The sequence below is a fragment of the Stenotrophomonas sp. RIT-551 genome (assembly GCF_026241915.1).
GTDB lineage: Bacteria > Pseudomonadota > Gammaproteobacteria > Xanthomonadales > Xanthomonadaceae > Stenotrophomonas > Stenotrophomonas bentonitica_A.
Map to the genome: position 1 here is coordinate 1 of NZ_JAPJIU010000016.1, position 56,543 is coordinate 56,543.

At 67.3% G+C, this 56,543-nt stretch carries 50 protein-coding genes; 28 read left to right on the plus strand and 22 right to left on the minus strand.

All coding sequences use genetic code 11. From position 1 onward, the window contains the following. The 7 genes from kynU to asnS form a co-directional block, all read right to left on the minus strand. Window positions 1-1,246: kynureninase (gene kynU / locus ORK51_RS15545; RefSeq protein ID WP_266085661.1), on the minus strand; the 1,246-nt coding region annotated here is incomplete at its 3' end. 975 nt (window positions 1,247-2,221) lie between these two features. Continuing rightward, entirely contained in the window at window positions 2,222-2,749 is a 528-nt protein-coding gene (locus tag ORK51_RS15550; RefSeq protein WP_266085663.1) for a 3-hydroxyanthranilate 3,4-dioxygenase, read from the minus strand. Window positions 2,750-2,773: 24 nt separating this feature from the next. Then, the gene (gene can, locus ORK51_RS15555; RefSeq protein ID WP_019184354.1) at window positions 2,774-3,436 is read right to left on the minus strand and encodes a carbonate dehydratase; all 663 of its coding nucleotides are present in this window, start codon (window positions 3,434-3,436) and stop codon (window positions 2,774-2,776) included. 74 nt (window positions 3,437-3,510) lie between these two features. Next, entirely contained in the window at window positions 3,511-4,221 is a 711-nt protein-coding gene (locus tag ORK51_RS15560) for an FMN-binding negative transcriptional regulator (protein ID WP_266085665.1), read from the minus strand. A gap of 6 nt (window positions 4,222-4,227) precedes the next feature. Continuing rightward, on the minus strand, window positions 4,228-4,542 hold the full coding sequence (locus tag ORK51_RS15565; RefSeq protein WP_046273331.1) for a hypothetical protein: 315 nt from the start codon (window positions 4,540-4,542) through the stop codon (window positions 4,228-4,230). Then, the gene (locus ORK51_RS15570; RefSeq protein WP_266085667.1) at window positions 4,539-4,844 is read right to left on the minus strand and encodes a hypothetical protein; all 306 of its coding nucleotides are present in this window, start codon (window positions 4,842-4,844) and stop codon (window positions 4,539-4,541) included. The genes ORK51_RS15565 and ORK51_RS15570 overlap by 4 nt, the downstream gene beginning before the upstream one ends. A 23-nt stretch (window positions 4,845-4,867) precedes the next feature. Then, a complete protein-coding gene (asnS, locus tag ORK51_RS15575; RefSeq protein ID WP_019184350.1) occupies window positions 4,868-6,262 on the minus strand; it encodes an asparagine--tRNA ligase in 1,395 nt (464 codons plus the stop codon). Between the two features lie 129 nt (window positions 6,263-6,391). On the opposite strand from asnS, the gene ORK51_RS15580 reads away from it, so the two are divergent. The 6 genes from ORK51_RS15580 (at window position 6,392) to zipA (ending at window position 12,784) form a co-directional block, all read left to right on the plus strand. After that, window positions 6,392-6,730, plus strand: a complete 339-nt coding sequence (locus ORK51_RS15580) for a HesB/IscA family protein (protein WP_019184349.1) — start codon at window positions 6,392-6,394, stop codon at window positions 6,728-6,730. Window positions 6,731-6,898: 168 nt separating this feature from the next. Then, complete coding sequence (rpsF, locus tag ORK51_RS15585; RefSeq protein WP_019184348.1) at window positions 6,899-7,339, plus strand: 30S ribosomal protein S6; 441 nt, start codon at window positions 6,899-6,901, stop codon at window positions 7,337-7,339. Between the two features lie 11 nt (window positions 7,340-7,350). Continuing rightward, entirely contained in the window at window positions 7,351-7,581 is a 231-nt protein-coding gene (gene rpsR, locus ORK51_RS15590) for a 30S ribosomal protein S18 (RefSeq protein ID WP_002804494.1), read from the plus strand. 155 nt (window positions 7,582-7,736) lie between these two features. Next, complete coding sequence (gene rplI / locus ORK51_RS15595; RefSeq protein WP_019184347.1) at window positions 7,737-8,189, plus strand: 50S ribosomal protein L9; 453 nt, start codon at window positions 7,737-7,739, stop codon at window positions 8,187-8,189. Window positions 8,190-8,494: 305 nt separating this feature from the next. Next, entirely contained in the window at window positions 8,495-11,998 is a 3,504-nt protein-coding gene (smc, locus tag ORK51_RS15600; protein WP_266085671.1) for a chromosome segregation protein SMC, read from the plus strand. A 48-nt stretch (window positions 11,999-12,046) separates the two neighbouring features. After that, on the plus strand, window positions 12,047-12,784 hold the full coding sequence (gene zipA / locus ORK51_RS15605) for a cell division protein ZipA (protein ID WP_266085673.1): 738 nt from the start codon (window positions 12,047-12,049) through the stop codon (window positions 12,782-12,784). Between the two features lie 28 nt (window positions 12,785-12,812). On the opposite strand, the gene ORK51_RS15610 is transcribed toward zipA, so the two are convergent. Further along, window positions 12,813-13,934: a pyridoxal phosphate-dependent aminotransferase gene (locus ORK51_RS15610; RefSeq protein WP_266085675.1), complete on the minus strand. Its 1,122-nt coding sequence runs from the start codon at window positions 13,932-13,934 to the stop codon at window positions 12,813-12,815. 126 nt (window positions 13,935-14,060) lie between these two features. Between ORK51_RS15610 and ligA the strand changes: the two genes are divergently transcribed. The 8 genes from ligA (at window position 14,061) to ORK51_RS15650 (ending at window position 26,119) form a co-directional block, all read left to right on the plus strand. Further along, complete coding sequence (gene ligA, locus ORK51_RS15615) at window positions 14,061-16,523, plus strand: NAD-dependent DNA ligase LigA (RefSeq protein ID WP_266085677.1); 2,463 nt, start codon at window positions 14,061-14,063, stop codon at window positions 16,521-16,523. Between the two features lie 14 nt (window positions 16,524-16,537). Further along, window positions 16,538-17,023 (plus strand): GNAT family N-acetyltransferase, encoded by a 486-nt coding sequence (locus ORK51_RS15620; RefSeq protein ID WP_070425456.1) that lies wholly within the window; start codon window positions 16,538-16,540, stop codon window positions 17,021-17,023. Further along, window positions 17,020-17,964, plus strand: coding sequence for an EF-P lysine aminoacylase EpmA (epmA, locus tag ORK51_RS15625; protein ID WP_266085681.1), 945 nt, complete (start codon window positions 17,020-17,022; stop codon window positions 17,962-17,964). Before ORK51_RS15620 ends, epmA begins: the two co-directional genes overlap by 4 nt. Window positions 17,965-18,074: 110 nt before the next feature. Beyond that, a complete protein-coding gene (locus ORK51_RS15630; RefSeq protein WP_019184339.1) occupies window positions 18,075-18,797 on the plus strand; it encodes a DUF3011 domain-containing protein in 723 nt (240 codons plus the stop codon). Window positions 18,798-18,840: 43 nt separating this feature from the next. Further along, on the plus strand, window positions 18,841-19,902 hold the full coding sequence (mtnA, locus tag ORK51_RS15635; RefSeq protein WP_019184338.1) for an S-methyl-5-thioribose-1-phosphate isomerase: 1,062 nt from the start codon (window positions 18,841-18,843) through the stop codon (window positions 19,900-19,902). 217 nt (window positions 19,903-20,119) lie between these two features. Next, entirely contained in the window at window positions 20,120-22,819 is a 2,700-nt protein-coding gene (gene gyrA, locus ORK51_RS15640; protein WP_019184337.1) for a DNA gyrase subunit A, read from the plus strand. A 200-nt stretch (window positions 22,820-23,019) separates the two neighbouring features. Continuing rightward, window positions 23,020-25,512: a membrane-bound PQQ-dependent dehydrogenase, glucose/quinate/shikimate family gene (locus ORK51_RS15645; RefSeq protein ID WP_266085686.1), complete on the plus strand. Its 2,493-nt coding sequence runs from the start codon at window positions 23,020-23,022 to the stop codon at window positions 25,510-25,512. A 121-nt stretch (window positions 25,513-25,633) separates the two neighbouring features. Further along, window positions 25,634-26,119, plus strand: coding sequence for an REP-associated tyrosine transposase (locus ORK51_RS15650; protein WP_266085688.1), 486 nt, complete (start codon window positions 25,634-25,636; stop codon window positions 26,117-26,119). 29 nt (window positions 26,120-26,148) lie between these two features. On the opposite strand, the gene ORK51_RS15655 is transcribed toward ORK51_RS15650, so the two are convergent. Both ORK51_RS15655 and ORK51_RS15660 read right to left on the minus strand, forming a co-directional pair. After that, window positions 26,149-26,541 (minus strand): DUF3037 domain-containing protein, encoded by a 393-nt coding sequence (locus ORK51_RS15655; protein ID WP_019184334.1) that lies wholly within the window; start codon window positions 26,539-26,541, stop codon window positions 26,149-26,151. Further along, complete coding sequence (locus ORK51_RS15660; protein WP_266085691.1) at window positions 26,519-27,295, minus strand: HipA family kinase; 777 nt, start codon at window positions 27,293-27,295, stop codon at window positions 26,519-26,521. The genes ORK51_RS15655 and ORK51_RS15660 overlap by 23 nt, the downstream gene beginning before the upstream one ends. 185 nt (window positions 27,296-27,480) lie before the next feature. On the opposite strand from ORK51_RS15660, the gene ORK51_RS15665 reads away from it, so the two are divergent. The 5 genes from ORK51_RS15665 (at window position 27,481) to ORK51_RS15685 (ending at window position 34,021) form a co-directional block, all read left to right on the plus strand. After that, window positions 27,481-29,952, plus strand: coding sequence for a S9 family peptidase (locus ORK51_RS15665; protein WP_266085693.1), 2,472 nt, complete (start codon window positions 27,481-27,483; stop codon window positions 29,950-29,952). A gap of 136 nt (window positions 29,953-30,088) precedes the next feature. Further along, the gene (locus tag ORK51_RS15670) at window positions 30,089-30,535 is read left to right on the plus strand and encodes a hypothetical protein (protein WP_266085695.1); all 447 of its coding nucleotides are present in this window, start codon (window positions 30,089-30,091) and stop codon (window positions 30,533-30,535) included. Between the two features lie 93 nt (window positions 30,536-30,628). Then, window positions 30,629-32,926 (plus strand): patatin-like phospholipase family protein, encoded by a 2,298-nt coding sequence (locus tag ORK51_RS15675; RefSeq protein ID WP_266085696.1) that lies wholly within the window; start codon window positions 30,629-30,631, stop codon window positions 32,924-32,926. Then, the gene (locus tag ORK51_RS15680; protein ID WP_266085697.1) at window positions 32,916-33,335 is read left to right on the plus strand and encodes a hypothetical protein; all 420 of its coding nucleotides are present in this window, start codon (window positions 32,916-32,918) and stop codon (window positions 33,333-33,335) included. Before ORK51_RS15675 ends, ORK51_RS15680 begins: the two co-directional genes overlap by 11 nt. Before the next feature lie 14 nt (window positions 33,336-33,349). Next, window positions 33,350-34,021, plus strand: a complete 672-nt coding sequence (locus ORK51_RS15685; protein WP_266085698.1) for an HAD family hydrolase — start codon at window positions 33,350-33,352, stop codon at window positions 34,019-34,021. A 31-nt stretch (window positions 34,022-34,052) separates the two neighbouring features. On the opposite strand, the gene ORK51_RS15690 is transcribed toward ORK51_RS15685, so the two are convergent. Further along, the gene (locus ORK51_RS15690; protein ID WP_070425444.1) at window positions 34,053-34,592 is read right to left on the minus strand and encodes an acyl-CoA thioesterase; all 540 of its coding nucleotides are present in this window, start codon (window positions 34,590-34,592) and stop codon (window positions 34,053-34,055) included. Window positions 34,593-34,673: 81 nt separating this feature from the next. On the opposite strand from ORK51_RS15690, the gene ORK51_RS15695 reads away from it, so the two are divergent. Further along, the gene (locus tag ORK51_RS15695) at window positions 34,674-35,249 is read left to right on the plus strand and encodes a TetR/AcrR family transcriptional regulator (RefSeq protein ID WP_266085700.1); all 576 of its coding nucleotides are present in this window, start codon (window positions 34,674-34,676) and stop codon (window positions 35,247-35,249) included. Between the two features lie 43 nt (window positions 35,250-35,292). Beyond that, entirely contained in the window at window positions 35,293-36,069 is a 777-nt protein-coding gene (locus ORK51_RS15700) for an SGNH/GDSL hydrolase family protein (RefSeq protein WP_429000692.1), read from the plus strand. A 42-nt stretch (window positions 36,070-36,111) separates the two neighbouring features. Here ORK51_RS15700 and ORK51_RS15705 read toward each other — a convergent pair whose 3' ends face one another. From ORK51_RS15705 to hutI, 5 genes are all read right to left on the minus strand, one after another. After that, window positions 36,112-38,244 (minus strand): TonB-dependent receptor family protein, encoded by a 2,133-nt coding sequence (locus ORK51_RS15705; protein ID WP_266085702.1) that lies wholly within the window; start codon window positions 38,242-38,244, stop codon window positions 36,112-36,114. Between the two features lie 283 nt (window positions 38,245-38,527). Further along, entirely contained in the window at window positions 38,528-40,195 is a 1,668-nt protein-coding gene (gene hutU, locus ORK51_RS15710; protein ID WP_266085704.1) for a urocanate hydratase, read from the minus strand. Next, entirely contained in the window at window positions 40,192-41,025 is an 834-nt protein-coding gene (gene hutG / locus ORK51_RS15715; protein WP_070425439.1) for an N-formylglutamate deformylase, read from the minus strand. The genes hutU and hutG overlap by 4 nt, the downstream gene beginning before the upstream one ends. Further along, window positions 41,022-42,563, minus strand: a complete 1,542-nt coding sequence (gene hutH / locus ORK51_RS15720) for a histidine ammonia-lyase (RefSeq protein ID WP_266085706.1) — start codon at window positions 42,561-42,563, stop codon at window positions 41,022-41,024. The genes hutG and hutH overlap by 4 nt, the downstream gene beginning before the upstream one ends. A gap of 23 nt (window positions 42,564-42,586) precedes the next feature. Beyond that, window positions 42,587-43,786, minus strand: a complete 1,200-nt coding sequence (gene hutI / locus ORK51_RS15725) for an imidazolonepropionase (protein ID WP_266085708.1) — start codon at window positions 43,784-43,786, stop codon at window positions 42,587-42,589. A gap of 63 nt (window positions 43,787-43,849) precedes the next feature. Here hutI and ORK51_RS15730 point away from each other — a divergent pair, with 63 nt between their 5' ends. Both ORK51_RS15730 and hutC read left to right on the plus strand, forming a co-directional pair. Next, window positions 43,850-45,226 (plus strand): formimidoylglutamate deiminase, encoded by a 1,377-nt coding sequence (locus tag ORK51_RS15730; RefSeq protein ID WP_266085711.1) that lies wholly within the window; start codon window positions 43,850-43,852, stop codon window positions 45,224-45,226. A gap of 12 nt (window positions 45,227-45,238) precedes the next feature. After that, window positions 45,239-45,982, plus strand: a complete 744-nt coding sequence (hutC, locus tag ORK51_RS15735; protein WP_421116700.1) for a histidine utilization transcriptional repressor HutC — start codon at window positions 45,239-45,241, stop codon at window positions 45,980-45,982. A 3-nt stretch (window positions 45,983-45,985) separates the two neighbouring features. On the opposite strand, the gene ORK51_RS15740 is transcribed toward hutC, so the two are convergent. The 3 genes from ORK51_RS15740 to ORK51_RS15750 all read right to left on the minus strand — a co-directional run bounded on the left by ORK51_RS15740 (window position 45,986) and on the right by ORK51_RS15750 (window position 48,161). After that, a complete protein-coding gene (locus tag ORK51_RS15740; RefSeq protein ID WP_266085714.1) occupies window positions 45,986-47,017 on the minus strand; it encodes a restriction endonuclease in 1,032 nt (343 codons plus the stop codon). Window positions 47,018-47,291: 274 nt separating this feature from the next. After that, complete coding sequence (locus ORK51_RS15745; RefSeq protein WP_266085716.1) at window positions 47,292-47,786, minus strand: phasin family protein; 495 nt, start codon at window positions 47,784-47,786, stop codon at window positions 47,292-47,294. A gap of 99 nt (window positions 47,787-47,885) precedes the next feature. After that, window positions 47,886-48,161 carry a polyhydroxyalkanoic acid system family protein gene (locus ORK51_RS15750; protein ID WP_019184309.1) on the minus strand — a complete coding sequence of 92 codons (276 nt, stop codon included), beginning with the start codon at window positions 48,159-48,161 and terminating at the stop codon, window positions 47,886-47,888. 121 nt (window positions 48,162-48,282) lie between these two features. Here ORK51_RS15750 and ORK51_RS15755 point away from each other — a divergent pair, with 121 nt between their 5' ends. From ORK51_RS15755 to aroA, 4 genes are all read left to right on the plus strand, one after another. Then, window positions 48,283-49,083, plus strand: a complete 801-nt coding sequence (locus ORK51_RS15755) for an FHA domain-containing protein (RefSeq protein WP_070425432.1) — start codon at window positions 48,283-48,285, stop codon at window positions 49,081-49,083. A 136-nt stretch (window positions 49,084-49,219) separates the two neighbouring features. Continuing rightward, window positions 49,220-50,305: a 3-phosphoserine/phosphohydroxythreonine transaminase gene (serC, locus tag ORK51_RS15760; RefSeq protein ID WP_266085719.1), complete on the plus strand. Its 1,086-nt coding sequence runs from the start codon at window positions 49,220-49,222 to the stop codon at window positions 50,303-50,305. A gap of 51 nt (window positions 50,306-50,356) precedes the next feature. Beyond that, window positions 50,357-51,553 (plus strand): prephenate dehydratase, encoded by a 1,197-nt coding sequence (pheA, locus tag ORK51_RS15765; RefSeq protein ID WP_266085721.1) that lies wholly within the window; start codon window positions 50,357-50,359, stop codon window positions 51,551-51,553. Window positions 51,554-51,669: 116 nt separating this feature from the next. Continuing rightward, a complete protein-coding gene (gene aroA / locus ORK51_RS15770; RefSeq protein WP_266085723.1) occupies window positions 51,670-52,983 on the plus strand; it encodes a 3-phosphoshikimate 1-carboxyvinyltransferase in 1,314 nt (437 codons plus the stop codon). A 160-nt stretch (window positions 52,984-53,143) separates the two neighbouring features. Here the strand turns inward: aroA and ORK51_RS15775 are convergent, their stop codons facing one another. Further along, complete coding sequence (locus tag ORK51_RS15775; RefSeq protein WP_070470455.1) at window positions 53,144-53,722, minus strand: energy transducer TonB; 579 nt, start codon at window positions 53,720-53,722, stop codon at window positions 53,144-53,146. 148 nt (window positions 53,723-53,870) lie between these two features. Then, window positions 53,871-54,506 carry an energy transducer TonB gene (locus ORK51_RS15780; RefSeq protein WP_266085726.1) on the minus strand — a complete coding sequence of 212 codons (636 nt, stop codon included), beginning with the start codon at window positions 54,504-54,506 and terminating at the stop codon, window positions 53,871-53,873. A 112-nt stretch (window positions 54,507-54,618) separates the two neighbouring features. Between ORK51_RS15780 and serS the strand changes: the two genes are divergently transcribed. Continuing rightward, the gene (gene serS, locus ORK51_RS15785) at window positions 54,619-55,899 is read left to right on the plus strand and encodes a serine--tRNA ligase (protein ID WP_266085728.1); all 1,281 of its coding nucleotides are present in this window, start codon (window positions 54,619-54,621) and stop codon (window positions 55,897-55,899) included. Between the two features lie 127 nt (window positions 55,900-56,026). Here serS and ORK51_RS15790 read toward each other — a convergent pair whose 3' ends face one another. Further along, entirely contained in the window at window positions 56,027-56,386 is a 360-nt protein-coding gene (locus ORK51_RS15790; protein ID WP_070470452.1) for an SH3 domain-containing protein, read from the minus strand. Between the last annotated feature and the right edge of the window lie 157 nt (window positions 56,387-56,543).

A 56,543-nucleotide genomic window follows, 5' to 3' on the forward strand; every position in this document is an offset into this window, starting at 1 on the left:
CGAAGTGGTGCAGGTCGAGGTAGCGGTTGTAGAGCGGGGTCGGCGAAATGCGGATCACATCGGGCTCGCGCCAGTCGCCGAGCACGCCCACCGTCTGCAGGTACTCGAACAGGCTGCGGCCGCGCTCGCGGCCACCGGCCACGCGCAGCGAGAGCTGGCAGCCACGGCGTTCCGGTTCGGACGGGGTCAGCACCTCGAGCACCCCGGACAGGCGCGCGCGAACGAGCGCATCCAGCATGCCGGTCAGGCGCAACGATTTGACCCGCAGCGCGTCGATGCCGCCGGCCTTGTCGACCACCTCCAGCGCAGCGCGCAGCGGGGCCAGGCCCAGCACGGGCGGGTTGCTGAGCTGCCAGCCTTCAGCGCCCACGGCGGGCACGAACTGCGGGGCCATCTTGAAGCGCGTGGCCTCTTCATGGCCCCACCAGCCCGCGAAACGCGGCAGGGTGGCGTCGCGGTGGTGGCGTTCGTGCACGAAGCAGCCGGCGACGGCGCCCGGGCCCGCGTTGAGGTACTTGTAATGGCACCACACGGCGAAATCCGGCGCGATGTCGTGCAGCTGCAGCGGCACGTTGCCGACCGAGTGGGCCAGATCGAAGCCGACCCGGGCACCCTGCAGGCGCGCCATGCGCGTGATGGCCTCCAGATCGAAGACCTGGCCGCTGCGGTACTGCACGCCGGGCCACAGCACCAGCGCCAGGCGCGGGCCATGCTCGGTGATGGCGCGCTCGATCGCCTGCAGCGAAATGGTGCCGTTGGGCTCGTCGGGCTGCACTTCAACCAGATCGGTTTCCGGGTTGAAGCCATGGAAGCGGAGCTGCGATTCCACCGCATGCCGGTCGGTCGGGAAGGCGCCGGCCTCCATCAGGATGACGGGGCGCTCGGCGGTGGGCCGGTAGAAGCTGACCATCATCAGGTGCAGGTTGACGCTGAGGGTGTTCATCGCCACGACTTCGCTGGGCAGGGCGCCCACGACGCGGGCAAGCTGTTCGCTGACCAGGCGGTGGTAGTGCAGCCACTGGGTGTCGCCGGTGAAGTGGCCTTCGACGGCCAGCGAGGCCCATTTGTCCATGACTTCCTGGACGGCGGCACGTGCCCCGCGCGGCTGCAGGCCCAGCGAGTTGCCGACGAAGTAGGTCTGGTCGCGGTGGTTGTGCTGGGGAAAGACGAATTCGTTGCGCAGGCTGCGCAGCGGATCGGCGGCGTCCAGGGCAACGGCATGGGTGCGGCTGAGGATCTCGGACATGGTGCAACCGGCGGTGTCAGTGAGCCGACAGTTTATCCGGGTGGTGGGGGCGTGGGCTGAATCTGGCTTGCGGCGCTGATCTGGCGTGGGCTGGTGGCTGGCAGCTGGCGCTCAAGGTGGTGGGCCGGAGCCAATGCCAACGCCAACGCCAACGCCAACGCCAAAGCCAAAGCCAAAGCCAAAGCCAAAGCCAAAGCGTATGCAGTGACGTTCCAGTGGACGGGCCGATGTGGGTGGGTCTGCTGGACCCGCCGCAAGTACGTCCGTGTAGGCTCGTAGTGCGGCATCCATGCCGCACACGGTCCTGCAGACCCACCCACACCGGCCCGCTGACAGTTGGCTGGGGCGCATGGGAAAGGCGGGCGCTATGCCTTGGACTGTGCTTTGGCGCAGCTGGAGGGCTGAGGGTAGACGAGCCAACAGCGATGGACGATGCATCCACTCGCCGCAGCCTGGTATTGCCGGCCGTGACCGAACACAACAGCGGCGCTTGCTTACCGATTTGGCCGGTGTTCGCGTCAACTTTCGGAGCGGACCCACGCCCATACGCAAGCGAGGACGAAACGAAGACGAAGAGGAAGACGCAGACGCAGACGCGGCCATTAATACCTGCGCGGCGGTTGGCAGCGTTGGGACCAGTGCAGTTTGATTTGTCTCTGTGGTTGGACTGTGACCGGGGCGCAGAAGAAGGAGCAGCAGAAGCAGGGGCAGCAGAAGCAGGGGCAGCAGAAGCAAGAGCCTGTAGTTGACTCTGCTCTTTCCGTGCAAGCCGATGCAGTGTGGATGGGTCGGTGGGGGTGGGTTTCCGGGACCGTGTGCGGCATGGATGCCGCACTACGAGCCTACATGGACGTACTTGCGGCGGGTCCCGGAAACCCACCTCCGCCGGCCCACTCGCAGGCACCTCAACCGCCGGCTCTAAAGCTCTCAGCCTCTCAAGCCCTCAAGTGCTGACGCCTTGAAGCGAGTGAACCATCACCCCTCAACAGCCACCTTCGCAGGCAACGGATCCACATGTCCGCACGCATCGCACGTGCGCAGCTCCAGCGAAGAGTGATAGCGATCGAACACCTTCGGCAGATCCGTCTCGATGTTCTCCAGCGCGAAAAACTCCTCGTACAGCTTGTGATTGCACTGCTCGCAGAACCACATCAACCCATCGCGCTCATGCGCCAACCGCTTGCGCTCCACCACCAGACCCACACCGCCCGGCGGGCGGCGCGGCGAATGCGGCACGCCGCCCGGCAACAGGAAAATCTCGCCCGCGCGGATCGGAATGTCGCGTACCGTGCCTTCCTCCTGCACCTTCAGCGTCATCTCGCCCTCGAGCTGATAGAACCACTCCGGGCCTTCGTCGTAATGGAAATCCGTGCGGCTGTTCGGGCCACCGACCACCATCACGATGAAGTCGCCGTTGTCGATCATCTTGTTGCCGACCGGCGGCTTCAGCAGATGCCGGTGCTCTTCGATCCAGGCAAGCAGATTGATGGGGGAGGCAAGCATGGGCGCTGTCCGAAAGAGGAAGAATCAGTCGCGCCGACCGTGGCGCGGAACATAGGACAGGGCCTTTTCGTATGCGGCCTGCAGCTCTTCCGGTGCGCCCACGTCGATGCCCATCTCGCGCACCCGGCCGTCCTTCAGGCTGTACACCCAGCCGTGCACCATCAGCTTCTGGCCACGCGCCCAGGCGTCCTGCACGATCGTCGAGCGGCAGGCGTTGACCACCTGTTCGATCACGTTCAACTCGCACAGGCGCGCATGCTTCAGTTCGGGCTCTTCGATCGCATCCATGATCGCCGCATGCTTCTGCGCCACATCGCCCACGTGCCGCAGCCAGTTGTCGGCCAGGCCCACGCGCGTGTTGTTCAAGCTGGCGTGTACGCCACCGCAGCCGTAATGGCCCACGATCAGGATGTGCTTCACCTTCAGCTGATCCACGGCGTACTGGATCACGCTCAGGCAGTTCAGGTCGGTGTGCACCACCACGTTGGCCACGTTGCGGTGCACGAACACTTCGCCCGGCGCCATGCCGATGATCTGGTTGGCGGGCACGCGCGAATCGGAACAGCCGATCCACAGGTATTCCGGGTGCTGCTGCTTGGCCAGTTGATGGAAGAACTCCGGATCCTCTTTCTCGATCCGGTCCGCCCATTCGCGGTTGTTCTGCAGCAGCTTGTGGATGTCTTTCATCGTGCGGGGTCCCTGACGTCGGGTGGGGGCAAGGCGCGGCCAGGGTGGCCGCGTCGTCGCAGGAGTGGGAAGGGTCAGTCGGCGGCGGGGCCGCCCTCGCGGCGCCAGCGCATCCACTGCGCCAGCTCGCGTGATGCCGGGGCGTCCAGTGCCGACAGCGCGTCGATCACGCTGGTCTGGTTGGCCTCGGGATGGTTCTGGCTGAGCTTGAGTTTGATCTGCACCTGCGCCGGGCGGAAACGGAAGCCGACGATGCCGCCAAGCATGCGCTGTTGGCGCGGTTCGATCGGCAGCAGGTCCCAATCGCCGCCCACCGTGCCTTCGTAATGCGTGCTCAGTGCGTCCAGCATCGCTACCAGTGCGTCCGGGTCGGTGACCGGTTCCAGCACGCCGCGCAGTTCGGCCGCGGCGTAGTTCCAGGTGGGGACGCGCGCCTGCGCATCTTTGTGTTCACCCCGTCCCTGGGGCTCACCCTGCGGGCCAGCCTTCGGCTGTCCAACGCCGTTCCTGACGGCGTTGTCCGGATACCAGCCCGGCGACACATACGCATGCGGGCCGTGCACCAGCATCAACGCGGGGCCGGCGTGGCCCGCCTGCGGGTTGGGCTTGGCCCAGTGCCCTTCGATCAGGATGCCGCCAGCATCACGCGTGTACACCACCGGCAGGCGCGTGGCCTGCGGGTAGCCGTCGGCGCCGTTGGTTACCAGGGTGACGAACGCATCGCGCGCCAGCAGCCGGTCCAGCCAGATCAGGTCGGTCTCGACGAAGGCGGACGGGATGAACATCGTCGGTTACGCGCGGGCGCCCAGGCTCTGGATCATGCGGCCGTGCAGGGCATCGTCGCTGTCGGCCTGCGGCGGCTGCACTTCATGCAGCGAGAAGCCGCGCACCAGCGCGTCCTCTTCATCCAGGCCGTCGTAGGCGACGAACTCGGCGTCGAACAGCTGCGAGCGTGCCGTGTCTTCGCTGTCGTAGCTCAGCGTGTTGCCATCGCTGTCCAGCACCTCGGCGGTACCGGCCGGGCGCACGCGCAGGCGCGCCCAGATCAGGGTGTTGCCCAGGCTGGCCAGGAACCACTCGTCGTGGTGGGAGGTGTCGTCGTTCATGTCAGTACCATCGAAAGCAGCCAGAGCAGGGCAGCCATGCCCAGTCCGGCAAGAAGGGTGAGCAGCGAGAGCCAGGCCGGCGTGGCCAGGCCGGTCAGCGAGCGGTCGCTGCTCTGCCGATAGTCGCGGCCGAGCAGCCAGCGCAGCGCGTCCGGGCGCAGGAAGGCACCCGCGCCGAAGCGATCGGCCAGCGCCGGGTGGCGGTCGCGGATGTGGACCAGGGTCAGCGGCCAGAAGATCACGAAGGCACTGAACCCGGCGATCGCCACGCCGACGAAACACAGCGCGAAGAACAGGGTCATGGTTCAGTGCCTCCGTAGGTCGATCAGAATTCGGCGCTGCCCGGTGCGCGCGGGTAGGGGATCGCGTCGCGGATGTTGCTCAGGCCGCAGACGTATACCACCAGGCGCTCGAAGCCGAGGCCGAAGCCGGCGTGCGGCACCGAACCGTAGCGGCGGAAGTCGCGGTACCAGCCGTAGTGCGCCGGGTCCAGGCCGAACTGCGCCATGCGTGCATCGAGCACATCCAGGCGCTCTTCGCGCTGGCTGCCGCCGATGATCTCGCCGATGCCCGGGGCCAGCACATCCATGGCCGCGACGGTCTTGCCGTCGTCGTTCAGGCGCATGTAGAAGGCCTTGATGTGCTCGGGGTAGTTGGTCACCACCACCGGGCGGCCGATATGTTCTTCGGTCAGCCAGCGCTCGTGCTCGGTCTGCAGGTCCAGGCCCCATTCGACCGGGAAGTCGAACTTCTTGCCCGAGTTCTGCAGCAGCTTCACCGCTTCGGTGTAGTCGATCTGCTCGAACGGAGCGTTGATGAAGCCTTCCAGCTTGGTGATCGCGTTCTTGTCCACGCGCTCGGCCAGGAAGGCCAGGTCGTCGCCACGCTCATCGAGCACCGCGCGGAACAGGTACTTCAGGAACTGCTCGGCCAGGCGCGCATCTTCGGCCAGATCGGCGAAGGCGATTTCCGGCTCGATCATCCAGAACTCCGCCAGATGGCGGGTGGTGTTGGAGTTCTCGGCGCGGAAGGTCGGGCCGAAGGTGTAGACCTTGCTCAGCGCCAGGCAGTACGCCTCGACGTTCAGCTGGCCGGACACGGTCAGGAAGGTTTCCTTGCCGAAGAAATCGCGGCTGAAATCCACCTCGCCCTTTTCGTTGCGCGGCAGGTTGGCCATGTCCAGCGTCGAGACCCGGAACATCTGGCCGGCGCCCTCGGCATCGGACGTGGTCACGATCGGGGTGCTGATCCAGTTGAAGCCGTTCTGGTGGAAGAACCGGTGCACGGCCTGGGCCAGGCAGTTGCGGATGCGGGTGACCGCACCGAACAGGTTCGTGCGCGGGCGCAGGTGCGCCACTTCGCGCAGGAACTCCGGGCTCATCGGCTTGGGCTGGATCGGGTAGGTCAGCGGGTCTTCGACCAGGCCGACGATCTCGATGTCGCTGGCCTGGATCTCGAAGGACTGGCCCTTGCCCTGGGATTTGACCAGGGTGCCGCGGGCGATCACCGAGCAGCCCGGGGTCAGGCTCTTGATGTCATCGAAATTGGCCAGGGTGTCATTGGCCACCACCTGGATGGGGGCGAAGCAGGAGCCATCGGTGACATTGACGAAGGCAAGCGCCGCAGAGCCGCGCACCGTGCGGACCCATCCGCGTACTGTTGCCTCGCCGCCTTCCGGGATCTTCCCGGCAAGCGCATGTTCAACGCTGACCACCGTCATGACTTGAATCCTCTGTTGATCGACTCGATCTCTGAACACGGAGTTTAACGGGTGCGGTGTTCGGCTTGCGAGGCATTTCTTGCGGTCCGGTGCGCCTATAATGATCACGATCCGCTGGAGTTGCCTGTCATGGCCGTAAGCCTTACCCCTGTTGCCTTTGCCCGTGTGCAGAAGTTCGTCGAGCAGACGCCCGGCGCGCTGGGCCTGCGTTTCGGCGTGACCCGCACCGGTTGTTCCGGCTGGGGCCACATCACCGATCTGGCCCGCGATGAGCGCGAGGGCGACACCGTCTTCGAGCAGGATGGGGTCCGCATCTATGTGGATGCCACCAGCCTCGAGCTGGTGGACGGCACCGAAATCGACTTCGGCAAGCACGGGCTGAGCGAGACCTTCACGTTCAGGAACCCTAACGCCACCGCTGAATGCGGCTGCGGCGAGAGCTTCACGACCGAGGCCGACAAGGCCTGATCGCCCGCGCGCCGGGCCTGTTTCAGCCCGCCCGGCTTGCCTGCCATCCCTTCTGCTGCCACAATGCGCGGCTTCCTGCCTGATTCCGGGCAGGACCCTTGCCCCACCGCGTTCACCTGCGGGGGGCTGTCCGGCCCTCAAAGGGCCACATCCGAAAGGTAAAAACACATGAGTCGTCATTACGAAGTCGTGTTCCTGGTCCATCCGGACCAGAGCGAACAGGTCCCGGCCATGATCGAGCGCTACAAGGCGCTGGTCGAGAACGGCAACGGCACCATCCACCGTCTGGAAGATTGGGGCCGTCGTCAGCTGGCTTACCCGATCCAGAACCTGGTGAAGGCCCACTACGTCATGCTCAACATCGAGTGCGACCAGGCCGTGCTGAGCGAGCTGGTGGAAAGCTTCCGCTTCAACGACGCCGTGCTGCGCAACCTCGTCATCAAGCGTGACGAAGCTGACACCGAGCAGTCGCTGATCATGAAGAGCAAGGACGAGAAGGGTGACAAGCCCGAGCGTGGCGAGCGTCGTCGTCGTGATGACGAAGAAGGTGAAACCACCCCCGCCGCCGCTGACACCGATGCCGGCGAAGACGCCGCTTCGGCCGCTTAAGGAGCACTGACATGTCCAAGTTCTTCCGTCGTCGCAAGTTCTGCAAGTTCACGGCCGAAGGTGTGAAGGAGATCGATTACAAGGATCTCAACACCCTGCGCCAGTACCTCACCGAGAACGGCAAGATCGTGCCGAGCCGCGTGACCGGTACCAAGTCGAAGTACCAGCGCCAGCTGGCAACGGCCGTCAAGCGCGCCCGTTTCCTGGCCCTGATTCCGTACACCGACAACCACGACGTCTGATGAAGGCGGGCGGCCTGCGGGTCGCCGCTTTCGCAGATCCCGCCGCCCGCGCTGTGAAGCGTCGGGCGGTGTGAAGGATCTGCCGTTCGGATATTCGGACAGCCATCGCTGCGGGGCCTGGGCCTCGCTAACGAATACACATTTGGAGCTACACCATGAAGCTGATTCTTCTTCAGAAGGTCACCAACCTCGGCGGTCTGGGCGATCTGGTCGACGTGAAGCCGGGCTACGGCCGCAACTTCCTCGTCCCGACCGGCAAGGCCGTTCCGGCCACCGCGACCAACGTGGCCGAGTTCGAAGCCAAGCGCGCTGATTACGAAGCCAAGGCCCAGTCGATCCACGCTGATGCCGAAGCTCGCAAGGCGCAGCTGGAAGGCAAGAGCGTGACCATCGCTGCCAACGCTTCGACGGAAGGCAAGCTGTACGGTTCGGTCGGCCCGCGCGATATCGCCGAAGCCTTCACCGCTGCCGGTCTGCCGCTGGAAAAGAGCGAAGTGATCCTGGGCGAAGGCGCCTTCCGCAACGTGGGCGAGTACGAGGTGACTGTTCACCTGCACGCCGACGTGGAAACCACCGTCAAGGTGGTTGTGGAAGCCGAAAAGGCCTGATTCCTGCCGAAAGGCGGGCGTCACTGAAACGGGTACCCGCGAGGGTGCCCGTTTTTTGTTTGTGGCAACGGCAACGGCTTGGCGCCGTGACGATACAGACGGGAGGGTGCCTGGCCCCACGCTGGAAATGCGGGCTGGAGCCGCCCCCGCAGCGCGCTGAACACCGGCCCCGTTATACTCAGGCTATCGCGTCGCCCCCGGGGTCATTGAAGTCCTGCAATATCAATGGCTTGAGGGGTAAATCCGCTCCGTAATCCATCATGGTGGGGGTCGCTTCAGGCCTTCGCCCGGAAAACCATCACGCCATGCGTCTGTCCACGATCAAGCTGTCCGGATTCAAATCCTTCGTCGATCCGACCACGCTGCACCTGCCGACCAACATGACCGGCGTGGTGGGCCCCAATGGCTGTGGCAAATCGAACATCATCGACGCCGTGCGCTGGGTCATGGGCGAAAGCTCCGCCAGCCGCCTGCGTGGCGACTCGCTGACCGACGTCATCTTCTCCGGCTCCTCGGCCCGCAAGCCCGTCTCGCAGGCCGCCGTCGAGCTGATCTTCGACAACACCGACCACACCATCACCGGCGAGTACGCCTCGTTCAACGAGATCTCGGTCAAGCGCACCGTCAGCCGTGATGGCAGCAGCAACTACTACCTCAACGGCACCAAGTGCCGCCGCCGTGACATCACCGACCTGTTCCTCGGCACCGGCCTGGGGCCGCGCAGCTACTCGATCATCGAGCAGGGCATGATCAGCAAGATCATCGAGGCGCGGCCTGAAGATCTGCGGGTCTACCTGGAAGAAGCTGCCGGCATCTCCAAGTACAAGGAGCGCCGCAAGGAAACCGAGACCCGCATCCGGCATACCCGCGAGAACCTTGACCGCCTCAACGACCTGCGCGAGGAGATCGGCAAACAGCTCGAGCACCTCAAGCGCCAAGCGCGCCAGGCCGAGCAGTACCAGGCGCTGCAGGAAGAGCGCAAGGTCAAGGACGCCGAGTGGAAGGCGCTGGAATACCGTGGGCTGGATGGCCGCCTGGGCGGCCTGCGCGAAGCACTCTCGCGCGAGGAGACCCGCCTGCAGCAGCTGATCGCCGAGCAGCGCGATGCCGAAGCCCGCATCGAAACCAGCCGCCTGCGCCGCGAAGAGGCCTCCGATGCGCTCAACACCGCGCAGGCCGAGGTCTACCAGGTCGGCAGCACGCTGGCCCGCCTGGAGCAGCAGATCCAGCATCAGCGCGAGATGTCGCAGCGACTGAACAAGGCGCGCGATGAAGCGCAGCAGGCACTGGCCGATCTGGGCCAGCACATCAGTGGCGATGAGGCCAAGCTGATGGTGCTGCGCGAGGCGGTGGACGATGCCGAGCCGCGCCTGGAGCAGTTGCAGGAAGAGAATGAGATAAAGCAGGAAGCCCTGCGTGATGCCGAGGCCCGGCTGGCCGATTGGCAGCAGCGCTGGGAGAGCCATACCCGCAGCACCTCCGAAGCCTCACGCGCAGGCGAAGTCGAGCGCACCCGCGTGGATTATCTGGACCGCCAGGTGCTGGAAGCCGATCGCCGCCGCGAGTCGCTGCAGGCCGAGCGCGCCGGGCTGGATCTGGACGCCCTGGCCGAGGTGTTCGAAGAACTGCACCTCCAGCACGAGACCCAGAAGGCCTCGCTGGACACGCTCAACGAGCAGGTGGAAGAACGCAAGCAGGCCGTGGCCGGGCTGCAGGACCGCCAGCGCGCCGGGCAGACCGAGCTGGCCGAGATCCGCAAGCAGGCCCAGGCCGCCCGCGGCCGGTTGTCGTCACTGGAGACCCTGCAGCAGGCCGCACTGGGCCAGGAGCAGGGCGCCGCGGTGGCCTGGCTGAAGGCACGCGGGCTGGATTCGGGCGCGCGTGTCGGCGAACGCCTGACCGTGGAGAGCGGCTGGGAAAACGCCGTGGAAAGCGCGCTCGGCCAGCTGATCGAGGGCGTGCTGGTCGATTCCCCGGCATCGCTGGTGGACGCGCTGGGCGAACTCGGCGAAGGCCGTATCGCGCTGGTCTCGGCCGAGCAGGACGCGCTGGACGTCGCGCCGACCTCGCTGGCCGCGAAAGTGCAGGGCCCGACGGCGATCCGTCGGCTGCTGGCACGCCTGCATGCCGCCGAGGATCTCGCGTCCGCCCGTGCGCTGCAGGCGACACTGGGCGAGGGCGACTCGGTCATTACCCGCGGTGGCGAGCGGCTGGGCGAGGGCTGGGTGCGCGTGTCGCGCTCCGGCGCGGCCAAGCAGGGCGCGCTGCTGCGCGAACGCGAGATCGTCACCCTGCGCGAGCAGATTGAGACACTGCAGGACCGCGAAGCGGCCCTGGAAGAGCAGCTGGCCGGCTTCCGTGACCAGTTGCTGGCCGGTGAGCAGCAACGCGAAGATGCGCAGCGCCAGCTGTACCTGGCCCATCGCAGCGTTTCCGAGCTCGGTGGCCAGCTGCAGAGCCAGCAGGGCAAGGTGGAGGCCGCACGCACCCGCATCGACCGCATCGAAGGCGAGCTGGTGCAATTGCTGGAGACGCTGGATGCCGGTCGCGAGCAGGTGCGCGAAGCACGTTCGCGGCTGGACGATGCGGTCACCAGCATGGGCGACCTGGAATCGGTCCGCGCCGCGCTGGAAGGCGAGCGTCGCCAGCTTACCGATGCCCGCGACCAGGCCCGCGACCAGGCCCGCAACGTGCGCGAGGCGGCGCATTCGCTCGCCTTGACGCTGGAATCGCAACGCGCGCAGATCGCCTCGCTGAGCCAGGCGCTGGAGCGCATGAGTACCCAGCGTGGGCAGCTGGATACGCGATTGGGTGAACTGCATTCGCAGCTGGACGAAGGTGATTCGCCGGTCAAGGCGCTCGAAGCCGAACACCAGAACGCCTTGGGCGAGCGCGTGCGTGCCGACCGCGTGCTGGGCGAAGCCCGTACGTTGCTCGATGGCATCGATGCCGAACTGCGCACGTTCGAGCAGACCCGCCACCAGCGCGACGAACAGGCGCTGGCGCAGCGCGAGCGCATTTCCCAGCGCAAGCTCGACCAGCAGGCACTGGTGCTCAGTGCCGACCAGCTGTCGGCCTCGGTGGAGAAGGCCGGCTTCGTGCTGCAGGACGTGATCAACAGCCTGCCCGAGGATGCGCGGGTCACCGACTGGGAGCAGGCCGTGCACCAGATCGATGGCCGCATGCGCCGGCTGGAGCCGGTCAACCTGGCCGCCATCCAGGAATACGGCGAGGCGTCGCAGCGTTCGGAGTACCTGGATGCGCAGAACACCGACCTCACCACCGCGCTGGAAACCCTGGAGGACGCGATCCGCAAGATCGACCGCGAGACCCGCGGCCGCTTCAAGGACACCTTCGACCGCGTCAACGCCGGTGTGCAGCAGCTGTATCCGCGCCTGTTCGGTGGTGGCCACGCCTACCTCGAGCTGACAGGTGAAGACCTGCTCGACACCGGTGTTGCGATCATGGCGCGGCCGCCGGGCAAGCGGGTGTCGAGCATCTCGCTGCTGTCCGGTGGCGAGAAGGCGATGACCGCGGTGGCGCTGGTGTTTGCGATCTTCCAGCTCAACCCGGCCCCGTTCTGCCTGCTGGACGAGGTGGACGCGCCGTTGGACGAAGCCAACGTCGGTCGCCTGGCCAACATGGTCAAGGAAATGAGCGAGAAGGTTCAGTTCCTGTTTGTGAGCCACAACAAGGCCACGATGGAAGCTGCCCACCAGCTCTCCGGCGTGACCATGCGCGAGCCGGGCGTCAGCCGACTGGTCAGTGTCGACCTGGAGGAAGCCGCACGATTGGCGGGCGCGGCCTGACGTGCCATCCTTAAGTACCTGAATGATTTAGCCGGAGACCCCCCCCGAATGTCCGACATGGCACTGCTCCGCATCGGCATCCTGGCCGCCGGCCTGCTGTTGATCGCTGCGATCTTCCTGTTTGGCCGTCCGAAAAAGAAAGTGCAGGGCCGTCGCGTCGAAGGTACGGAGAGCACCAGCGGCCAGCGCCGTGAGCCCGTGCTGGGCGAGGGCGAGAGCCCGGCCGAGGGCGCTGCCCCCGTTGTCGGCGAAGACGGCGTTACCCAGCCCGAGCTGGGCCTGCCGGACGTGGACGCCGCGCCGGCCAGTGACCTGGGCAAGCGTGCGACGCAGGATTTCGACAAGATCGTGTCGCTGTTCGTCGCTGCGCGCGCGGGCGAGCAGCTGCGTGGCGAAGACATCGTCGTCGCTGCGGAAAAGACCGGCCTGGTGTTCGGCCACATGAATGTCTTCCACCGCCTGGTCGAAGGCCACCCCGAGCGCGGCCCGATCTTCTCGATGGCCAGCATCATGAAGCCGGGCAGTTTCGATATGGCCAACATCCGCGAGATGGAAACGCCGGCGATCGCCTTCTTCCTGACCCTGCCGGCGCCGCTGACCGCGCTGGACGCCTGGGAAAAGATGCTGCCGACCGTGCAGCGCATGGGCGAGCTGCTCGATGGCGTCGTGCTCGATGACAGCCGCAATGCCCTGGGTCGCCAGCGCATCGCGCACATCCGTGATGAGCTGCGCGCCTACGACCGCCAGCACCAGGCCCCGCCGCTGACCAAGGCCCCGCGCTGGTGATTGCCGTAGAGCCGGCCAACGGTCGGCTCTACCTGTTCTGGCTGACCACCGCGTCGAAGGCCGCACGGAACCGCGCCATCTCGGCCGCGGTGCCCACCGTCACGCGCACCCGCTGCGGCCAGATCGGCCAGCTGCGCCCGATGACCACGCCCTGTTCGGCCATCGCCGCAGAGAACGCCGCGCCGTCGCGCCGCACATCGACCACGAAACAGTTTGCTTCCGTCGGCACGCAGCTAAAGCCGCGCTTACCGAGCCAGCCGATGGTCTCCTGCCGTACCTGGGCATTCTCCGCCTTGCGCTGCGCGATCAATCCCGGATCACGCAGGCTCGCCAGTCCCGCCGCCATCGCGGTGACCGGCAACGGGTTGTCGCCCAGGCTGGCCAGTTCCTTCAGCCGGTCCGGATGCGCGGCCGCCACCCCCAGGCGCAGGCCGGCCATGCCGTAGAGCTTGGAGAAGGTGCGCAGCACGATCACATCGTCGCGCTGCATCACCTGGCCGATCACCGAACGCTGCTCGCTGTACTGCAGGTAGGCCTCGTCCACCAGCACGCGGGTCTGGGCCGGCTTGTTGGCCAGCAGCCAGGCAATGTCGGCGGCCGGGGTGATCGAACCGGTGGGATTGTTGGGGTTGCACAGATACAGCAGGCCGGCATTGACCGTCGCGGCAGCCGCCGCCATCGCACGCACGTCGTGTGCCCCGTCATCTCGCAGCGGCACCTTGGCCACCGTGGCCCCACGTGCCGCGGCAAGATCGCCCAGCGCCTCGAAGGTGGGATCGGCGACCACCAGCCCCGCACCAGGCGAGGTCCACAGCACGGCCGCCCGGTTCAGTGGCTCGCTGGAGCCCGGATACAGCCGCACGTGATCCTTGCCGATGCCTTCCTGCTGGGCGAACAGATCGCGCAGCTCGCCGGCCAGAGCAAACAGATACCGCCCGCTGCTGGCGATGATGTCGCGTGCCGCCGCCTGCGCAGCCGGTGATGGCCCATATGGGCATTCGTTGAAGTTCAGCAGCACCGGTCCTGTGCGGGCGGGGAGCGCACGCGACGGCGCGGCGGATGCAGGCAGCACGCCCAGGCCGGACAACGCCAGGCCGGCACCGGCCAGCTGCAGGAACGAGCGACGGGACGTGGCGGGGGCAGGGGTCACGGGGCACCGGAAACAAGGGGTTCGGCGCACGCTAGCGCCACGGCGGATCGGCGGCAAGCGTTCTTCACTGCGCGCAGGAGCGGGGGGAGGGGTAAAATTGAATGCCCCACCAGGATCGCCTCCCGCATGACCCCCAGCCCCGCCGCACGTGCCGACGTCCTGCGCCGCCAGATCGAGGATGCCGGCAAGGCATACCACGAGCGCGACGAGCAGCTGATCCCCGACGTCGAGTACGACCTGCTGGTGCGCGAGCTGGAGGCGATCGAGCAGGCACACCCGGAGCTGGCCGCGGCCGATTCGCCGACCCGGCAGGTCGGTGGCAAGGCGTCCTCCCGTTTCGCCGAGGTCCGCCATGCGGTGCCGATGCTGTCGCTGGGTAATGCCTTCAGTGATGAGGAAGTTCAGGATTTCGTGCGCCGCATCAGCGAGCGCCTGCGTCGCAGCACGCTGTATTTTTCCGCCGAACCGAAGCTTGACGGCCTGGCGATCAGCCTGCGCTACGAGGAGGGCCGCTTTGTGCAGGGGGCGACCCGTGGCGATGGTGCCACCGGCGAGGATGTCAGCGCGAACCTCCGCCAGATCAGTGTGATCCCGCAGGTGCTCAAGGGTGAGGGCTGGCCAGCGGTGCTGGAAGTGCGCGGCGAGGTCTACATGGCCCGTGCCGACTTCGAGGCCTACAACGCCGATGCGCGCCTGCATGACGGCAAAGTGCTGGCCAATCCGCGCAACGCCGCCGCCGGTTCGCTGCGCCAGCTCGATCCGAAGATGAGCGCAAGGCGCAAGCTGAGCTTCTACGCTTACGGCACCGGCCAGGTTGAAGGCGGCGAGCTGCCGCCCACGCATTCGGCCACGCTGGCGCAGCTGCGCGCGTGGGGGCTGCCGGTGAGTGACCTGTGCCAGGTGGTGGAGGGCGCCGACGGGCTGCTCGCCTATTACCGCGACATCGGCGAACGCCGCGACGGTCTGGCTTTCGATATCGACGGTGTGGTCTACAAGCTCGACGATCGCGCCGGCCAGGAACAGATGGGCTTCGTCGCGCGCGCACCGCGCTGGGCGATCGCGCACAAGTTCCCGGCGCAGGAACAGACCACCACGGTGGAGGCGATCGAGATCCAGATCGGCCGCACGGGTGCCGCGACCCCGGTCGCGCGTCTGGCGCCGGTGGCCGTGGCCGGCGTGATCGTCTCCAACGCGACGCTGCACAATGCCGACCAGATCGCGCGCCTGGATGTGCGCGTGGGCGATACGGTGATCGTGCGCCGCGCCGGTGATGTGATCCCGGAAGTGGTCAGCGTGATCGCCGACCGTCGTCCCGCCGGCACCACGCCGTGGCAGATGCCTTCGCAGTGCCCGGTGTGCGGCTCGGAGATCGTCCGCGAAGAGGGCGAGGCCGCCTGGCGCTGCTCGGGTGAGCTGAGCTGCCCGGCGCAGCGCAAGGAAGCCATCGCGCACTTCGCCTCGCGCCGTGCCATGGATATCGACGGCCTGGGCGGCAAGTACATCGAGACCCTGGTCGACGCCGGTATCGTGCGCGGCGTAGCCGATCTGTACCGCCTGCAGCGCGATCAACTGCTGCAGCTCAAGCTGGTGCTGGATGCCGAATCGCCCGAGGCGCTGGCCAGCCAGATCGGCCTGCACCTGCCGCCGGAAGGCAGCGGCGAGTACCTGAGGGCCATCCTCAAGCTCGATGGCAGCGACGAGGCATGGCGCGCGCAGGCGCTGGCGATGCCGGCCACGTTCGCCTGGAACACGAAGAAGATCGCGACCAAGTGGGCCGACAACCTGATCGCCGCGATCGACGCCAGCCGCACCACCACGCTGGAGCGGCTGTTGTTCGCGCTGGGCATCGAGCATGTCGGCGAGAGCACCGCCAAGGCGCTGGCGACCTGGTTCGGCGATCTCGAACTGATCCGTCATCTGCCGTGGCCGCTGTTCAAGCGCGTGCCCGACATCGGCGGCGAAGTGGCGCGTTCGCTCGGCCACTTCTTCGAACAGGCCGGCAACCAGGAGGCGATCGATGCGTTGCTGCAGGTCGGCCAGGTGCGCATCAGCGATGTGCACCCGCCGATCGCCAAGCTGCGGGACGGTCTGGATTTCGCGCAGCTGCTGGTCGAAGCGGAGATTCCGGGCATCACCCGGCTGCGCGCGGAGAAGCTGGTGGCCATGTTGCCGGATGCGGCCTCGGTGCTGGACGCCGAGCCGGTGCGGTTCGTGGCCGCCGGCCTGCCGAACGAGGTAGCCCTCGGGCTGGCCGACTGGCTCGACAGCGAAGGTCACGGCCCGATGCTGCTCAAGGCCGAGGACTACCGCCAGAAGCTGCTGGCACTGGCGCCGGAGCAGGCCGACCAGGTCGCCGGCCCGTTGGACGGCCAGACCGCCGTGCTGACCGGCACGCTGACGCAGATGAACCGCGACGAGGCCAAGGCCCGGCTGGAAGCGCTCGGCGCCAAGGTGGCTGGCAGTGTGTCGAAAAAAACCTCCTTCGTGGTCGCCGGTGCCGAGGCCGGTTCCAAGCTGACCAAGGCGCAGGAGCTGGGCGTGCCGGTCTGGGACGAAGACCAGCTGGTCGCCTTCCTCGCGCAGCACTGAACAAGAGAAACCGCATGCAGACCGTCCCCCTCGATTTCCGCCTGGCCACCGTCGCCGACACCGAGCTGCTGATCGGGCTGATGCGTGATTTCTACGCCGAAGACAAACTCGACTTCGAAGACACCCGTGTGCGGAACGCGCTGGCCGCGTTGCTGGAAGATCCGCGCAACGGTGAAGTGCTGCTGTGGCTGGACGAGGCCGGCGCGGTGGTGGGCTATGGAGCACTGGCGATGGGCTTCAGCCTGGAGCAGGGCGGCCACTTCGCGTTGCTCGATGAGCTGTACCTGAGCCATGCCGCGCGTGGGCGGGGCCGCGGCAAGCAGGCGTTGGCCATCCTCGAGCAGCGCGCCAACGCACGTGGCGTGGAGCGCATGCGCCTGGAAGTGAACCATCACAACGAACTGGCGCGACGCCTGTACCTGGCCACCGGCTACGTGGATGACACCCGCGATCTGCTGACCCTGCCGCTGGCCCAGCGCTTGAAGGACGCGCGCGCGTGATCGCCGCGCTGCGCCAGCGTGCCACGCTCAATGCACTGATCCGCCGCTTCTTCGCCGCACGCGACGTGCTCGAGGTCGAAACGCCGATCCTGTCCGCAGCGGGCAATACCGAGCCGAACATCGACAGCTTCCATACCCGCTTCAGCGGGCACGTGGATGCGGGCACCGCGCAACGCTGGCTGCGCACCTCGCCGGAGTTCCCGTTGAAGCGATTGCTCGCGGCAGGGGTGGGGGACTGCTACGAACTGGGTCGTGTGTTCCGCAACGGCGAAGCCGGCGGCCGCCACAATCCCGAGTTCACCATGCTGGAGTGGTACCGGATCGGCTGGGACCACCGTCGCCTGATCGACGAGACCGCCGCCCTCGTGCGCGATGCGCTGCAGCTGGTCCAGCGCGAGGCGACGCTGGAGGTCACCGATTACCGTGGTCTTTACCAGCAGCACGTCGGGCTGGACCCGTTCCAGGCCAGCCTGGAAGACCTGCAGGCACCGCTGGCCGAGGTCCGCATCGATGCGGACGGATTGACCCGGGATGACTGGCTCGATCTGCTGATGACCCACTGCATCCAACCGCACTTCCGTGACGACACCATGACGGTGGTGCATGACTGGCCTGCCACCCAGGCGGCACTGGCGAGAATTCGGCCGGGCACGCCGCCGCTGGCCGAACGGTTCGAGCTGTACCTTGGCAGCGTGGAGCTGGCCAACGGCTATCACGAGCTGAACGACGCGGCTGAACAGCGCGCGCGTTTCGAGCGCGACCATGCCATCCGTACCGCGCGCGGCGACGTGCTGCCCCCGCTGGATGAACACCTGTTGGCGGCCCTGCCGGCGCTGCCCGATTGCGCGGGGGTGGCGGTGGGCGTGGACCGGCTGCTGATGGCGATGAACCGCACCGGCCGCATTGCCGATGTGCTGGCCTTCGATTTCGCCCACGCCTGAGGCGTTTTGACGCATTCGCGTCTTGCACGGGCTGCATGATGATGCTCTGATCACACCGGATGTCCGAAGGTGGGTCATGTGATTGTTCAGGCGTGGCGGGGATCGTGTTGATGAAGCTGTTGGTAGGCGCGGGCATGCCCTTGTGGCCGGTGTTGCTGTGGACTGCGCTGATGCCTGAAACGGCGCTCGCGCAGGCCGGCGGCTATGCCGGGCAGGTGGTGCGTTGCGAATCGCGGGACATGGGGTGGGTGCATTGCGATGTCCCCACCGAAGGCGGTGTCGATCTGATCCGCCAGCTCTCCGACAACAGCTGCGTGCGAGGCTCGGAATGGGGCACCGACCGTTCCGGCGTCTGGGTGACCCTGGGCTGTCGCGCCGAGTTCCGCGCGCGTACCGCGGCTGCCGCGCCGCGTGCCGACGGTGAACGCCGCACGCGGCGGGTGGTGCGCTGCGAATCCAACGGGCGCCCGCAGAGCTGCCCGGTCGTGCTGCAGGGCGCGCCGGTGCGTCTGCTGCGCCAGCTCACCTCGCTGCCGTGCCGCGAAGGCCACAGCTGGGGCTATCGCCGCAATGAGATCTGGGTGACCCGCGGTTGCCAGGGCGAGTTCGAGGTCGGTGCCGCCGATGGCAGCGGGTTCCTCAACGTGCCACGCATCCTGGTATGCGAGTCCAAGTCGCGCCAGCGCCGCTTCTGTGGCGCCGGGATCACCCACGGTGTCACGCTCAACAAGCAGCTCTCCGGCACCCCCTGCGAGCAGGGCAGCAGCTGGGGCTGGGACAGCCGTGGGGTCTGGGTCGACAAGGGCTGCCGCGCCGAGTTCGCGGTCAACTGAGCGCGCGATTCCGCCTGCATCGGCACGCCGCTACAATGGCCCGATGAACGCATCCACCGACATCGACTACGCCCGTTACGACCATATCCGCCCGATCCTGTGGACCGGCGAGAGCCTGCAGCTGCTCGATCAGCGCAAACTGCCGTTCATCGTCGAGCACGTGGAGTGCCGCGACAGCGACGCGGTTGCCGAGGCCATCCATGCGCTGACCGTGCGCGGCGCACCGGCGATCGGCATTGCCGCCGCCTGGGGCGTGGTACTGGCGGCCAATGAGGTCCAGGCCGACGATGGCGCCCAAGCGCTGTTGAAGCTGGAGCCGGCCCTGCAACGCCTCAACGCCTCGCGCCCGACCGCCGTGAACCTGGCCTGGGCGCTGGCCCGCATGCGCCGCGCGCTGGCCCCGGCCGGTGCCGACTGGCAGCAGGTGCTGGCCGCCGAAGCCCAGGCCATCGCCGAGGAGGATCTGGCCGCCAACCGCCACATGGGCGCGCTGGGCGCCGGCCTGATAGAGGCCGGCAGCGGTGTGCTCACCCACTGCAATACCGGCTCGCTGGCCACCGCCGGCTTCGGCACCGCGCTGGGCGTGATCCGCGCCGGCATGGCCCAGCACCGCATCGCCCGCGTGTTCGCCGGCGAGACCCGGCCGTGGCTGCAGGGCGCGCGCCTGACCGTATGGGAGCTGCAGCAGGATGGCATCGATGCCACCCTGATCGCCGATTCGGCCGCCTCGCACCTGATGAAGACCGGTGCGGTGCAGTGGGTGGTCGTGGGCGCGGACCGCATCTGCGCCAACGGTGACACCGCCAACAAGATCGGCACCTACCAGCTGGCCATCGCCGCCCGCCACCACGGCGTGAAGTTCATGGTGGTGGCGCCGTCCTCCACGGTGGACATGGACACTGCCGACGGCGAGCAGATCGAGATCGAACAGCGCGATCCCGGCGAGCTCTACGGCGTGGGCGGCACCCGTACCGTGGCCGAGGGCATCGCCGCCTGGAACCCGGTCTTCGATGTCACCCCGGGCAGCCTGATCGACGCAATCGTGACCGAGCGCGGGGTGATCCTGAACCCGACGGTAGCCAACATGCAGGCCGCGTTCGGCTGAGGCCGGCTGCGGCGAGTGCCACGACCGACGGTCGTGGCCTGCCCAAGCGCCCGCCAACGCCCCCGTAAGTTCCTGATTCTTGCCGGTAAAACCCCCGTAAAAGCGGGCGGAAAATGGCCCGCTGTGGTAGAATCCAACGGTTAATCGAGATTCCGGCGCAACCGCCCCGAAAGGGCGGTCGTGACGGACTGGACCGCTACCAGACAACGGAACCCGAATGGCAGAAACCGCCAAGGAAATCATCCAGGTCAACCTGGAAGACGAGATGCGCAAGAGTTACCTCGATTACGCGATGAGCGTGATCGTGGGGCGCGCACTCCCGGATGCGCGCGATGGCCTCAAGCCGGTGCATCGCCGCGTGCTGTTCGCGATGAGTGAACTCAACGCGCACGCCAACAAGCCTTATTTCAAGTCGGCGCGTATCGTCGGTGACGTCATCGGTAAGTACCACCCGCATGGCGATCAGTCGGTGTACGACACGCTGGTGCGTCTGGCACAGCCGTTCTCGCTGCGCTACATGCTGGTCGATGGCCAGGGTAACTTCGGTTCGGTCGACGGCGACTCCGCCGCGGCGATGCGATACACCGAAGCCCGCATGTCCAGGCTCACCCATGAGCTGATGGCCGACATCGACAAGGAAACGGTCGATTTCCAGCCCAACTACGACGAAAAGGAACTGGAGCCGACGGTCATGCCGACCCGGTTCCCGAACCTGCTGGTCAACGGTTCGGCCGGTATCGCGGTGGGCATGGCGACCAACATCCCGCCGCACAACCTGACCGAATCGATCAACGCCTGCATCGCGCTGATCGACAACCCCGAGATCGACGTCGACGGCCTGATGGAGTTCATCCCGGGCCCCGACTTCCCGACCGCGGGCATCATCAACGGCACCGCCGGCATCGTCGCCGGGTACCGGACCGGTCGTGGCCGTGTGCGCATCCGCGCCAAGGCCGAGGTCGAAGTGGCTGACAACGGCCGCGAATCGATCATCGTCACCGAGATCCCGTACCAGGTGAACAAGGCCCGGTTGATCGAGAAGATCGCCGAGCTGGTCAAGGAAAAGAAGCTCGAAGGCATCAGCGAACTGCGCGATGAGTCCGACAAGGACGGCATGCGCATCTTCATCGAGATCAAGCGCGGCGAGTCGGCGGAAGTTGTGTTGAACAACCTCTACCAGCAGACCCAGATGGAGTCGGTGTTCGGCATCAACATGGTGGCGCTGGTCGATGGCCGCCCGCAGTTGATGAACCTCAAGCAGATGCTCGAGGCCTTCGTGCGCCACCGCCGCGAAGTGGTCACCCGCCGCACCGTGTTCGAACTGCGCAAGGCGCGTGCGCGTGCGCACGTGCTGGAAGGCCTGACCGTCGCGCTGGCCAACATCGACGAGATGATCGAACTGATCAAGACCTCGCCGAACCCCACCGAGGCGCGCGAACGCATGCTCGCCCGCCTGTGGGAGCCGGGCCTGGTCGGCTCGATGCTGGGCGCCGCCGGTGCCGAAGCCTCGCGTCCGGATGATCTGCCCAAGGGTGTGGGCCTGCTCGCGGGCGGCTACCAGCTGACGGAGATCCAGGCGACCCAGATCCTGGAAATGCGCCTGCATCGCCTGACCGGGCTGGAGCAGGACCGCCTGACCGACGAGTACAAGCTGCTGCTGGAAACGATCGCCGGGCTGATCCATATCCTGGAAGATCCGGACCGTCTGCTGCAGGTCATCCGCGAAGAGTTGATCAACGTGCGTACGGAGTTCGGCGACGAGCGCCGCACCGAGATCCGCCACAGCGAAGAAGACCTGGACATCCTCGACCTGATCGCCCCGGAAGACGTGGTGGTCACCCTGTCGCACGCCGGCTATGCCAAGCGCCAGCCGGTCAGTGCCTACCGGGCCCAGCGCCGCGGTGGCCGTGGCCGCAGCGCTGCCTCGACCAAGGAAGAGGATTTCATCGAACAGCTGTGGCTGGTCAACACGCATGACACGCTGCTGACCTTCACCAGTGCGGGCAAGGTGTTCTGGCTGCCGGTCCACCAGTTGCCGGAGGCCGGCTCCAACGCCCGTGGCCGCCCGATCATCAACTGGATTCCGCTGGAAGCCGGTGAGCGGGTCCAGGCCGTGCTGCCGGTACGCGAGTACGCCGAAGGCCAGTTCGTGTTCTTCGCCACCCGCAACGGCACGGTCAAGAAGACCCCGCTCAGCGAGTTCGCCTTCCGTCTGGCGCGCGGCAAGATCGCGATCAACCTCGATGAGGGCGATGCGCTGGTCGGCGTCGGCCTGACCGATGGCGAGCGCGACATCCTGCTGTTCGCCTCCAACGGCAAGACCGTGCGCTTCGGTGAGGACAAGGTCCGCTCGATGGGCCGTACCGCCACCGGCGTGCGCGGCATCAAGATGCCCAAGGGTGAGGAAGTGGTCAGCCTGATCGTGGCCGAGAGTGCCGGCGGCAGCGAAGACGAGAACGAGGATGAGAGCCAGGTCGACGAGACCGTGATCGACAGCGGCGATGCCGTGATCGAGAACGGCGCCGACGATGACAACGCGCTCTACATCCTGACCGCGACCGAGAACGGCTACGGCAAGCGCACCCCGCTGCCGGATTACCCGCGCAAGGGCCGTGGCACGCAGGGTGTGATCGGCATCCAGACCACCGAGCGCAACGGCAAGCTGGTGCGTGCGGTGCTGATGGGCCCGCGCGACGAAGTGCTGCTGATCTCCGATGGTGGCACCCTGGTGCGTACCCGCGGTTCGGAAATCTCGCGCGTCGGCCGCAACACCCAGGGCGTGACCCTGATCCGTCTGTCCAAGGAAGAGAAGCTCCAGGCGGTTGAACGCATGGATGCCTCGCTGGATGAGGGTGTGGAAGAAGATGCACCGGCGGCCGTCGAGGCCAGCCCGGTGGTGGCACCGCCGGAGGCGTAAGCCCCTGCGGCAGTGACACGGAAAACGCCGGCAGATGCCGGCGTTTTTCGTTGTGGGGCAGGGAGATTGCACGCTTTCATCGTCGGCTGTGCCGACGCTGGCGGCTGCAGCAAAGAACGCGCAACGTTCACGACCCCGGTGGGATAAGAGCCGCGGGGCCGGCGGCAACGTCGGCGATCTTCGCGCTTCAGGAGAAACCGATGTCCACCACGACGCAGACCCGCCGCCCCCGCCATTGGCTGGTGGCCGTGCTGGCAATTGTCATTCTGTTGCTGGGCGTTGTATTCACCGCAGGTGGCGCCTGGCTCGCCAGCCTCGGTGGTTCCTGGTATTACGTGCTGGCCGGCGTCGGCCTGCTGATCTCCGGCGTGCAGCTGTGGCGGGGCCGCTACAGCGGCGCGCTGTGGTTCGCGCTGGTGTTCGTCGGCACGCTGCTGTGGACGTGGTGGGAGTCGGGCAGCAACTATTGGCGCTGGGTGCCGCGCCTGGGCCTGATCGTGGCGATCGGCTTCGTGCTGTCGCTGCTGCTGCCGACGTTGGATCGCCCGGTGTCGCGCAAGGTCTCGCGCGGCATCGCCGGCGTGCTGGCGCTGGTGTTCGTGGCGGCCTTCACCCTGGCCTTCGTGCCACATGGTGTTACCGAGGCACAGGGCGCCTTCCCCGAGCCGATGACCAGCACCGGCCTGGCACCTACGGCCGACGCGCCCCTGCAACCGGCCGACCGCCCGGTGGACGGTGACTGGGCCGCCTATGGTCGCAACAACGCGGCAACGCGTTTCTCGCCGCTGCAGCAGATCACCCCGGACAACGTGGCCAAGCTTGAGCAGGCCTGGCTGTTCCGCACTGGCGACCTGCCGGAGAAGCGCTGGGGTGCGGAAACCACGCCGCTGAAAGTCGGCGACAGCCTCTACCTGTGCACCGCGCGCAATCAGCTGGTCGCGCTCAACGCCGCCGATGGCACCGAGCGCTGGCGCTACGACCCGAAGATCAAGGACAAGTCGATCCCGTACACCGCCGCCTGCCGCGGGGTCTCCTACTACGAAGTGCCCGCCACCGCGCAGGACACCGCGTTGAACGATGTGGCCGCGGACCTGGCCGTTCCCAGCGGCGTGCCCGTGCTGACCCAGGTGCCGCGTGGCGCCTGTGCCGCCCGCATCATCGAAGGCACCCTGGATGGCCGCCTGATCGCGGTCGATGCCGCCACCGGCAAGCCGTGCGCCGGTTTCGGCAACAACGGCCAGGTCGACATCACCGTGGGCATGGGCGACAGCCCGGCCGGCTATGTCTCCATCACCTCGCCGCCGGCGATCGTGCAGGGCGTGATCGTGACCGGCCACCAGGTGCTGGACGGACAGCGCCGCGACGCGCCGTCCGGCGTGATCCAGGCCTACGATGCCGTCACCGGCAAACTGCGCTGGGCCTGGGACATGGTCCGCCCGGAGCGCAACGGCGCACCGCCGCCGGGTGAGACCTATACCCGCGGCACCCCCAACATGTGGACCACCGCGACCGGCGACGACGAACTTGGGCTGGTCTACCTGCCAATGGGCAACTCGGCCGGCGATTACTGGAGTGGCTCGCGCACCGAAAACGAAAACCGGTACGCCACCTCGCTGGTGGCGATCGACGTCAACACCGGCAAGCCGGCCTGGCACTTCCAGGCGGTGCGCAAGGACGTCTGGGATTACGACATGGGCTCGCAGGCGACCCTCATCGATTATCCGACCGCCGCCGGCAAAGTCCCGGCCCTGCTGCTGCCGACCAAGCAGGGCGACATGTACATCCTCGACCGTCGCACCGGCAAGCTGCAGACCCCAGCCGAAGAGCGCAAGGTGCCCACGGGCGGCGTCGAGCCGGAACAGCGCTCGCCCACCCAGCTGTTCTCGCTGTATCACACGCTGCGCAAGCCAGACCTCACCGAGCGCGACATGTGGGGCATGACCCCGATCGACCAGCTGGTCTGCCGCATCCAGTTCCGCAAGGCCAGTTACGAAGGTTTCTACACGCCGCCGACCGCGGACCGTCATTCCATCGAGTATCCCGGCTACAACGGGGGCTCGGACTGGGGCAGCGTGGCCGTGGATCCGCGCCGTGGCGTGATCGTTGCCAACTACAACGACATGCCCAACTACAACCGGCTGGTGCCGCGCGAGAAGGCGGACAAACTGGGATGGCTGCCGCGCGAGGATGTGACCGCCGACAAGGGCGGCGCCGAAGGCGCGGGCGATCCGCAGGTGGGCACGCCGTACGCCATCGACGTCAACGCGGGCTGGCGCCTGCCGTTCACCAAGCTGCTGTGCAAGCAGCCGCCCTACGGTGGCATCCGCGCGGTCGACCTGCGTACCGGCAAGACCCTGTGGGACCGCCCGTTCGGCAGCGCCCGCGGCAATGGGCCGTTCGGCATCCGCTCCGGCCTGCCGATCGAGATCGGTACGCCCAACAACGGTGGTTCGGTGGTCACGGCCAGCGGCCTGATCTTCATCGCCGCGGCGACCGATGATCTGCTGCGCGCGATCGACCTCAAAACCGGCAAGGAACTCTGGCATGCCAAGCTGCCGGCCGGCGGCCAGGCCAACCCGATGATCTACGAGTTCGGTGGCCGCCAGTACGTGGTCATCATGGCCGGTGGTCATCACTTCATGGAAACCCCGGCCGGCGATTACGTGATCGCCTACGCGTTGCCGAAGGGGTGAGGGGCGCCGCGTCGGATGTGGCCGGCGTTCCATTGACGCAAGGCCGGGCAGCGCCCGGCCGCTCGTTGCGCGACTACAGCGCTTCGCGCAGAAATCTGACAACGGACCGCGTTCTCTCCCGGTGAGCCTGGACGGCACGCGCTGCCATGCTGGCCGGATGCCGAGTATCTCTGTTCGATCTGCGCGATGTCCGCTGTCAAATGCCTGCTACGTCGTCACCACTGTCACCACCCATCAATTCCCGCTGTTCCATCATCACGGTAATGCGCAGGATGTCGCGCGCTGGCTGCGTGCTTCCGACGCGGAAAGACGCACGGAATCTTTCGCCTGGGCCATCATGCCCGACCGCGTGCATTGGCTGTTCCGGCTTCGCAGGCACCCGATGACGAGTGTGGTCCGCTGGCTGAAATCGCGATCGGCGCACGCGCTCACTCAACGCAATGCGAACCAGGGCAGGATCTGGCAACCGGGCTGCCACGATCATTCCCGGTGCGATGAGCGCGACCTTCTTGCGCGCGCCACCGACATCCTGTCCCTCCCGATGCGGGCGGGGCTGGCCAGCGGTCTGCATGGCTATCCGTTTTCGTGGTGCCGCTGGCCGGTCTGAATCGTGACGGCGCCGCCGCCCCGGCGGCGCTACGCCGGGACCCGCACCATCTTCCGCATCAGATGCTCGACCACGCCTGTCGGCTCTGCAGTACGGCCGACGTGCGTGCTCGACATCTGCACCACCGAGCTGCGCTTGGCGGTGAGGAAATGGAAACGTGCACGCGCAGGCAGCTGCGCGATCGGCCCGGCGTTCGCGTCACCGCGGCAGATCGCCACGATCGCATCCAGCCACGGCTGCAGGCCCTCGATATCCAGCGTCGGCGCGAAGGCACGCAGCCGCTCCACATCCAGCTCGATCGCCGCTTCCAGGTGCTTTGCGCCCGGGCAGGACACGATCACCCCGACGTTGATGAATTCCTCGCGCTCCACGCGGGGCACTACGCGGATCACCGCATAGTCATAGGTGTGCAGTGTGGGCACGGACGGCCTCCTGTACAAAAGCCGCGCGTACGCGAAGGCGGTGTTGCAGATAATCGATATACGCCTGGCGGTAAGCCGCCGGGCTGTCGAAGGCGGGTTCGTCCACCAGCCAGCTGTCCGGCACCAGGCCGACGATCCGCTCGATTTCGGCATCGGGCAGCATCACCGCGAGCGCAGAATCCACTTCGGCAATCCGCGTGGCGAACGGCAGCAGTACATGATCGCGGATCAGCACGAACGGCTTCCTGCAGGCCTCACCGGCACTGGCCCAGTCGTGATGGAAATACATCGCTGCGCCATGGTCGATCAGATACAGCCTGCGATGCCAGACCATCAAGTTGGGATTGCGCGCGGTGCGGTCCACGTTGCTGGTGAAGGCATCGAACCACACGATCTTCGAGGCCAGCTCGGCATCGGGCTGCATGGCCGCCGGGTCGTAGTTGATCGCCCCGGGCAGGTAATCACTGCCCAGGTTCAGGCCCTCGCTGGCACGGATCAGATCCTGGATTTCCGGGTCCGGTTCGGTCCGGGCGAACTCGCGGTCGAGCTCCACGAACACGATCTCGGGGATCGGCAGGCCGAGCGTGCGGGCGATCTTGCCGGCGATCAGTTCGGCGATCAGGGCCTTCGGCCCTTGGCCGGCGCCACGGAATTTGAGCACCACCATGCCGTCGTCGTCGGTCTCGACCACGGCGGGCAGGGAGCCGCCTTCGCGCAGCGGGGTGACATATCGGAGGGCGTGCACGGTTCGCATGGGGCATTCTAGCCGGGCCAAGGCCGGGCGTGACGCGTAAGGGGGCGCTACCCGGCACGGTGGAAGGATTCGCTTTGCAGTGTCGGGCGGTTGGCCCTTCCGGCCCATTCACACCGGTCCCGGCGGTGCTAGATTCGGGTCATGCCCCTGTTGCGGGCACTCGTTGACACTGCAAGGGGATAAGGATGCTGATCCGTCGTACTTCGCTGGCTGCGGCCGTTGCCGTTGCCACCTTCGGGCTGCTGCTCGCTGCACCGGCCTTTGCCGGTTACGCCACGCCGCCGGAGAGCCTGCTCAAGGTGCTCAAGGCACCGCCGCCGCCGACGCCCAGCGTCGACCCGACCGGCCAGCGCCTGCTGCTGACCACCACGCAGACCTATCCGTCGATCACCCGCGTCGCCCAGCCGTATCTGAAGCTGGCCGGCGTGCGCCTGGAGCCGAAGAACCGCAGCCGCCACGACACCCCGGGTGGTTATGGCATTCCACCGTGCGTGGGCGACTTCACCGTGGTCGATACCGCCAGTGGCCGCTCCACCAAGGTCGCCTTGCCCAGCGGGTGCGCCGGCATGGCGCAGTGGTCGGCCGACGGCCAACGCTTCGCCTTCCAGAACGTGGTCGATGACAGTGTGCAGCTGTGGATCGGCGATGCAGCGACCGGCCAGGTCCGCCAGGTGCCCAACGTCGCGCTGAACCCGATCTTCGGCAGCACCGTACAGTGGCTCGGCGGCAGCCAGCAGCTGCTGGTCAAGCTGGTGCCTGCCAAGCAGGGACCGGCGCCGAGCGCCGAAGGTGCGATCGGCCCGGACATCCAGGAGTCGCTGGGCACGGCTGGCGAAAGCAGCACCTACGAAGCCCGCGATACGCTGACCAGTGCCTACGATGAAGCGCTGTTCGCCTATTACGGCCAGTCGCAGCTGGCGGTGGTGGATACCGCCTCCAACACCGTGCGCACCGTCGGCGCCCCGGCGCTGCTGGACAGCATCGGGGCCGCCCCGGATGGCGTGCATGTGCTGACCAGAACACTCAAGGCACCGTTCTCGCATGCGGTCACCTACCAGCGTTTCGCCAATGACGTGGCCGTGCTGGATATCACCAGCGGCCGCAGCACGCCGATCGCCAGCCTGCCGCTGGCCGATCGCGTGCCGGTGCATGGCGTGCCGGAGGGCCCGCGCGATTTCGATTGGCGCGCCACCGATCCGGCCACGCTGGTCTATGCCGAAGCTCTGGACAAGGGCGACTGGAAAGTCACCGTTCCGCATCGTGATCGCGTGCTGATGCTCAAAGCCCCGTTCACCGCCAAGCCCACCGAGATCGCCCGCACCGCGCAGCGTTTCGAAGGCCTGGCCTGGACCGCGCAGCCGGACGTTGCCTTCCTCGACGAGAACGACGAGAACCGCCACTGGCGCCAGACCCGCATCGTCAACGTCGACAACCCCAGGCAGGAAGGCCGGCTGCTGTGGGATCTCTCCAGCGATGAGCTGTACGAGGACCCGGGCAGTTTCGTGTACCAGCGCCTGCCCAACGGCGCCTACGTGGTGCGTCAGGAAGGCAACACGGTCTTCCTGCGCGGGCAGGGTGCTTCGCCGCAGGGCGATCGTCCCTTCCTGGATGCGCTCAGCCTCCGCAGCCTGAAGACGGAGCGTCTTTTCCGCAGCGATGCCGATGCCTACGAGCAGTTCATCGGCTTCAGCGCCATCCCGGGCCACCTGCTCACGTGGCACCAGTCGGTGACCGATGCGCCGAATGCATTCGTGCGCCTGCTTGGCGAGGACGTCGCCGACGCCAAGCCGGGCGAAGCGCAGGTCGTGTCCAAGCCGGCCGCGTTGACCCACCTGGTGGATCCGACGCCGGAAGTGCGCCAGATCAAGAAGCGCCTGGTCACCTACAAGCGTGCTGACGGCGTGGATCTGTCGTTCACCCTGTACACCCCGCCGGGCTACAAGGAAGGCCAGCGCGTGCCGGCGATCCTGTATGCCTACCCGGCCGATTTCGCCAACGCGGCACAGGCAGGGCAGGTCTCCGGTTCGCAGCAGACCTTCACCCGCCTGGCGCCGTACCGGCTGATGCTGCTGGCCGGCTACGCGATCATCGACAACGCCTCGTTCCCCATCGTCGGCGACCCCAAAACCGCCTACAACACGTATCTGGAACAGCTGGAGGCTGATGCCAAAGCCGCGGTGGACAAGGCGGTGGACCTGGGCGTGGTCGACCGCAACCGGGTCGGCGTCACCGGTCACAGCCATGGCGGCCTGATGACCGCCAACCTGATCGCGCATACCGATCTGTTCAAGGCAGGCGTCGCCACCAGTGGCTCGTACAACAAGACCTTCACCCCGTTCGGCTTCCAGAATGAACGCCGCTCGGTGTGGCAGGCGCAGGACGTGTACCTGAAGGCCTCGCCGTTCTTCTATGCCGACAAGATCAAGTTGCCGCTGCTGCTGGTTCACGGCGAGGACGATGCGAACCCGGGCACCGAACCGTTCCAGTCGCGCAAGCTGTTCCAGGCGATCCGCGGCAATGGCGGCACCACCCGCCTGGTGATGCTGCCGCACGAACCGCATTGGTACACCGCACTGGAATCCAATGAGCAGCTGGTGTCGGAAATGCTGAACTGGTTCGATACCTATGTGAAGAATGCGCCGCCGGCCAAACGCTGAGCCGAGGCATCGGTAACGTTGGCTGCCCTCGGCAGCGCCTGGCATCAGAGTAACGGCCGCCCGTGATGGGCGGTCGTGTTTACATACAAGGCCGGCCGCAGCCTTACACTGCCGAAAAACGCACAAGGACGTGAGCATGGACATCCACGCTTGGGGACCGACGGTGAGCGGTGTCGCTGGCGGCCTGATCGCAACGTGGCTGGTGGCGTACTGGGCGAGGGGGTTGCAGACGCACTACCGTGGCTGGTCCCGGGCCGCCCTGCGGCGCCGTCACCGGACCACGATCTGGACCGCCAACATCCTGCTCTTCGTGGGACTGCTGGGGGGTCTGGCCTTGTACCCGCTGGGTGGATTCGCCAGCAACGATCACCGCCCGGCATTCCTGGCGTTCGGGCTCGCCTCGTTGTTGCCCCTCTCTGCACTGGTCATCATTCCGTTTCTGACCGGCCGAAGCGTGCGGGAGTCGTTCGTCGCGTTCGCGCTCGGCCAGGGCGCGCCGGTATGGGCAACGTATCTGCCGCTGGCAGGCGGCCTGGTCTGCCTCGTCGTGGCGATGGTGGGGTTTGTTTCCAACGGCAGTTGAGATACAGGACCCAGGCACCGCGGCTGGACCTCGCCGGGCGCGGCAGGCAAAGTGCGCTCCAAGGGGCGACGGGTACCGGGAGCGATGGATCGAATGCAGCAGACACCGACACAAGCCACCGGCACCGCCCTGCGGCGTGATCTCCGCGGCGGGCTGTTCGCCTTGGCGGCACTGATGTGTGCTCCGCTGCTGGCGGTCGCGCAGAGCGCTCCAGTGCATCCTGCTCCTTTGGTGCAGGACCCGGACCGCCCCCGCACCTGCCTGGTGCTCGGCGGCGGCGGTGCGCGCGGCGCGGCCCACATCGGTGTGCTCAAGGTACTGGAGCGCGAGCGCGTGCCGATCGACTGCATCGTCGGCACCTCAATGGGCGCGGTGGTCGGCGGCCTGTATGCCTCCGGCTACACCGCCGATGAGATCGAGGCGGTGCTGGACCGGATCGACTGGGCCGAGGTGCTGCGCGACAAGCCGCCGCGCGACGAGCGCAGCATGCGCCGCAAGGAAGATGACCTGCGTCTGCTGGGCGGCGTGGAGGTCGGTCTGAGCAACGGCAGGATCGCGTTCCCGCAGGGCCTGATCCAGGGCCAAAAGCTGGAGATGCTGCTGCGCCGCCTGTTGCTGCCGACCTGGCAGGTGCGCGATTTTGACCGGCTGCCGATTCCGTTCCGGGCGATTGCCACGGACATCGTCAGCGGCGAGAAAGTCGTGTTCGCGCAGGGCGATCTGGCCTTGGCGATCCGCGCGAGCATGTCGGTGCCGGGCGTGTTTGCGCCGGTGCGTTATGAGGATCATCTGCTGGTCGATGGCGGTGTGGTCGACAACGTGCCCATCGATGAGGCGCGCCGCCTGGGGGCGCAGCGACTGATCGTGTCGCGGGTCGGCTCGCCGCTGATGACCGAGGCGCAACTGGATTCGCCGCTGGCGATCAGCCACCAGATGGCCAGCGTGCTGATGCAGCGCGAAGTACTCGCGCAGCTGGCCACCCTGGGGCCACAGGATCTGCTGATCACGCCGCCGCTGGGCGACATGGGCAGCCAGGATTTCAACCGTTCACCGCAGGCGGTGGGAGTGGGAGAGCAGGCCGCACAGGCCGAGGTGGTCTCCGTCCGACGCTTCCAGGTGGACGACGGCCGCTACGCCGCCTTCCAGCGCCAGCATCGGCCGCCGGCGTATGAAGCGCCGATCGTGGCCTTCATCGATGTGCTGCACGATAAGACACGTACCGCGCGCTACATCGAGCAGCGCCTGAAACCGGAGGTCGGCCGGCCGCTGGCGCCGGACCGCGTGGAGCAGAACGTGGCCACGGCCTACGGCGAAGGCCGCTACCAGCAGGTGCAGTGGCGGCTGGAAGAGCGCGACGGGCAACAGGGCCTGGTGCTTGCGCCGCAGGACAAACGTTGGGGTCCGGATTTCCTGCATTTCGCGCTGCGCCTGTCCGATGATTTCGATGGCAGCAGCAACTACCAGCTCATCACCGAGCTGACCCGTACTGGGCTCAGCGAGCAGGGCGCCGAGCTCAAACTGCGCGTCGGGCTGGGCGAAGTCGAGGAGGCTTTCGCCGAGTATTACCGGCCATTCGGCAGTAGTGGCCGGCATGCATTGTCGACCTATGCCAAATACCGCGCCACCGATCTGGACCTGGCGCTGATGCGCGGCGGCGCACTCGCCGAGTTCCGCTACAGCCAGTGGCTGGGTGGACTGCGCTGGGCCTACTCGCCGCACCCCGACTGGGAACTGGCGCTGTTCGGTGAGCGGGGACGCGAGCGGTTGCGGCTGGATGTCGGCAATCCCAGCGAACTGGGCAACTACCGTGCCGATATGGGCAGCATCGGCTGGCAGCTGCGCCACGATTCGATCGACAGCTCCGCCTTCCCGAGCCGCGGCCAACGCCTGTCGCTGACCCGCCAGCATTACCTGGATGCGCTGGGCACCGATAACTCGGCCGCAGTCACGCGGGTGCAGTGGGATGGGGCATGGGCGCACGGTCACAACCGCTGGCTGGGGGGCCTGCGCGCCTCCTCCGCACACGGTGGCGATGACCTGCTGGCTACCTACGGCTTCCTGGGTGGGTTGGGCAATCTGTCCGGCTATCCGGAAGAATCCATCTTTGCGCCGCAGACCGCGCTGGCCCGGGTGGTGTATTACCGTCGCGTCGCGCACGCCGATTCGCTGCTGACCATCCCGCTGTATGTCGGCGGCAGTGTGGAGTGGGGCGGATTCTGGCAGCGCCGCGAGGATGTCAGCCTTGATGGCATGCAGACGGCCGGCAGCCTGTTCGTCGGCGCCGATACGTTCCTGGGGCCGGTGTTCCTCGGTTACGGCCGCGCACAGGGTGGGTACAATTCGTTCTATCTGACCTTCGGTTCCTTGCTGCGGACGCTGGATGGATTCTGACGTGGCCGGTGCGATGCGCGCCCAGGGATCATCCTGCGCTTTATCCTGTGCAGCCCCATCCCGCGACGTGATGCTGATGAAATCGATGTTCCTGGCGCTGTTCATGCTGTTCTCTGTCAGCCACGCGCACGCCGCAGATGCCCCCGCGCTGCCCCCTGCCTGGACCGAGATCGGCGTCACCGTCGATATGCCCTACGCGCAGGCCAAAGCGCTGTTGCTCAAAGCAGGGTGGGTCGCCGAAGCGCCCGACAACGACGGCGACCCCAGCTTCGCCGCGCATCCGGAGGTGGATTGCGGGCAGGGCTGGGACGCGATCTGCTCGGCAGGATTCAGCCGCAAAAACGAGGCTTATGGGCTGGTACTGACGCCCACCGATGATGGCAACCTGCGCGTGCAGGGCGTCTTCTGAACGGAGTGACACGGATGTCCGAACGTACCGTAGTGGTCTTCGATTTCGATCTGACGCTGACCCGCTGGGAGACCGCCAGCCGGTTCTTCAAAACGCTGCTGCGGCGCCAGCCATGGCGGATCGCCGGGGTGCTGCTGGCACTGCCGGTGCTGGTGCCGCTCTGGGCACTGCCGCGCACGCGCCGGCGGCCGGTGCGCTTTGCGGTCTGGATGGCCACCTTCGGACGCAGCCGTGAGGCGCTGGTGGCGCTGGCGGTCGCGCATGCCGACGAGGTGTTCGCAGGACCGGAGCCGGTGTTCCTGGCGCAGGGCGTGGAACGACTGCGTCAGCATCTGGCGCAGGGCGACGAGGTCGTCATCGCCACCGGCTGCTGGGAGCCGCTCGCACGTGCGCTGCTTGAGCGCGAAGGTCTGCAGGACGTGCCGCTGGTCGCCTCGACATTGCGGCCGTTCCTGGGCGGGTGGATCAGCGAGCACCATTGTCTTGGCGAGAACAAGATTCCGATGCTGACCGAACGCGGTTATCCGCCACCGTGGCGCATGGCCTATACCGATCATCGCGCCGACCTGCCGCTGCTGCGCAACAGCGAGCAATGGTATCTGGTCAGCCCGGGGCAAACGTGCCTGCGCGTGATCGAGCAGGCGATGATGACGAAGGCGGACATCCTGCCGTGGCGCGCAGCCTGACCGCTGGGATGCCCGGTCGGGGGGCGCCACCTCAGTCCTCTTTCATCGCCATCTCGGCGGCAAGCAACGCCTGGGCCGCCTTGCCCAGTTCGGGCGAGGGCACGATCGGCGCGCCAATGGCCTCCATCATCTGATCGGTGGAGACGAAGCGGCGGTGCCGACGGTCGTAGACGCCGGTGATCAGCAGCGCGCGTGTGGCGACTTTCTCTTCCTCGCCGATCAACACGCGCTGTTCCATGATGATGCGCGTGCCGGCCCAGCCGACCATGCGGGTCTCCAGTACGAAACGCTGGAACGGCTTCAGCTCGCGCCGGAACTGGATGGTGCCGCCACTCACGATGGGCGCCCACTTCGAGCGCCAGGCCACGCGGCCCAGGCCCATCCGGAACACCAGGTCCAGGCGACCCAGGTCGAAGATCGTCCAGTAGCGCCCGTTGGTCATGTGCAGGTTGCTGTCGATGTCGTTGGGCAGCACCCGGAAGTTCAGTCGCGACACCGCAAACGGCGCGGCCAGTTTCGGCTTGAATGGGGTGGACAGCAGCAGGAGCAGCAGGCGGAACCAGAGATTCATGAGCGGGCCGTCATTTCTATTACAGTTGTCATAATGCAAATACGCTAGTCTAGGACACCTGTCTTAGCAAGGAATCCGGCCATGAGCGCACGCCATTCCGATGCCCCGCAACGTGTGGTGGCTGCGGCAGCGGAAATGCTGGCCACGTATGGGCTCAATGCCTCCAGTGTGCGCGAAGTGGCCAAACGCGCGCAGGCGCCATTCGGGTCCACCTATCACCATTTCCCGGGCGGCAAGCAACAGGTGCTGGCCGAGGCGACCACGTTGGCCGGCGCCAAAGTCGACGGCGTGCTGGCCACTTGCCTGCAGGCCGGTGGTGCCGAGGGGCTTTCGCTGTTTCTGGCGATGTGGCGCGAGCGGTTGATCCGTTCGGACTTCCATGCGGGCTGCCCGGTGCTGGCGGCTGCGGTTGAAGAGCCGATCGATGCGGCGCCCGACGATGCGCAGCGGGCGGCCGCCGCCGTGTTTGCCTGCTGGGAAGCCCGGCTGAGCGAGGCGCTGTGCACCGACGCCCGTACGCCCGGCCAGGCGCACGCGCTGGCGACCATGATCATCGCCAGCGTGGAGGGCGCGGTGGCGATGTGCCGGGCGATGCGTGACATCGGCCCGTTCGATCGCGTCGCGCTGCAGCTTGAATCGCTGGTGGCGGATCGCTGAGACTGCTGGCTTGCCCTTACCGGAGCGCCGCACCGTGCCAGCCTTGACCCGTCCCTTCGCCCTTGCCGCCGGCTTGGTGCTGTGCGCGCTTCACCCACTGGCCCAGGCGCAGGATGGTCCTGCGATCAATCCGCTGTATCTGGTGCCTGCCGACAAGGCGACGCCCGCACAGATCACGGAGATGCAGCAGCGCCTGCTGGACTGGCCGCAGCTGCAGCGCTACCGCGCCGAGAACGCCGCGCTGGCACCCGTTGCGCCTGGGACCAAGCGGGTGGTGTTCTACGGCGATTCGATCACCGAAGGCTGGGGACCGACCGGCAGTGATCGCTTCTTCCCGGGCAAGCCGTACGTCAACCGCGGTATTTCCGGGCAGACCACCGCGCAGATGCTGGTGCGCTTCCAGCAGGATGTCATCGCGCTGAAACCGGCGCTGGTGGTGATCCTCGCCGGCACCAACGATATCGCCGGCAACACCGGGCCGACCACGCAGGCGATGATCGAAGACAACCTGCACGCGATGGTGGAACTGGCGCAGGCGCACAACATCCGCATCGTGCTCGCCTCGGTGCTGCCGGTCAGCGATTACCCGTGGCAGCCGGGCGCGCAGCCCGCCGGCAAAGTGACCGCGCTCAACAAGGCCCTGCGCGCGTATGCCGAGCAACAGGGCGTGGTCTATCTGGACTACCACACGGCCCTGACCAACAAGGACGGCGGCCTCGACCCCGAGTTGGCCAGCGATGGCGTGCATCCCACGCCGACCGGTTACGCGAAGATGGTGCCGCTGGCCGAGGCTGCCATCACCAAGGCACTGGCGCGCTGAGACTGGGTTCCAGCCGGCTGGCCCAGTTACGGCGCAACGACGTCACTCGAAGCGCCAGCGCACGCCGGCATACACACCGCGCCCATCACCGGGCGTCGAGCGCGCGACATCCTTGCCCGCGTCGTCGTAGCCCGGCGTGACCGTGGCCGCGTAGTGGCGATCGGCCAGGTTGCGCAGCTCCGCCCAGGCCTGCCAGCGGCCACCGGGGGCGTCGTAGCCGATGCGGGTGCCGAAGATCACGTGGCTGTCGGCGGCCATGCTGTTGGCGTAGTCGACGAACATCTTCGAGGCGTACTCGGTGTTGAGCCCGGCGTAGAAGCCGGCCGGGTGGTCGTAGCGCAGTTCGGCCTGGTAGTAGTGGCGCGGCAGGCCGGGCAGGCGGTTGCTACCGAAGCGTGCATCATCGCGGTAGCGGAAGTCGCTGAAGGTGTAGGCCTGGCGCAGTGACAGCCGCCCGCCGACGCCCTGCCACAGTGCACTGTCCAGGCCGGCTTCGATGCCGCGGTGCACGGTCGGGCTGGCGTTGGATTCGGCAATGAACAGGTTCGGCACCGGCTGCACCTCGACGGTCAGCAGCTCGTGGTTGAGACGGGCGTAATAGCCGGTCAGCTCCCAGCGGCCGAGCACACTGTCGCCGCGTGCACCGAGTTCCAGCGTGGTTGCGGTCTGGTTGTCCAGTTCCACCGGCGCGCGCTGGCGGCCGGTGGAGGCGCCGTTACCGGCGGCAAAATACTGGTTCGAACCCCAGATCATCGACCACGGATGCGCCGGCTCCACCGAACGGCTCAGGTTGCCGAACCACTGTGTCTGCGGCGTCTGCTGCCAGGTGAAGCCGAGCCGCGGCGCGTAATCCCATTGCCGTTCGGAGAGCCGTTCCGGCGTGGCCGGCCAGGTGACCTGCACATCGCGGCGGGTGTGGATGAAGGCCAGGCCGGTCTGCAGGCGCAGCGTCTCGCTCAGCGCCAGATCGTTGCCGAGGTGCAGCACGCTGTCGGTGCCGTAATGCTGGAAGTCGCGGGTGTGCGTGCCGGCGGCGTAACCGTTGCTGGCAAAGCGCAGCGTCTCGCGCACGTTGGCATCCAGATCGTGGGTCACGCGCAGGCCGATCGTGGTCACGCTGTCATGCCCGAACAGCGCGTGCCGGCGGCGGTAGTCCAGCGTGCCGTTGAGGTTGGCGTAGTCCAGCTGCTGGCGGTAGAGGCTTTCGTTCAAGTCCATCGGGTACTTGTGGTACACGAGGCCGGCCTGCAGCGACGAATCTGCATCGATGGTGTAGGTGGTGGTGTTGCCGATCCAGGTGCTGCCCGGCTGCGGGCGGCGCGCATCGATGGCGAGGTTGGCCGGGTTGGCGGCACGTGGGTCGTTGCGGATCTGTGCGCGGGTCAGGCGCCCCGGGGTTTCGTGATCGGTCTCGCGGTAGCGCAGGAAGAAGCGCGCCTCCAGATCCGGCGTGAGCTGCCAGCCGATGTTGGCCACGGCGCCCTTGCCCTTGCCGGCGGCGTGTTGCTGATAGCCGTCGTACTCGGTATCAGTGTAGGCCAGGAAGTAATCAACCGCGTCCCGCACTCCGCCCAGGCTGATCCCGCGCTTCTGGTAACCGCGTGCGCCCGCTTCGTAGTGCAGCTCCAGCCCGGGCGTGTCGCGGCCGCTGCGGGTGATGTAGTTGACCGCACCGCCCAGCGCCAGGGCACCGCGCTCGAACCCGTTGGCGCCACGCAGCACCTCCACGCGGCTCAGCCACAGCGGCTCCAGCAGCTCGTACGGTGTGCCGCCCGGGCCGGTCAGGGGCAGGCCGTCCAGCGAGACCGACAGGCCGGAGGCATGCGCACCCGGCGCGCGGTTGAGGCCCGAGCCGCGGATGGAGACCTTGACGCCTTCATTGCCGGCGCTCTGCGCGCTGATGCCGGGCTGGTAGGCCAGCACATCGGCGGTGCCGGCGACGCGGCCCTGACCGACCTGGGTCATATCGACGACGTTGCCTGCCCCGGGTACCCGGTCGAGCGCGCGGCGCGCGGCGTCGTTGGCATCGGCGGCGGTGACGTTCACCGCGTCGAGGGTGACGGCCTGGCCAGCAGGCGCGGCGTGGGCGGCGCCGGTGGCGGAAAGGCTGGCCAGCAGGGCGGCGGCGAGCAGGGACAGGGTAGGGGCGGTGGAGCGATTCGGGTGGGCAGTCATTCGTGCGCGGTATCAGTGCGGACAAGACGCGCGTCGCCGCAGCAGCCTGTCAACTTCATGTGGGGCGCGCAAGTTAACAGGATGTTGCGTGTTCGTCACCCTTGTGGGGCGTATGGGGTGGCGACGGACGCCGGCTAAAACCCGATATCGGTAGTGCCGGCCGCTGGCTGGCTCGCCAGGAACGATGCGATTGCATTGCGTGAGAATCAGGAACGCGTGGTTGCCGGCCAGCGGCCGGCACTACCTTGAGCTGCGGCCCCGACCGTCGGCCGGGGCCCACCCATCAGCCCAGAATCCCAGGCAGATCCAGCCCCTTCTCCTTCGCGCACTCCACCGCGATCTCATAGCCTGCATCGGCATGCCGCATCACGCCCGTGGCCGGGTCGTTCCACAGCACGCGTGCAATGCGCTTGGCCGCCGCGTCGGTGCCATCGCAGACGATGACCATGCCCGCATGCTGCGAGAAGCCCATGCCGACGCCGCCACCGTGGTGCAGCGACACCCAGGTGGCGCCACTTGCGGTGTTGAGCAGGGCGTTAAGCAGCGGCCAGTCGGAGACGGCATCGGAGCCGTCGGCCATTGCTTCGGTTTCGCGGTTCGGCGAGGCGACGCTGCCCGAATCCAGGTGATCGCGGCCGATCACCACCGGTGCCTTCAGCTCGCCATTGGCGACCATCTCGTTGAACGCCAGGCCGAGTCGGTCACGATCGCCCAGGCCGACCCAGCAGATGCGCGCGGGCAGGCCCTGGAATTTGATCTTCTCGGCGGCCATGTCGAGCCAGCGGTGCAGGTGCGGGTTGTCCGGGATCAGCTCCTTGACCTTCGCGTCGGTCTTGGCGATGTCCTCCGGATCGCCGCTCAGCGCCGCCCAGCGGAACGGGCCGATGCCGCGGCAGAACAGCGGGCGGATGTAGGCGGGCACGAAGCCGGGGAAGTCGAACGCATCGTCCACGCCTTCTTCCAGCGCCATCTGGCGCAGGTTGTTGCCGTAATCCACGGTCGGCACGCCGAGTGCGTGGAAGGCGAGCATGGCGCGGATGTGGTTGGCCATGGAGGCGCGCGCGGCCGCTTCGACGTCCTTCGGCGCGGAGACGCGTTTTTCATCCCACTCTTCCACCGTCCAGCCCTGCGGCAGGTAGCCGTTGACCGGGTCGTGCGCGGAGGTCTGGTCGGTCAGCAGGTCCGGCTTCACGCCGCGGATCAGCAGCTCGTCCAGCACGTCGGCGACGTTGCCGAGCAGGCCAACCGAGAGCGGCTTCTTCGCGGTGCAGGATTCCTCGATCAGGCGCAGCGCTTCGTCGAGGTCGTCGGTCCAGGTGTCCAGATACCCGGTACGCAGGCGCATCTCGATGCTGCTCCTGCGGCACTCCACTGCCAGGCACGAGGCGCCGGCCATCACCGCAGCCAGCGGCTGCGCGCCGCCCATGCCGCCCAGCCCGCCAGTGAACAGCCATTTGCCGGCCAGGCTGCCGTTGTAGTGCTGGCGGCCCATTTCCACGAAGGTTTCGTAGGTGCCCTGCACGATGCCCTGGGCGCCGATGTAGATCCAGCTGCCGGCCGTCATCTGGCCGTACATGGCCAGGCCCTTCTTATCGAGCTCGTTGAAGTGGTCCCAATTGGCCCAGCGCGGCACCAGGTTGGAGTTGGCGATCAGCACCCGCGGGGCGTCCACGTGGGTACGGAACACACCGACCGGCTTGCCGGACTGCACCAGCAGGGTCTGGTCATCCTCCAGCCGCTGCAGCGTCTCGACGATCTTGTCGTAGCTTTCCCAGTCGCGCGCGGCGCGGCCGATGCCACCATAGACCACCAGCTCCTGCGGGCGCTCGGCCACGTCGGGGTGCAGGTTGTTCATCAGCATGCGCAGCGGGGCTTCGGTCAGCCAGCTCTTGCAGGTGAGCGTGCTGCCGGTCGGGGCGAGGATGGTGCGGGTGGAATCGAGACGGGTCATGCAGCACTCCGGGACGTAGCGAAGTCGAGACAGGCATCGAGCACCTGCTGCAGCGTGGCGCGCAGCGGGGCGGCGTGATCGGGATCCAGCGGCGTGGGCCAGCTGTGCTCATCCACGGCCTCGGGCTCGTGCATGTAGCCGCGGCAGGCCAGCTCCATCTGCAGCGTGTGCACGCCGCCAGGGATGTCGCTGTAGTGACGGGTGATGTAGCCGCCCTTGAAACGGCCGTTGCGGACATGGCTCATGCCGCTCATCGCGCACAAATTGTCGACCACATCGGTCAGCGCGTTGTCGCAGGTGGTGTCGCCATTGGTGCCCAGGTTGAACTGCGGCAGCTGGCCATCGAACAGGTGCGGAATATGCGAGCGGATCGAGTGCGCGTCGTACACCACCACGGTGCCGTGCTGCGCACGCAGGCGCGCGATCTCCGCGGCAAGGGCGTCGTGGTAGGGCATGAACCAGGTAGCGCGGCGCCGCGCGATCTCGGCTTCGTCCGGGCCGTGGCCATCGCGGTACAGCGGCTGGTTGTCGAAGGTGGTCAGCGGGCACAGGCCGGTGGTGTTCTGGCCCGGGTACAGCGAGCTGCCGCTGGGGTCGCGATTGAGATCGATGACCGAGCGCGACACCGCCGAGCGGATCGTGGTGGCGCCCATCTGCTGCGCGAAGGCATACAGATCGTGCACCCACCAGTCGGCATCGCGGCGGGCCAGCCACGGGGAGATGAACTGCGCGGCCAGTGCATCGGGCAGCTCGGTGCCGGTATGCGGGAAGCTGACGATCAACGGTGCATCGCCGCGGTGGATCTGCAGCCAGTCCGGGTGCGCGGTCATGACAGCGGCTCCAGCGGCGGGAGGATGTCACCCAGGCCGTCGGCCAGCACGCCGCTGCGGATCAGATCGGTCGCGGCCACCATGTCCGGATGGAAATAGCGGTCGTCTTCCAGCGTGGGCACCTGCGCGCGCAGGCGCTGGCGCACCGCTTCCAGCGCATCGCTGGAGCGCAGCGGGGCGTGGAAATCGCAGCCCTGCGCGGCGGCGAGCAGCTCGATGCCGATCACGTTGGCCGCGTTCTCGGCCATCGCCATCAGGCGGCGCGCACCGTGGGCGGCCATCGAGACATGGTCTTCCTGGTTGGCCGAGGTCGGGATCGAATCGACGCTGGCCGGATAGGCGCGCTGCTTGTTTTCCGAGACCAGCGCGGCGGCGGTGACCTGCGGAATCATGAAGCCGGAGTTCAAGCCGGGCTTCGGGGTGAGGAACGCGGGCAGGCCGGACAGCGCCGGGTCGACCAGCATCGCGGTGCGGCGCTCACTGATCGAGCCGATCTCGCACACGGCCATCGCCAGCATGTCGGCCGCGAAGGCGACCGGCTCGGCATGGAAGTTGCCGCCGCTCAGCGCCTCGTTGGTATCGGTGAACACCAGCGGATTGTCGGACACGCCGTTGGCTTCGATCGCCAGCGTGGTCGCGGCCTGGCGCATCACGTCGAACGCGGCGCCCATCACCTGCGGCTGGCAGCGCAGGCAGTAGGGGTCCTGCACGCGCACGTCGTTGTCGCGGTGCGATTCGCGGATCGCCGAGCCCTGCATCAGGGTGCGCAGCGCGGCGGCGGTGGCGATCTGCCCGCGCTGGCCGCGGATGCTGTGGATGCGGGGATCGAAGGGCGTGTCCGAGCCCTTGGCCGCTTCCACCGACAGCGCGCCAGTGACCAGCGCCGCACGGAACACGGTATCGATCGCGAACAGGCCGGCCAGTGCGTAGGCGGTGGAGTATTGCGTGCCGTTGAGCAGGGCCAGGCCTTCCTTCGCACCCAGCACCAGCGGGGCCAGGCCGACCTTCGCCAGTGCCTCGGCAGCGGGCAGGCGCTGACCATCGACGAAGGCCTCGCCGACACCGATCATCACGCTGGCCAGGTGCGAAAGCGGGGCCAGGTCGCCTGAGGCGCCAACCGAGCCCTGGCACGGAATCACCGGAATGAAATCGTGCTGCAGGAACGCTTCCAGCAGGGCCAGCGTCTGCGGGCGGATGCCCGAGGCGCCCTGGGCGAGGCTGGCCAGCTTCAGCGCCATCATCAGGCGCACTACCGGCGCCGGCATCGGCTCACCGACGCCGGCCGCGTGCGAGAGCACGATATTGCGCTGCAGGGTTTCCAGATCCTCGCGCTCGATGCGCACGCTGGCCAACTTGCCGAAGCCGGTGTTGATGCCATACACCGGTGCGCCCTTGGCGACGATGTCGGCCACGGTCTGCGCACTGCGCAGCACGGCGGCGGCCGAAGCCGGGTCCAGCCGCACCCGCGCGCCGTCATGGATCGCGCGCCATTGCGCCAGCGTGACGGCGCCGGGGTGCAGGGTCAGGGTAGTGCTCATGAAATCTCCAGACATCACTAGGTTCAGACGGGTTGGCCGCGCATCACGCGGGCGTGCAGGGGGTTGAAGCCCATGCGGTAGACGAGGTCGGCAGGCGCCTCGATGTCCCACAGGGCCAGATTGCAGTCCAGGCCGACGGCGAGCCGGCCGATCCGGTCCTGGCGACCGAGTGCGCGTGCGGCTTCACGGGTGAAGCCGGCGATGCATTCCTCCACGGTCATGCGGAACAGGGTGGCGGCCATGTTCATCGCCAGCAGCGGGCTGGTCAGGGGCGAGGTGCCGGGGTTGGAATCGGTGGCCAGCGCCAGTGGCACACCCGCCGCGCGCAGTTCGGCGATCGGGGGCAGGGTGGTATCGCGGGTGAAATAGAACGCGCCCGGCAGCAGCACCGCCACGGTGCCGGCGCGGCACATCGCGGCGATGCCGTCGGCGTCGAGGTGTTCGATATGGTCGGCCGACAGCGCACCGTGACGCGCCGCCAGGGCCGCACCGTGCTGGTTGCTCAGCTGCTCGGCGTGGATCTTGATCGCCAGGCCGTGCTGCTGCGCGGCGACGAACACCTGCTCGGCCTGCGCAGCACTGAAGGCGATGTTCTCGCAGAACACGTCCACCGCTTCGGCCAGCCCGGCGGCGGCAACGGCCGGAATCATGACGTTGCAGACCTCGTCGATGTACTCCTGTGCCTCGCGGCCCGGCGGGATCGCATGTGCGCCGAGGAAGGTCGGCACGATCTCGACCGCGCGCTGGCGGCCCAGTTCGCGCGCGACCTGCAGCTGCTTGGTCTCGTCGGCCAGGGTCAGCCCGTACCCGGATTTGATCTCCAGCGTGGTGATGCCTTCGGCGAGCATGGCGTCCAGGCGGGGCAGGCTGGCGGCGAGCAGGTCGGCTTCGCTCGCGGCGCGGGTGGCGCGCACGGTGGAGACGATGCCGCCGCCGGCGCGGGCGATGTCGGCATAGCTCACGCCCTGCAGGCGCTGCTGGAACTCACCGGCGCGGTTGCCGGCATAGACCAGGTGGGTGTGGCAGTCGATCAGGCCGGGGCTGATCCAGCGCCCGCCAACGTCGATGCGCTGGCCCGGCTGCAGATGATCGGCCGAGCCGGCCGCGCCGACATGCACGATGCGCCCATCGGTCGCGGCGATGACGCCATCCTCGATCACGCCCAGCCCCGGGCCATCGACGGTGATCAGGTTGGCGTGGTACCAGAGGGTGTCACAGTGCATGGCAGCAACCACATCGGTGTATATGTCTATACAATATAGGCGCCTCTTCCGGGATGTCCAGTGATGCCAGCCAACCCCGCACCGATCCTCCGTTTCCACGCCACCCACGCGCTGCTGCCACAGGGCTGGGCGCGCGATGTGCGCATCGCCAGCCAGGGCGGCAAGCTGGTCGAGGTGACCCCGGGGGTGCCGGCCGAGGCGGGTGATGCTGCGTTGGCCATCGCCCTGCCGGGCCTGGGCAACCTGCACAGCCACGCCTTCCAGCGCGGCATGGCCGGGCTGACCGAGATCGGCGGCAACAGCGGCGACAGCTTCTGGAGCTGGCGCGAGCTGATGTACCGCTTCCTGGCGCATCTGCAGCCCGAGGCCATGCAGGCGATCGCCGAGCAGGCCTATGTGGAGATGCTGGAATCCGGGTTCACCCGGGTTGGCGAGTTCCACTATATGCATCACGGGCCGGACGGTGCGCCTTACGCCAACCGTGCCGAAATGGCCGAGCGCATCGCCGCTGCCGCCCGTTCCAGCGGGATCGGCCTGACCCTGCTGCCGGTGTTCTATGCGCATGCCGATTTCGGTGGCGCCGCGCCGAACCCGGCCCAGCGCCGGCTGATCCACGATGTCGATGGTTTTGCCGAGCTGCTGCAGGGCTGCACGCGCGCGCTGCAGGGCCAGGACGATGCGGTGCTCGGTTTCGCCCCGCACAGCCTGCGCGCGGTGACCGGCGAGGAACTGTCGGCGCTGCTGCCCCTCAACACCGGCCCGGTCCACATCCACATCGCCGAACAGACCCGCGAGGTCGATGCCTGCGTGGCCTGGAGCGGGATGCGCCCCGTGCAGTGGCTGTACGAACACGCGCCGGTGGACGCACGCTGGTGCCTGGTGCACGCCACCCACATCACCGGGGCGGAGCTGCAGCAGATCGTGGCCAGTCGCGCGGTGGCCGGGCTGTGCCCGATCACCGAGGCGAACCTGGGTGACGGCCTGTTCCCGATGCAGGCGTTCGCGCGCGCCGGTGGCCGGTTCGGTGTCGGTTCCGACTCCAACGTCCTGATCGACGCGGCCGAAGAACTGCGCCTGCTCGAGTACGGCCAGCGCCTGCACCTGCGTGGGCGCAACGTGCTGGCCCCGGGCGATGGCCAGTCCACCGGCCGCTGGCTGTACGAACAGTCGTTGAACGGTGCTGCGCAGGCGCTGGGCGTGACCAGCGGGCTGCAGGCCGACGCACCTGCCGACCTGGTCGAGCTCGATCCCGATCACCCGGCGCTGATCGCCCGCGACGGCGATGCCTTGCTTGACAGCTGGGTGTTCGCCGCACGTAATGGCGCCGTGCGATCGGTATGGCGCCAGGGGCGCCAGTTGGTCCGTGACGGTCGCCACCCGCAACGCGAGGCGGTGGCCGCACGGTTCGCCGCGGCACTTCGACCGTTGTTGAGGGTCTGATCCGACCCTCCCATGCAGGAATCCAGAGTGACGGGCAAGAAAGCAGCAACCCTCAATCAGCGCATCCGCGCCGATCTGGAAAGCCGCATCCTCAGTGGACAGTGGGAGCCTGGCTTCCGCATCCCTTACGAACACGAGCTGATGGAGCAGTACGGCTGCTCGCGGATGACCGTGAACAAGGTGCTGACCGCGCTGGCCGAGAGCGGCATGATCGAGCGGCGCCGCCGTGCGGGCTCGTTCGTCGCCCGGCAGCCGCCGCACCTGGAACAGGTGGCGCTGGAGATCCCCGACATCGCGATGGCGGTGGAAGCGCGCGGGCATGTGTATGGCTACCAGCTGCTGGAGCGCGCCTACCGTCGCCCACGCGAGCAGGTCGCGGAGGAAACCGCCCTGGCCGGCGGCGAAAAGCTGCTGGCGATCCGCTGCCTGCACCTGGCCGATGGCCGGCCGCTGGCACTGGAGCATCGCCTGATCAGTCCGGTCGGCGTGCCGGAGGTGCTGGAGGTGGATTTCGAGACGACGGCGCCAGGCAGCTGGCTGCTGCAGAACGTGTCGTGGACGCGCGCCCAGCACCGGATCAGCGCGTGGGGCGCCGATGACGCGGCCGCTACGCTGTTGCAGGTCAAACCCGGCACGGCATGCCTGGTCATCGACCGCCTCACCTGGCGCGGCGAGCAGCCGATCACCTGCGTGCGGCAGATGTTCCTGGGCGATGCCTACGACCTGGTCGCCCGGTTTTCGCCGGGCGCGCGCTGACCGTCACAGCGTGGTGCATTGCCGCCAGCGGACCGGCTCATCCACGCCGGGGCGCGGGTTGAGCTGGATGCGCACGGTGCGCAGTGCCGGGTAGCGGGTCACTTCCTCGCAGATCAGCGGCCAGATGGCATCGATCTCGCCGGTGCGGTTGATCGCCAGCGTCTGCCGCGTCAGCCAGATGCCGCTGGCCACGCCGGGGCGGGTGGCCACGTTGCGTGACAGTTCGTGCTGATAGCGGTCCAGCGTGGCGTTGTCGGGGTTGGCGTCCATCGCAGCCGCGGGAGCATCGGTCCCCGGGCCTGGACGACCCTCGTGCGCTGCCGCGGGTGGTGCCGGTGCGGCGGTGGGGGCGGTATCGGCCGGCGCCGGGGCCGTTGTGGCGGGCGTCATGGCGGCAGGTTCGGTCGTGGCGGACTCGTCGTCGGCCCATTGCCTTTCCAGTCCCGCGGTCAGCGAGCCCAGCCCGACCATCAAGCCCAGTGTTGCCGCGCCCAGCGCCGCGATGGAAATCCGGCGAATCGCCTCGCGACGGGCACCGGCCTGTACGCGGGACTCCATGTCGCCGGGCAGATACGGCTGCAGCAGCGGCCACAGCAACGGGCCGTCCAGAACCTCGACATTCTGCTTTTCAGCGGCGATGCGGCCATCGCGCTCGACCTTGCCTTCGGTGATCAGGATCCCGCCGCGGGCACCAGCCAGGCGCGCGGCGGCGCCCAGCTCATTCACCGCCGCCGTGCCGATCCGATAAGCGCGCCCGTGCTTGCAGGAGAGCAGCCAGCGCTGCGGGCCGTCGTGCATGAGGAAATCGCTGCGGGGTTGGCGGCTGTCCACGGCCTCATCGGGCACGTCCTGCAGGCCACGCTGCTCGTGCATCGCACGCCGGACGATCAGCGAAAATTCCCGCCAGTGCATGCCGGCCAGGGCATTCAGGCCAAGCTGGGTCTCCTTGCGCTTCCGTTTGATCAGCCAGAAGTAGGCCGTGGCCAGGAACCAGGCGATGAGGGCCAACAGCAGGGCCAGAATCCAGGAGAGCATGCAGGGGGATATGAACAGGGAAGTGCGATAGACAGTTTATATGCGCCTTTGCACGTCAGCGGCGCGTCGTTGTCGCACGCATGGGCATCGGGCGATCACGTCGGTGACGGCCGTCTCACTTTGTGGCGGTGTGGCGATCGAGCGCCCACAAAAAACCCGCCAATCCAGAGCCGTGAGGGGAGGGAACAAACGGCGGCGGAAGCGATTGGCGGGTCGATTTCGATTGTCAACAAAGTCGTGCTGCTTTGCAACAAACGAGGTCGGCTCAGTTCATTCAGGCGTCGGAGGTCGGCGACTGGTGCGTCCCCGGCGACGGATCGGCCGACGGGGAGGCATTGCGGGCCTCGGCGCGGTTGACCCGGGTGTTGAGCGCGTCGATCCGGGCATTGAGCGCGGCCACGTCCTCGGCGGTCGGGATGTGCAGGCGCTTGAGCACGCCCTGGACCCGGTCATCGAAGGCCTTCTCGACCTTGTCCCAGGTGCCGCTGGCCTTTTCACGGGCCTCGCCGAGGTGTTCCTCGACATTGTCGCGCCAGCGCGGCGTATCGCCGGCCTGCTCACGGTTGCGGGCCTCGATGTTCTCGCCTTCCTTGACCAGGTTGTCGAAGACCCGGCTGCCTTCGGCCTGTGCGCGCCCGAAGGCGCCAAGCCCCGCCAGCCAGATCTGCTGGGCCGAATCGGTCAGTTTGCGCGAGAAGCGCTCGGCCTGATCCTGCAGCGAGGGCTTCTCGCCGGGGATGCGATCGTCGAAGTCGTTGGGTGAATTCATGGGGCGATCCTTGTGGGTGGACACCCTTGGATCGTATGCATCGCCGGCTTCAAGCGATGTGATGGCCGGCGCCTGTGCAGCGCCGGGCCAGGTGTCGGTTCAGCCGAGCTTTTCCTGCAGCACGCGCTGGATCTCGCTTTCCACCATGCTTTTCATGGCCGAGAGCAGGAAGCCGAGCTTGGCGGTGACCTGCACCTGGCCGGGCTGCAGCGCGATCGCGCCATCCACGCCGGAGCCGCTGAAGTTCAGCACGTCGCCCACCCAGCTGGACTGCAGGCCGAAACGCTCGGACAGTTTGGCGGCGACTTCTTCGATGGCCTTGCGCGCGTTTTCGGCGGGCAGGGAGTGGGCGTGACGGATATCGATGGTGGACATACAGTCTCCTGGCGGACAACGGCGCGGATTCGGGCGTGCATTGTGCGCATCCTCAGGCACAACTCCAAGGTCTGCGTCACACTTCTTCTTCCCTGACATTCAACCTGCTAGGCTGCGCCGCGTGCAGAACCTGCTAGTCCACTTTACTCAACGCCAACACCCCGACCAGCCGCTGCGGCCCGGAGTGCAGCGCATCGTGCGTCATGCTTCGGGCACTGTCCGGCTTGGCGATGACACTCCCGGCACCTTGTTGCTGGCCCAGTTCTGCCTGGACGACCGCGGCTTGTGGCTGCAGGTCGCCAGCGGCATCCGCGGCATCCACGTCAATGGCCGCCCGGTGCGGCGGATGGCGCTGCTGCGCGCGGGCGACGCCGTCTACGCCGATGGCGTGGAGATGGTGGTGCAGGGCGACTGCGAGGCCGTTGCGCACGCACCGCCGCGCAGCGATGACGGTGGCGATGACCAGCGTCTGTTGCGTGGCGTCGGCGGCCAGCACCACGGGCGCAGCTTCACCCTGGATCGCCCGCGCGTGATCGGGCGCGGGCCGGAGGCGGACATCGTCATCGACGACCCGGCCTTCGCCGAGCAGCACGCCCGCCTTGAGCAGCACGGCGAGCGCCTGCTGCTGCGCGACCTGGGCGCCGGCGAGTCAACCCGGGTCAATGGCGTCACCGTTCGCCACTGCTGGCTGCAGCCCGGTGACCAGCTGGTCTTCGATGCCCAGCACCGCTTCGTGCTCGAGGTGCCGCATGACGGCCGCAAGCGCATCGTGGTCGAGGAAGAAGACGACGGCTTCGAAGCGCGCCAGCGCCCGGAACCGGTGGCCGTGCCCAAGCGGGTGAGCCGCTGGCCGTGGCTGCTGGTCAGTGCGCTGCTGCTCGCGGCAGCGATCAGCGGCCTGCTCTGGTTCGGGGCGAGGTAGTGCCGGCCCCTGGCCGGCAACCAGGCACGCCTGGCGTGGGCCATTAGATTCGTTTGCAACCAAATTCGCCTTGTCCTGCAAGGCCTAAAGGCTGGTGCGCTGCGGCATACTAGGGGTCTTGCCCCATAGGTGTGACATGACGCGCGCGTTCAATTTCAGTGCCGGCCCTGCAACCCTGCCGGAATCGGTCCTGCGCCAGGCGCAGGAAGAGATGTTGGAGTGGAACGGCGCGGGCGCCTCCATTGTCGAAATGAGTCACCGCGGCCCGGAGTTCATGGCCGTCGCCGCCCAGGCCGAGGCCGATCTGCGCCGCCTGATCGGCATTCCGGACGACTACGCGGTGATGTTCCTGGCCGGCGGCGCGACCACCCAGCAGGCCCTGCTCGCGCTCAACTTCGCCCAGCCCGGCCAGACCGTGGATTACGTGCTCACCGGGCACTGGGGCAAGACCGCGATCAAGCAGGTCAGCCCGTATGTTTCGGTCAACGTGGCTGCCAGCAGCGAGGCCAACCGCTTCCACGACATCCCGGCACGCGCCAGCTGGCAGCTCTCCGACGATGCCGCGTACGTGCACATCACCGCCAACGAAACCATCCACGGCGTCGAGTTCCGTGACACTCCCGACGTGGGCACGGTGCCGCTGTTCGCCGATTTCAGCTCGTCGATCGCCAGCGAACCGCTGGATGTCAGCCGGTACGGCCTGATCTACGCCGGGGCGCAGAAGAATCTCGGCCCGGTCGGCGTATCGGTCGTGATCGTGCGCCGCGACCTGCTCGAGCGCAGCGGCCAGCCGCGCGCGGACATCTTCGATTACCGCTCGCATGCCGCCCGCGATTCCATGCTCAACACCCCGCCGACCTGGAACTGGTACCTGGCCGGCCTGGTGTTCCAGTGGATGCTGGCCGAAGGCGGCGTGGAAGAATTCGCGCGTCGCAACGCGGTCAAGTCGGGCCTGGTGTACGAGGCGATCGACCAGTCCGGCGGCTTCTACCGCAACAACGTGGTGCCAGCCGCGCGCTCGCGCATGAACATCCCGTTTTTCCTGCCCGACGACACGCTCAATGCCCGTTTCGTCAGTGAATCCAAAGCCGCCGGCCTGCTGGCGCTGAAGGGTCACAAGGCGGTCGGCGGCATCCGTGCCTCGCTGTACAACGCCATGCCGGTGGAGGGCGCGCAGGCGCTGGCCGCCTTCATGCGCGATTTCCAGCAGCGCAACGGCTGACGCGTTCGTTTTCCCCGGGGCGCCTGCCGCCCCACCGCAATTGGAACCCAGATGGCCACCAAACCCGCCAAGCCCAAGGCCGCCAAGCCGGCGCCGACCACGCCCAAGGCTGCTGCCCCCGCGAAGAAGGCCAAGGCCGCCAAGCGTGATACCGCGCCGGCCGTTGCCGCGCCCGTGCTGTCGGACGTGCGCGCCAAGATCGACCATATCGACCGCAGCATCCAGGCACTGATCGCCGAGCGCGCCAACTTCGCCCACCAGGTCGGCAAGGCCAAAGGCAAGCTCGCCGCCGCCGTGGATTACTACCGCCCCGAGCGCGAAGCCCAGGTGCTGCGCATGGTGGTGGACCGCAACGAAGGCCCGCTCAGCGATGAAGTGCTGGTCCACGTCTACCGCGAAATCATGTCGGCCTGCCTGGCCCAGCAGGAGCCGCTGAAGATCGGCTACCTCGGTCCGGAAGGCACCTTCAGCCAGCAGGCCGTGCTCAAGCACTTCGGCCGCTCGGCGCTGGGCCTGCCGCTGGCCAGCATCGAGGAAGTCTTCCAGGAAGTGGAAGCGGGCAATGCCGATTTCGGTGTAGTGCCGGTGGAAAACTCGGGGCAGGGCACCATCCAGATCACCCTGGACATGTTCCTGACCTCCAACCTGAAGATCTGTGGCGAAGTGGAACTGCGCGTGCAGCAGTACCTGATGTCGCGCAGTGGCCGGCTGGAAGATGTCGAGCGCGTCTACGGCCACCCGCAGTCGTTCATGCAGACCTCCTCGTGGCTGCGCGCCAACCTGCCCAAGGCCGAGAAGATCCCGGTGTCCAGCAATGCCGAAGGTGCGCGCCGCGCCCGCAATGCCGATGACGCCGCGGCGATCGGCGGCGAGAGTGCCGGGCATGTGTACGGCCTGAAGAAGGTGGTGACCAAGCCGATCCAGAACGATGCGGACAACACCACGCGCTTCCTGGTGATCGGCCGCAACATCTTCCCGACCTCCGGCCACGACCGCACCTCGGTGCTGGTGTTCATCCACGACAAGCCCGGCGCGCTGTTCGATGTGCTCAGCCCGTTCGCGCGGCATGGCATCAGCATGAACCGGATCGAGTCGCGTCCCTCGCACAACGCCAAGTGGGAGTACGGCTTCTTCATCGACCTGGCTGGCCACGTTGACGACGAGGCGATGCAGGCGGCCCTGGCCGAACTGAAAGCCCACTCGGCGCAGATCAAGATCCTCGGCTCCTATCCGGTCGCCGTGCCCTGATCCGAACGGCGTAGCCGCGCTGCGCGCTACGCCCGCCCGGTGCCCGCACGGGCACTGCGGCCCTTCCGCACACCGTTGCATCGCCGCTGCGGCGGCCCCGCCCCATAGGATTTCCGATGACTGCATCTCCGTACTGGATCGCCCACAAGGGCCAGCCCCTGCAGGGCAGCCTGACCATCCCCGGCGACAAGTCCGTCTCGCACCGTTCGGTGATGTTCGCCGCGCTGGCTGATGGCGTGTCGCGCATCGATGGCTTCCTGGAAGGCGAAGACACCCGCGCCACCGCCGCGATCTTTTCGCAGATGGGTGTGCGCATCGACACCCCGTCGCCGTCGCAGCGCATCGTGCATGGCGTGGGGGTGGATGGCCTGAAGGCGCCGAGCGCACCGCTGGATTGCGGCAACGCCGGCACCGGCATGCGTCTGTTGGCCGGGCTGCTGGCCGCGCAGCCGTTCGATTCGGTGATGGTCGGCGATGAATCGCTGTCGCGCCGTCCGATGCGCCGCGTGACCGGCCCGCTGGGCGAGATGGGCGCGAAGATCGAGACCGAGGCCGATGGCACGCCGCCACTGCGCGTGCAGGGCGGGCAGACGCTGCGCGGCATCGCGTTCGCCTCGCCGGTCGCCAGTGCGCAGGTCAAATCCGCCGTGCTGCTGGCCGGGCTGTATGCCGAGGGCGAAACCTCGGTCATCGAGCCGCACCCGACCCGCGACTACAGCGAGCGCATGCTGCGCGCGTTCGGCGTGGATATTGACTTCTCGCCTGGCAAGGCCCGCCTGCGCGGTGGCCAGCGCCTGCGCCCGACCGATATCGTGGTGCCGGCCGATTTCTCCTCGGCGGCGTTCTTCCTCGTGGCCGCCAGCGTCATCCCGGGCTCCGAACTGCGCCTGCGCGCGGTCGGCCTCAACCCGCGCCGCACCGGTCTGCTGGCCGCGCTGCGACTGATGGGCGCGGACATCACCGAAGAGAACCATGCCGAGCAGGGTGGGGAAGCGGTGGCCGATCTGGTGGTGCGTTACGCGCCCCTGCACGGCGCCGAGATTCCCGAAGCGCTGGTGCCGGACATGATCGATGAGTTCCCGGCGTTGTTCGTCGCCGCGGCCGCCGCGCAGGGCAACACCGTGGTGCGTGGCGCGGCCGAGCTGCGGGTCAAGGAATCGGACCGCCTGGCCGCGATGGCGACCGGCCTGCGCACGCTGGGCGTGCAGGTGGACGAGACCGAGGACGGCGCGACGATCCATGGCGGCGCGGCGCTGGGCAGCGGCACCATCGAAAGCCATGGCGATCACCGCATCGCGATGGCCTTCGCCATTGCCGGCCAGCTCAGCACGGGCGAGGTGCGGGTCAATGACATCGCCAACGTAGCAACCTCGTTCCCGGATTTCGATGGTCTGGCGACCGGCGCAGGTTTCGGGCTTCGCGCCGGCTGAGATAATGCCGGGTTCTGCCGCTGCTGCGTCCAGATGTCGGGTATGCGTGGTTGCCGGGCAGCGCGCGGCACTACCTTGACCTGGCGTCGTCGCAGTACTTCACGGAACAAAAAAGGGAGGCCATTGGCCTCCCTTTTCGTTTCCGCCTCAGTGCATCAGGTTAGCGCTCGGTGCGGAAATCCACGGGCACGCGAACCACGCTGGCGACGGCGCGGCCGTTATGCATGGCCGGCTCGAACTTCCAATCGCGCACGGTGGTCAGCACCGCACGGTCCAGATCGCGATCACGCGTACCGCTGCGCTGCACGATGTTGGCGTCGGTCACCTGGCCGCGGGTATCCACGTTGAGGCTGGCCACAACACTGCCCTGCACGCCGCTGCGCAGCGCCGTACGCGGATAGGCCGGCTTGGCATTGCTCGCCAGCGGGCGGGCCTCACGATTGCGCACGGCCGGGGTCGCCTTGCGCTGCTCGGTAGCCGGAGCCGCTTGGCGCGCCGCCGGGGCCGGCGTCGTCGCCACCGGTGCGGTCTCGGTGGCGGGCAGCATGCGCTGGCCGACCGGCGCGTCGTTGGTATCGCCCGGGGTGGCATATCGCAGCCACACCAGCGCAGCGGCGAACATCGCCACGATCAACGCCACCCACAACCAGGGTGACGTACGGCGATTGTGGGGCTCATCGATCACGTCGCGCTGGTGCTGCGGCGAGCGGGGCATGTCCGGGGCATGGGTAACACTCATGGCTGACTCCTGGTGTCGATGTGACACCCGCAGTCTTGCGCGTACCCGGTTGTGGATGTGTCAGCGCACCGTCAACGCGACGACTGCATTGCCATCAAGGTTCAGTTTGCTGAGCCGTTGCAAAATCACCGCGTGATGCGGTGATGAATCACTGCGGAGTGAAGTCGAACGGTACTTCCAGGCTGCCAGGTACCGGCACACCATTGCTCTGCGCCGGCTGGAAGCGCCAGCGGCGCACTGCATCGGACGCGGCACGATCAAGGTCGCGTGAACCGCTGCGCTGGATCAAGGTCACGGCCGAGGGATAGCCGGTGGCATCCACATCCACGCGGACCACGACCGTGCCGCGATCCCCCCGGCGCAGTGCGGCGGGCGGGTAGCTGGGCGGCGGCGACTGGTCGGCAATCGGCTGCGGGCGGTCGTTCGGTGCCATCGCCACAGGCGCAGCAGGCGCGGCCGGTGCAGCGGGCGCAGCCGGCGGCGGCGGTGGGGCGGTCTCCACCAGCTGCGGCTTTTCTTCATTGGCCGGCGGCGCCTTGGCGTCGGGCATGTCGCTGGAGCCGGCCGCAGCGGCCAGCGGCTCGGGCAGGGGCTCGACCTCGGCCACCTGGGCAGGGGTCTGCGCGGCGGGGTCGGCCTTGTAGAAGCCGTCCTTGCGGCTGCTCAGCCACACCACCAGGAACAGCAGCACGCCCGCACCGAAGGCGATCGCGGCGATCTTGAGGCTGCGGCGGGGCAGCTGGAAAGTGATGTTCTTGCCAGAAGTCGAGCGGGAAGCAGACATGGGGCATACCGTATGGATCACCGCGATTCTGCCACGCCCGGGATGAACCGGCGGCAGAAAAACGCATAACAGGCGATAATCCCCCTCCGAATCCGTAGACCCCTCTGCCGCCATGCTCGATCCAGCCCTGCTCCGCCAACAGCCCGCCGACCTTGCCGAACGCCTGCGCTCCTCGCGCGGTTTCGAGCTGGATGTCTCCGGGCTGGAGTCGCTGGAAGCCGATCGCAAGCGGATCCAGGTGCGTACCCAGGAGCTGCAGAGCCTGCGCAACAGCCGTTCCAAGGCCATCGGCCAGGCCAAGGCCAAAGGCGAAGACGTCTCGGTGATCATGGCCGAGGTGGCTGCGTTCGCCGATGAACTGAAAGCCTCGGAACTGGCCCTGGATGTGCTGCGCGAGAAAATCGAAGCGATCGCGCTGGGCATCCCGAACCTGCCGGCCGAGGATGTGCCGGCCGGCAAGGATGAATCGGAGAATGTCGAGCAGAAGCGCTGGGGTACCCCGCGCGCGTTCGATTTCCCGGTGCTTGATCATGTCGAGCTGGGCGCCCGCAACCGCTGGCTGGATGGCGAGACCGCGGCCAAGCTGTCCGGCTCGCGCTTCACCGTGCTGCGTGGCCCGATCGCGCGCCTGCACCGCGCCCTGGCGCAGTTCATGCTCGACCTGCATACCGGTGAGCACGGCTATGAAGAGACCAACGTCCCGACCCTGGTCAACGCCGAGTCGCTGCGTGGGACCAGCCAGCTGCCGAAGTTCGAGGACGACCTGTTCAAGACCGCCGTGGGCGAGTCCACCCGCTATCTGATCCCGACCTCGGAAGTGCCGCTGACCAACATCGTGCGCGATGAAATCATCGACGCCGAGCAGCTGCCGCTGCGCATGACCGCCCATTCGCTGTGTTTCCGCGCCGAAGCCGGCAGCGGCGGCCGCGACGTGCGCGGCATGATCCGCCAGCACCAGTTCGAGAAGGTGGAACTGGTCGCCGCCTGTACCCCTGCGCAGAGCGATGAAGAGCACCAGCGCATGACCCGCTGTGCCGAAGTCGTGCTGGAAAAGCTGGGCCTGCCCTACCGCAAGGTGCTGCTGTGCACCGGCGACATGGGCTTTGCCGCCATCAAGACCTACGACCTGGAAGTGTGGCTGCCCTCGCAGGACACCTACCGCGAAATCTCTTCGTGCTCCAACTGTGGTGATTTCCAGGCGCGCCGCATGCAGGCCCGCTGGCGCAACCCGGAAACCAGCAAGCCCGAACTGCTGCACACGCTCAACGGTTCGGGCGTGGCGGTCGGCCGCGCGATGATCGCGGTGATGGAGAACTACCAGAACGCCGACGGCAGCATCACCGTGCCGGACGTGCTCAAGCCCTACATGGGCGGGCTGGATGTCATCGGCTGATCCGGTGCTGTGACGCGTGTAAAAAACCCGCCGGAAGGCGGGTTTTTTGTTGGTGCTTCGGTAGAGCCACCCCATGGGTGGCTTCCGTACCGGTCATGCATCACCTGCAGCCATCCATGGGGTGGCTCTACCCGTCCGTCATCGGCGCCAACACGCCCAGCGGCACCCAGCCGGACGTGGTGCCGCCAACCAGCTCGCACCACACCCAGCTGTTGAGCTCGCGCTCACCGCGCACGTGTTGACCCACATCCACGTCCAGTTCGCGCGCGCAGTAAGCCTCGGCCGCCATCGCATCCCCCTGCGCGTTGCGGCCGATCACCTGCGCCGGTACCCAGCCGGCGGCCTGGCCCGGCGTCTGGCACAGATACCAGTTGTCCCAGCCTTCGGGCCCCTGGTAGCGCTCGCCGACCTGCAGCGGATCGCCGGGCTGCAGGGTGATCGGGTGGGGGAACTCGCTGCGGTGGGTCTGGATGACGCGGTAATCCATGCGGAATCAGCCATGTGTAAAGAGCCCCCAGCTTAGCGGCCATCGCCGCGACGCTGCAGCGTTGATTGCGTCAGCGATGCGGCTTCCAATGAGGAAGAGAGACAGGTCAGAAACCGCCGTGATGAAATGTAGGAGAGGTTGGTAGCCGAGTGGGCGG

What these genes read in the sequence shown, in the direction of transcription:
- ORK51_RS15550 (WP_266085663.1), bottom strand. Translation starts at nt 2,749, where the DNA reads ATGCTTGCCTCCCCCATCAATCTGCTTGCCTGGATCGAAGAGCACCGG.
- can (WP_019184354.1), bottom strand. Translation starts at nt 3,436, where the DNA reads ATGAAAGACATCCACAAGCTGCTGCAGAACAACCGCGAATGGGCGGAC.
- ORK51_RS15560 (WP_266085665.1), bottom strand. Translation starts at nt 4,221, where the DNA reads ATGTTCATCCCGTCCGCCTTCGTCGAGACCGACCTGATCTGGCTGGAC.
- ORK51_RS15565 (WP_046273331.1), bottom strand. Translation starts at nt 4,542, where the DNA reads ATGAACGACGACACCTCCCACCACGACGAGTGGTTCCTGGCCAGCCTG.
- ORK51_RS15570 (WP_266085667.1), bottom strand. Translation starts at nt 4,844, where the DNA reads ATGACCCTGTTCTTCGCGCTGTGTTTCGTCGGCGTGGCGATCGCCGGG.
- asnS (WP_019184350.1), bottom strand. Translation starts at nt 6,262, where the DNA reads ATGACGGTGGTCAGCGTTGAACATGCGCTTGCCGGGAAGATCCCGGAA.
- ORK51_RS15580 (WP_019184349.1), top strand. Translation starts at nt 6,392, where the DNA reads ATGGCCGTAAGCCTTACCCCTGTTGCCTTTGCCCGTGTGCAGAAGTTC.
- rpsF (WP_019184348.1), top strand. Translation starts at nt 6,899, where the DNA reads ATGAGTCGTCATTACGAAGTCGTGTTCCTGGTCCATCCGGACCAGAGC.
- rpsR (WP_002804494.1), top strand. Translation starts at nt 7,351, where the DNA reads ATGTCCAAGTTCTTCCGTCGTCGCAAGTTCTGCAAGTTCACGGCCGAA.
- rplI (WP_019184347.1), top strand. Translation starts at nt 7,737, where the DNA reads ATGAAGCTGATTCTTCTTCAGAAGGTCACCAACCTCGGCGGTCTGGGC.
- smc (WP_266085671.1), top strand. Translation starts at nt 8,495, where the DNA reads ATGCGTCTGTCCACGATCAAGCTGTCCGGATTCAAATCCTTCGTCGAT.
- zipA (WP_266085673.1), top strand. Translation starts at nt 12,047, where the DNA reads ATGTCCGACATGGCACTGCTCCGCATCGGCATCCTGGCCGCCGGCCTG.
- ligA (WP_266085677.1), top strand. Translation starts at nt 14,061, where the DNA reads ATGACCCCCAGCCCCGCCGCACGTGCCGACGTCCTGCGCCGCCAGATC.
- ORK51_RS15620 (WP_070425456.1), top strand. Translation starts at nt 16,538, where the DNA reads ATGCAGACCGTCCCCCTCGATTTCCGCCTGGCCACCGTCGCCGACACC.
- ORK51_RS15630 (WP_019184339.1), top strand. Translation starts at nt 18,075, where the DNA reads ATGAAGCTGTTGGTAGGCGCGGGCATGCCCTTGTGGCCGGTGTTGCTG.
- mtnA (WP_019184338.1), top strand. Translation starts at nt 18,841, where the DNA reads ATGAACGCATCCACCGACATCGACTACGCCCGTTACGACCATATCCGC.
- gyrA (WP_019184337.1), top strand. Translation starts at nt 20,120, where the DNA reads ATGGCAGAAACCGCCAAGGAAATCATCCAGGTCAACCTGGAAGACGAG.
- ORK51_RS15645 (WP_266085686.1), top strand. Translation starts at nt 23,020, where the DNA reads ATGTCCACCACGACGCAGACCCGCCGCCCCCGCCATTGGCTGGTGGCC.
- ORK51_RS15660 (WP_266085691.1), bottom strand. Translation starts at nt 27,295, where the DNA reads ATGCGAACCGTGCACGCCCTCCGATATGTCACCCCGCTGCGCGAAGGC.
- ORK51_RS15665 (WP_266085693.1), top strand. Translation starts at nt 27,481, where the DNA reads ATGCTGATCCGTCGTACTTCGCTGGCTGCGGCCGTTGCCGTTGCCACC.
- ORK51_RS15670 (WP_266085695.1), top strand. Translation starts at nt 30,089, where the DNA reads ATGGACATCCACGCTTGGGGACCGACGGTGAGCGGTGTCGCTGGCGGC.
- ORK51_RS15675 (WP_266085696.1), top strand. Translation starts at nt 30,629, where the DNA reads ATGCAGCAGACACCGACACAAGCCACCGGCACCGCCCTGCGGCGTGAT.
- ORK51_RS15680 (WP_266085697.1), top strand. Translation starts at nt 32,916, where the DNA reads ATGGATTCTGACGTGGCCGGTGCGATGCGCGCCCAGGGATCATCCTGC.
- ORK51_RS15685 (WP_266085698.1), top strand. Translation starts at nt 33,350, where the DNA reads ATGTCCGAACGTACCGTAGTGGTCTTCGATTTCGATCTGACGCTGACC.
- ORK51_RS15690 (WP_070425444.1), bottom strand. Translation starts at nt 34,592, where the DNA reads ATGAATCTCTGGTTCCGCCTGCTGCTCCTGCTGCTGTCCACCCCATTC.
- ORK51_RS15695 (WP_266085700.1), top strand. Translation starts at nt 34,674, where the DNA reads ATGAGCGCACGCCATTCCGATGCCCCGCAACGTGTGGTGGCTGCGGCA.
- ORK51_RS15705 (WP_266085702.1), bottom strand. Translation starts at nt 38,244, where the DNA reads ATGACTGCCCACCCGAATCGCTCCACCGCCCCTACCCTGTCCCTGCTC.
- hutU (WP_266085704.1), bottom strand. Translation starts at nt 40,195, where the DNA reads ATGACCCGTCTCGATTCCACCCGCACCATCCTCGCCCCGACCGGCAGC.
- hutG (WP_070425439.1), bottom strand. Translation starts at nt 41,025, where the DNA reads ATGACCGCGCACCCGGACTGGCTGCAGATCCACCGCGGCGATGCACCG.
- hutH (WP_266085706.1), bottom strand. Translation starts at nt 42,563, where the DNA reads ATGAGCACTACCCTGACCCTGCACCCCGGCGCCGTCACGCTGGCGCAA.
- hutI (WP_266085708.1), bottom strand. Translation starts at nt 43,786, where the DNA reads ATGCACTGTGACACCCTCTGGTACCACGCCAACCTGATCACCGTCGAT.
- ORK51_RS15730 (WP_266085711.1), top strand. Translation starts at nt 43,850, where the DNA reads ATGCCAGCCAACCCCGCACCGATCCTCCGTTTCCACGCCACCCACGCG.
- hutC (WP_421116700.1), top strand. Translation starts at nt 45,239, where the DNA reads ATGCAGGAATCCAGAGTGACGGGCAAGAAAGCAGCAACCCTCAATCAG.
- ORK51_RS15740 (WP_266085714.1), bottom strand. Translation starts at nt 47,017, where the DNA reads ATGCTCTCCTGGATTCTGGCCCTGCTGTTGGCCCTCATCGCCTGGTTC.
- ORK51_RS15745 (WP_266085716.1), bottom strand. Translation starts at nt 47,786, where the DNA reads ATGAATTCACCCAACGACTTCGACGATCGCATCCCCGGCGAGAAGCCC.
- ORK51_RS15750 (WP_019184309.1), bottom strand. Translation starts at nt 48,161, where the DNA reads ATGTCCACCATCGATATCCGTCACGCCCACTCCCTGCCCGCCGAAAAC.
- serC (WP_266085719.1), top strand. Translation starts at nt 49,220, where the DNA reads ATGACGCGCGCGTTCAATTTCAGTGCCGGCCCTGCAACCCTGCCGGAA.
- pheA (WP_266085721.1), top strand. Translation starts at nt 50,357, where the DNA reads ATGGCCACCAAACCCGCCAAGCCCAAGGCCGCCAAGCCGGCGCCGACC.
- aroA (WP_266085723.1), top strand. Translation starts at nt 51,670, where the DNA reads ATGACTGCATCTCCGTACTGGATCGCCCACAAGGGCCAGCCCCTGCAG.
- ORK51_RS15775 (WP_070470455.1), bottom strand. Translation starts at nt 53,722, where the DNA reads ATGAGTGTTACCCATGCCCCGGACATGCCCCGCTCGCCGCAGCACCAG.
- ORK51_RS15780 (WP_266085726.1), bottom strand. Translation starts at nt 54,506, where the DNA reads ATGTCTGCTTCCCGCTCGACTTCTGGCAAGAACATCACTTTCCAGCTG.
- serS (WP_266085728.1), top strand. Translation starts at nt 54,619, where the DNA reads ATGCTCGATCCAGCCCTGCTCCGCCAACAGCCCGCCGACCTTGCCGAA.
- ORK51_RS15790 (WP_070470452.1), bottom strand. Translation starts at nt 56,386, where the DNA reads ATGGATTACCGCGTCATCCAGACCCACCGCAGCGAGTTCCCCCACCCG.